Raw genomic sequence first — 57,671 nt, 5'->3', positions numbered from 1 at the left:
AGTCGAGCAGCAGCCCGCGCCAGGTAAACGGATCGTGGTGACACAACGCTGCCAACGCGCTTTGAGCCTGTAAGTCGACCAACACCGGGCCCACGTCGCTGACCGGTTGAAACTCGGTGCCCTCGAATAATTGCCAGCGGCGCACCGCGACGAAGCTCTGGCGCAATACCGCCAGGGCACGGGGCGCGTCGGGACCGTCGAGCAGCAACCACCGCGCAGGTGGCTCAAGCGCCGCGCCGCTCATGGTGCGCCGCTCTGGTCCAGCGAAGCGAGCAACCGACAGCTGCACACCGACGCCGGACAATGCTGGTAACTGCCACCACCGGGCACCAGACACAACAGCAACATCGGTTCCGCCGACTTCAGCCATTGCGCAAACCCGGCACTTGGCAGTTCGTCAGCGAAAACCGGCTCGCCTTCTTCGTTGTCGTCGGCAAGTGCCGGTTCCAGCAATACCCCGCTGATCACGGGTTGATCCGGGTCGCCCTCAAGAAAACTCACCACCACCTCGACACCTTCACGCAGGGTCGCCAGCGAGGTCGCGTTCAGTGACGGGGCGAGCGGCAGCCAGCAATGGCTCGCGGCGGCACCTTCGCCTTGATAGAGCCAGTCGAACTGCACCGCCACCGGTCGCGAATGATCCGGGCGCGGCTCGTCAACCGACACCACCCAGGCCCGTTGCAGACTGTGCATCGGTGGCCTGAGCCGGGCGGTAGCGGCAGGCGCCAGCATTTGCGCGACGCCCGCGATGCGATTGCTGTAGGGCGGTTCAGCGCCAGTATCGGCGCGATGTTCGATCCGGCTCAGCAGCCAGTGCCGGTTGCACTCGGCAAAGGGATGGCCGTGCAGCGACAGCCACTGCCCGCTGCGCAGGGCCGACAGATCCGATTGCCCCTCAGCCGTGCGCAACGCCGGGGCAGTCTCGCCGCCGGCTCGTGTGCCCGCCTGCAGTTGCCAGCGACGTACTGCCGGCGATTTGCCGAGGTGATCGAAGGACGCCGCGCCAGCTCCGGGCAATTGCCCGGGGTCATCGCCGAAGACCAGGCAATGCCCGTCACGCCCATGCTCGAAGTAGTAGTGGATGTGCGCCTGCGCGCACAGACGCTGGACAAATTGCAGATCAGACTCGCGGTACTGAGTGCAAAAGGCGCGTGGCGGATAGTCGCCATGCAGGTCAAACCGGCATTGTGCACCGACAATTCCATGCTCCTTGAGGACCTGCATCAAAATCTGCGGCACCGAACGGCCGCTGAAAATCCGCTGACTGAAACGCAGCGCCAGACAACTCAGCTTCGGCCCCAGCGAAACACGACATAACCGCAACCCCTCGCCGTGCTCGTACTGGACCACACGCAGCAACTGACCGTTCAGGCCTGCGCGCAATGGGCCGAACTGCAGGAAGGCGCAGCGGTACAACAGACCGGCAAGGTCCAGGTGCGGGTCAGCGATCAACAGGTCGATGTCAAAGGCAAAGGGCTCGCTGATGCCCTCACTTCCGGTAAAGGCCAGAACTTCGAAGGGGTCGGACAGACCCGCTACATCGAGACGAAAGGACGGCTCGTTGACTGGATCGAACATAGGCGGATCTCTACAGGAGGGGCGGTCGGGGATTCTCGCCGAGAGCCATGGCCGAGTAGAGTGCCGAAGTTCAACTTAGGAAATGACCTACGCGAAAAGCAGACCAGATGACTTTCCTGGCTGAGGTAGCCAGGTTTTTCGCGCGGATTTGGAGAAATGTCCCACCGGATCATCTGAAGTTTCCGCTGTAAGCGGAAAAACTTCAGACAACCCGGTGAGCAGGCAACCTGGCCTCAGGAAGACAGGTAGGAGGAGCGGGTCAGGCCCAGACGCAAGGCATCGAGGAACTGCGTGCGTTCGCTGGCACTGATGCGGGCACTGGCGCACTTGTCGCGGTAGTGAGTCATCAGTTCTTCCGGCGACAAGTGCACGTAACGCAGCATGTCTTCGATGGTGTCGTGGGTTTCGATACCGGCGTGGTACACGCTGCCATCGGCGTTCTGATAGATGTTCACCGAATCGGTGTCACCGAACAGGTTGTGCATGTCGCCGAGGATTTCCTGATAGGCGCCGACCAGGAACACGCCCAGCAGGTAATCTTCACCTTCATTCAAACCGTGCACCGGCAGGCTGGTCTCGATGCTCTGCTCGTCGACGTACTGGTTGATCTTGCCGTCGGAGTCGCACGTCAGGTCCTGCAGGACCGCACGACGCAGCGGCTCTTCATCCAGACGATGCAGCGGGATGATCGGCAGGACCTGGTCGATAGCCCAGGTGTCCGGCAGGCTCTGGAACACCGAGAAGTTGCAGATGTACTTGTCGGCCAGCTTGTCATTGAGTTCGTCGAGCACCTGACGGTGCGAACGCTGACGCGCCTTCAGCGAGTTGTGCAGGCGGCGGCACACGGCGAAGTAGCATTGCTCGGCCAGGGCTTTTTCGGCCAGGGTCAGCTTGCCGTCGGCGTACTGCGACGCCACGTCGCTCATGTAGTGGGTGGCGCGCCAGTAGGTTTCGGTGACCATTTCAATGTCGGTCGGGCCGAGCAGGTCGACCAGCCACTGCACGGTTTCCGGCAGGTTTTCCTTGTTTTCGATCAGCGGGATTTCGTCGTTGTGTTTCTCGACGTCGGTCACCTGCACCACCAGCATCGCGTGGTGCGCGGTCAGCGAGCGGCCGCTTTCGGAGAAGATGTGCGGATGCGGCAGGCTCTGCGCGTCGCAGAATTCCTTGAGCATGCCGACCACGACACCGGCGTAGTCGTCCATGTCGTAGTTGATCGAACTGGCATTGCGCGAGTGGGTACCGTCGTAGTCGACACCCAGACCGCCGCCGACGTCGATGTGATCGACCGGCAGGCCAAGGTTGCGCAACTCGCCGTAGTAACGGATCGCTTCCTTGAAACCGTGCTGGTAGTCAGCCAGGTTGGCGATCTGCGAGCCCATGTGGAAGTGCAGCAGGCGAATGCCCTGATCCAGGCCAGCCGCGCGAAAACGCTCGACCACCGACAACAGTTGCGCCGCCGACAGACCGAATTTGGATTTCTCGCCACCGGTGTCCGCCCACTTCGACGAGGCCAGCGACGACAGGCGCACGCGCAGGCCGACCTGTGGCTTGACCTTCAGCGAAGCGGCTTCTTCGATCACCAGGCCGACTTCGGATTCTTTCTCGATCACGATGAACACGTTGTGGCCGAGCTTCTGGCCCATCAGCGCCAGACGGATGAACTCGCGGTCCTTGTAACCGTTGCAGACGATGGTGCCGCCCTTTGGCGCCAGTGCCAGCACCGCCAGCAGCTCAGGCTTGGAGCCGGCTTCCAGACCGATGGAAACGTTCTGGGTGGCGATGATGTTCTCGATTACCGCTTCTTGCTGGTTGACCTTGATCGGGTACAGCGCGGTGTACTTGCTCTGGTACTCCAGGCGCTCGATGTTCGAGTCGAAGGCACCGGTCAGCTGACGGACGCGGTCTTGCAGGATGTCGGGGAAACGAACCAGCAACGGCAAGGACAAACCGCTCTTGCGCAGTTGATCGACTTGTTCGAACAGGTCGATAGGCGAGCTGCTCGGGCCGTTCGGACGAACTTCGACGCGACCGGCGTCATTGATCGCGAAATACCCGGCCCCCCAATGGCGAATCCCGTAAACACTGCGGCTGTCCGCAACTGTCCATTGGCTGCCATCGTCTTTACGTGTGCGTCGTACGGACATCGAAGTCCCCTATAAAGAAGTCATAGTGCGTCGCCTGATCGCAGGCCGGCGCAGTCTAAAGAATGAAAATGACGATTCGTCAGCGCGGCGGTAGACCGCACTGACCGCGTGTAGTTTAGAAACCGGTATGAACAGGCTCTGTGAAAACCATGGAGACGACGCCGGCGCTGAACATTGCAGAACCGGATCAAGCCGCAGGTGGTTTTCACAGAGGCTGCTAGCCGCCGGACTTCTTCGCCTTGAAACCGTGCTTGATCAACTCGGCCAAGAGTAGCTCGACATGATCGCCCTGGATTTCGATGACCCCGTCCTTCAACGCCCCGCCGGTGCCACAACGTTTCTTCAACGTTGTCGCCAGCTCTTTGAGCGCGTCTTCGGCCAGTGGCACGCCGGTGATGGTGGTCACCGTCTTGCCGCCACGGCCCTTGCTCTCGCGACGCACGCGGGCAATGCCGTCCCCGGCCGGGATCACGGTTTGTTTGCAGATACAGGCGTCCACCGGCTTACTGCATTCCGGGCAATGACGACCTGCGTCGGTGGAAAATACCAGACCGCCCAGGGCGGCGAAGGATGCGGCTTTTTTGGCCACCGGCAATCCTCTTCGGAGGACAAAGACTGATCGCAACCTTGGGCAAGGTTATCGACCGCGAAGCCCCACTCAGGCAGGGGCAGCGCTACTGCATCGGTAAAACACCAGATGTCGGAGCTGTCGAGTGAAACGAGGCTGCGATCTTTTGATTTCGACGCCAAAACAAAAAATCAAAAGATCGCAGCCTGCGGCAGCTCCTACAAAAAGCAATCGCGGTGCAGCTTGAAAAGGTCGCGCAGTGTAACGGCAAAATTCCCGATTGCTAAGTGCCAATCGGCGCCAATTTATGAGTTCTTTGCGACGTCGCTTTGCTGCGCTTTCAAATAGCGTCGCAAAGCCGCCAGAGAGTCCGGGCAGTAAGGCTTCTGCTCGATTTCGCGCATCACCTGTTCGACCGGAATGAAGCGTGCTTCCAGCACTTCTTCCGGCTGAAGCTTCAGCGGGCCATCCCACACGGCGGAAAATGCCGAACACCAGAGACGGTTGTCGGTGTCCTCGAAGAAGAAATGGTCATGGGCGGTGAGTTCAACCCCGCTCACGCCCAGCTCCTCTTCCAGCTCGCGGGCCGCCGATTCGGCGTAGGTTTCGTCCGCCTGCACCATGCCGCCCGCCGCCACGTCCCAGTAACCGGGATAGATGGCTTTGCTCAACGTGCGACGGTGCACGCAAAGGTCGCCAGCGGAATTGAACAACATGATGTAGGTGCCCCGGCCGATCAGCCCGCGCTGGCGCAAGTCGGCCCGCACCAGGGCGCCGAGCAGGTTGTCCTGTTCGTCGACCCAGGCGATCTGTTCGGCATCCGAGGCGGCGCGATGGGCCGCCTCTTTGGCGTTCTGACTCATGAATCAGCCCTGATTGAGCAATTGACGCAGGTCGATGACGGCAGCGTTGGCCCGGGAAATATAGTTGGCCATGACCAGCGAGTGGTTGGCCAGCACGCCGAAGCCGCTGCCATTGAGAATCATAGGACTCCAGACCGGTTCCTGCGAGGCTTCCAGCTCACGGATGATCTGGCGCACGCTGACCGTGGCGTTCTTCTTCGCCAGGACGTCGGCGAAGTCGACTTCGATCGCACGCAGCAGGTGCGACAGGGCCCAGGCCTGACCGCGCGCCTCGTAGAACACGTTGTCGATCTGCATCCACGGAGTCTCGACGACCTCCTCGTCAACCTGCGGCACTTCACCGATGGCCGGGACTTCGGTTTTCAGCGCAGTGTTGAGTTTGACCCGGCCGACGCTGGCCGACAGGCGTTGCGACAGCGACCCCAGGCGGGTGCCGACATCGCCGAGCCAGTTGTTCAGGTTGTCGGCGCGGGCATAGAACAGCGCGTTTTTCTGAGTTGGATCGGACAGGCGCGCCTGATAGCGGCTCAGGGAATTGATACCTTCCTGATACTCCGACTCACTCGACGGCAGGATCCAGCTCTTGTTGTCGAAGTTGAAACGCGGCTCGGCCTTGGCCAGATCGGCATCTTCAGCCGACTGCGACTGCGAACGGGCAAAGTCTTTGCGCAGGGCACGGGTCAGGTCGCGCACCTGCACCAGCACGCCATATTCCCAGCTCGGTGTGTTGTCCATCCACAGGCCCGGCGGGAAGCGGTCGTTGGAAATGTAGCCGCCCGGCTTGTTGAGCAAGGTGCCGGCAACGGTCTTCAGGGTTTCGACGGTGGTGTAGCCGATCACCATCTGCTTGCCTTCTTTCTCGGCCGCCACCTGAGCGTTTTGCGCCACAGGAAACAGTGCCGGCTCCTGACTCCAATACCAGCCCAGGCCAATGGTCACCAACAGATAAATGCCGACCAGAGTGGCCAGCGCACGGCTGAACAACAGCCCGCCGACGTAGCTGCGGGTGGCCGACTTGGGCTCGGCGGCACGTTCAGGCGCGCTGCCCGCGCGGTTTTTCCAGTCCAGCATGGCGATATCCTTTCAATTACTTGGGTTCAACAGTTCGACCACAACCATACAACAACGTGCCGGGGCCGGGCACCCGCGAGTATAGATAAGCCGCAAATTGCGTGAGCGGATGTCGCCTCTGTCAGATATAGGGGAATCCCTGAGGGCAGTTGCCCTACCCACACAGCCCAGGGCACTGCAAACACCGGCAAGGCACATTCCTCGTGCGGCTGTGCGCCAAACCGGAAACGCCGTCCCGAATCGCCGCCAACCGCAGAGCAAGCGCCCTGCCGGCAGGGGCCTGAACGACGTGCAGGTCGAAAATAAAACCACTCGGTCAGAAACTGAATGGCGTCCCATTGCAGATTATTGACGTGCGACACTCGTCTAAGGGAAAAGAGGTGCTAGCATAGAGCCACCAGTCGATCTCAGCATGCAGCCTAACTAGTAGTCAGGATATGACCGAGCCAGAAGACCCCAGCCGTGAGCGTCTCAAGCACCACTTTGCCCAGCGGGTAATTCATCAGGCACGTCAGATTCTTGAGATATGGCAGCGCCTGCAACGCAGCGAATGGTCCACCGTCGACCTCGCCGAACTGAGCGAGGCCAACCTGCGCCTGCTGCGTTTTGCCGAGCGTTTCGAGCAGCCTGAACATACCCAGCTCGCGCACCACATCAGCCAGTCGCTGGAAGCGGTGGATGCCAATCGCGGGCGCCTGAGCAGCGGCCTGATCACCGACCTCAATCGCCTGATGCAGCGCCTGTCGCGCACCGGCCTGCGCCACGGCGATCAACTCGACCAGACCTTTCTGCCGCCGCTGCGCAAACCGATCTACGTGATGCTGCAAGACCACGACCGCGCCGAGCGGCTGGCCAAGCAACTGGAGTTTTTCGGTCTGAGCGCGCAGGCGCTGGACAGTGTTGCGGCGTTTCGCTCTTCGATGGTCGAGCGTTTGCCAGCGGCAATTGTGATGGACGTGGACTTCAGCGGCGCCGGCGTCGGCCTGAAACTCGCCGCCGAAGCTCAGGTCGGTCTGGAGCAACCGCTGCCTTTATTGTTCTTCAGCCTGCACGAAACCGATACGCCGACCCGCCTTGCCGCCGTGCGCGCAGGTGGCCAGGAATTCCTCACCGGCACCCTCGAAGCGTCGAGCCTGCTGGAGAAGATCGAGGTGCTGACCTGCGTCGCCCAGTACGAACCTTATAAGGTGCTGATCATCGACGACTCGCGCGCTCAGGCCCTGCACACCGAGCGCCTGCTCAACAGTGCCGGGATCGTCACGCGCACCCTGATCGAACCGATTCAGGCGATGGCCGAACTGGCGGATTTCCAGCCGGATCTGATCATCCTCGACATGTACATGCCGGCCTGCACCGGCACCGAGCTGGCCAAAGTGATTCGTCACAATGATCGCTATGTCAGCGTGCCGATCATTTACCTGTCGGCCGAAGACGATCTGGACAAGCAACTCGACGCCATGAGCGAGGGTGGCGACGACTTCCTGACCAAACCGATCAAGCCGCGACACCTGATCACCACCGTGCGCAACCGCGCTGCCCGCGCACGCAATCTGAAGGCACGGATGGTCCGCGACAGCCTCACCGGCCTGTACAACCACACGCATATTCTGCAGTTGCTCGAAGACTGCTCGTTCCGCGCCCGCCGCGAGAACAAGCCATTGAGCTTTGCCATGCTCGACATTGACCACTTCAAACGGGTCAACGACAGCCACGGCCACCCGATGGGCGACCGGGTGATCAAAAGCCTGGCACTGTTCCTCAAGCAGCGGTTACGCAAGACCGACTTCATTGGCCGTTACGGCGGCGAAGAGTTCGCCATTGTAATGCCCGACACCGACATCGAAGCTGCGCACAAAGTGCTCGACGAAATCCGCCAGCGTTTTGCCGAAATCCACTACCCGGCCCAGCCGCAGGATTTGTGGTGCACCTTCAGCGCAGGTGTGGTGGAGATGAGTGATGACTCCGACAGCCTGATGATGGCCAGCCAGGCCGACGAGGCGCTGTACCGCGCCAAGGATGGCGGACGCAATCGGGTGCAGACCGCGCGGGAGTCAAAGCAAAGTGCCACTTTTTCATCGGAATCCACTGATTCGGTCATAACCCTGTAACAGAAACGCAATAAATTCAGGCGCTTACCATTCTGCCGTTGGTAGCCGTCATGCGCCTGAAGTTGCTCACCAATCTCAATACTCTGCTGCTGGTCGCCGTGTGCGTGGCCCTGGGTGCCACGTTATGGTGGTCGCAAAAAGCCCTGGAACGCCCGTATCTGTTGATGGAGCGCTACCTGGGGCTGTCGCAGCAATTTCAGAATGACGTGGCGCGCAACGTCGAGGATTACCTGGCCAGCGGTGATGCCCTGCGCCTGAGCAGCGCCAGTCAGGCCATCGAGGGTTTGCAGAAAGAACTCGGCGAACTGCCGCCGGCGCTCGCCGACACCTTGCGCCCGAGCCTGTCGAGCCTGGAAGAATTCAGCAAAACCGACCTGCTCGCCGCCGGCAAACTGGCCGGTGATCCGCAAGCCCTGCTGTTGCAGGCCGAGCGCGAGTTGAGCGCCAGCCTCGACCAGCTCAACACTTATGCCAACGGCGATGCGACTTATCTGACACCCCTGCTGGCCGCGTCGCAGCACTTGGGCAAACTGTCACTGGCGCGGGACAAACTGGTCAGCAGCGGGCGCAGTGAGCTGGCCGCCGATGTCGAGCGTGAAGTCAGCAACATCCGCACCCAGGCCCAGGCCCTTGATGCCCTGCCCCTGCTGGGCGTGGTCGCCAAAAACGAATCCGGCAGCGATGACTTCGCCGCGATGATGGGTATCGAAAGCACAGAAAAAACCGTCGCCGAAGACGCCGGCGTCGGCCTCAAGCGCGAACTCAACAGCCTGCTCGGCCGCTATCCGGCGGAGCTTGCGCGCACCCGCGAGCAGATCCAGAAGCGCACCGACCTGAGCACCGCGACCCACCTGAAAATCGCCGCCGTCCAACAAGCCATTGCCGGGCTGGAGCCAGTGGTACGTGCCCAGCACGGGCAGATCCAGAGCGAAGTGCGCCTGATGCAAGGCGTGATGATCGGCCTGATTCTGCTGATCGCGCTGTTGATCGACACGCTGCAGCGACGCCTTTCGCGCACCCTGACCAACCTCGCCCCGGCCCTGTCGACCTGGGCCGAAGGCGATTTCAGTCGCGACATTCGTCTGGGCAAGACCAACCGCGAACTGCACGACATCGAAGCGTCGCTCAATCGGCTGCGCGCCTATCTGGTGGACCTGGTCGGGACGATTCGCGGCAACGCCGAACAAGTCGCTGGCAGCAGCCGTACCCTCGCCGAACTGAGCAACGATTTGCACAGCGGCGCCGAGCATCAGGCCGGTGACACCGCGCTGATCCGCGACTCCCTCAGTGAGCTCGAAGCGACCATTCAACAAGTCGCTGGCGATGCACGCCAGGCTGCGGATGCCAGCCGCCATGCCGGGATTGCCGTCGAGCACGGCCAGACGGTTATCGGGCAAAGCCTGACCGGATTGCACGCGTTGGTAGGTGAAGTCCAGGGTAACGCGCAGATGATCGAACACCTGGCCGAAGAGTCGGCAACCATCGGCGGTGTGCTGACGGTGATCCGCTCGATTGCCGACCAGACCAACCTGCTGGCGCTGAACGCGGCGATTGAAGCGGCCCGTGCCGGGGAAATGGGTCGCGGGTTTGCCGTGGTGGCCGAGGAGGTCCGTTCGCTGGCGCAGCGTACCGCTGGGGCGACGGCGGAAATTCAAACGCTGATCGCCGGCCTGCAAACCGCCGCCCGGCAATCGGTCGAAGGCATGCGCGCGCAGGTCGAACACGCCGAGGCCACGGCCAATCAGGCGCAAGCGGCGGATGGTGCGCTGGATAAAATCGTCGGGGCGATCCAGACCATTTCCGACACCGCGATCCGCATCGCCGATGTCACCGCCCAGCAGAGCGGCGCGGTCAGCGAGATTCGCGATCACAGCGAGCGGATTCATCAGTTGGGTGGGGATAATCTGGTGCGTATCGGCCGCGGGCGTGAGCAGGGTGAGAATCTGTTGGTGTTGGGTGGGCAATTGCATACGGCCGTACAGGCGTTTCGCGTCTGACAAATTGCCTTCGCGAGCAAGCTCGCTCCCACATTGGAATGCATACCCCTGTGGGAGCGAGCTTGCTCGCGAAGGTGTCAGTCCAGACACCACAAGTGACCGAATCAAATCACTTGGTCACATATTTCGCGCAAACATCGGCCATCGTGCTGGCTATTGCATAGAACTGGACAGTCATAAAGTCTTTGCGGCATAGTCGCCGGGTTCTGACGACTGCTCATTCATAACAAGGACAACGCAGATGGCAACCTTACTGGTCCTGCACGGCCCCAACCTGAACCTGCTCGGCACCCGCGAACCCGGCACCTACGGTTCCACGACGCTGGCGCAGATCAATCAGGATCTGGAACGCCGCGCCCGTGAAGCCGGCCATCATCTGCAGTATCTGCAAAGCAATGCCGAGTACGAATTGATCGACCGCATCCACGCCGCACGCGGCGAAGGCGTCGATTTCATTCTGATCAATCCAGCAGCTTTTACACATACAAGTGTTGCATTACGTGACGCGCTGCTGGGAGTGAGCATCCCATTCATCGAAGTGCATTTGTCCAACGTGCACAAACGCGAACCTTTCCGCCATCACTCTTACTTCTCCGATGTAGCGGTGGGAGTGATCTGCGGCCTTGGCGCCAGCGGTTACCGACTGGCCCTGGAGGCTGCGCTAGAACAGCTTGAAACACAGGCAACGGCTTGAACTACAAGCGTTAAACGCCCCTGACCGACCCTTGGGAGTTGATGATTCATGGATATCCGTAAAGTTAAGAAATTGATCGAATTGCTGGAAGAGTCCGGCATCGACGAGCTCGAGATCAAGGAAGGCGAAGAGTCCGTACGCATCAGCCGTCACAGCAAGACCCCGGCTCAGCAGTACTACGCGCCGGCTCCGATGCAAGCACCGGCCGCTGCACCTGCCGCCGCTGCTGCTCCGGTTGCTGCCGCAGCCCCGGCTGCCGCTGCTGCGCCAGCGCTGAACGGCACTGTTGCCCGTTCGCCGATGGTCGGCACCTTCTATCGCAAATCTTCGCCAACCTCGCCGTCCTTCGTTGAAGTCGGCCAGACCGTGAAGAAAGGCGACACCCTGTGCATCGTCGAAGCCATGAAGATGATGAACCACATCGAAGCTGAAACCAGCGGTGTGATCGAATCCATCCTCGTCGAAGACGGCCAGCCGGTTGAGTACGACCAACCGCTGTTCACCATCGTTTGAACTGCGGAGAGCCTTTGATGACTGCGAAGTTGGAAAAAGTTCTGATCGCTAACCGCGGTGAGATCGCCCTGCGGATTCTGCGTGCCTGCAAAGAGATGGGCATCAAGACCGTCGCCGTTTACTCCAAGGCCGACAAAGAGCTGATGCACCTGGGCCTGGCAGACGAATCCGTCTGCATCGGCCCGGCGTCTGCCGCTCAGTCCTACCTGCACATCCCGGCCATCATCGCTGCCGCTGAAGTGACTGGCGCTACCGCCATTCACCCAGGCTACGGTTTCCTCGCGGAAAACGCCGATTTTGCCGAGCAAGTCGAGAACTCCGGCTTCGCCTTCATCGGCCCGAAAGCCGACACCATTCGCCTGATGGGCGACAAGGTATCGGCCAAGCACGCGATGATCGAAGCTGGCGTACCGACCGTTCCAGGTTCCGACGGCCCGCTGCCGGAAGACGAAGAAACGGCATTGCGCATCGGTCGTGAAGTCGGCTACCCGGTGATCATCAAGGCCGCTGGCGGCGGCGGTGGTCGCGGCATGCGCGTGGTGCACAAGGAAGAAGACCTGATCGCCTCGGCGAAACTGACCCGCTCCGAAGCTGGCGCGGCGTTCGGCAACCCGATGGTCTATCTGGAAAAATTCCTCACCAATCCACGTCACGTCGAAGTGCAGGTACTGTCCGACGGCCAGGGCCACGCCATCCATCTGGGCGACCGCGACTGCTCGCTGCAGCGTCGTCACCAGAAGGTTCTCGAAGAAGCGCCGGCACCGGGCATCGACGAGCAAGCGCGCCAGGAAGTACTGGCTCGTTGCGTCAAGGCGTGCATCGACATCGGTTACCGTGGCGCCGGCACCTTCGAGTTCCTCTACGAGAACGGTCGTTTCTACTTCATCGAAATGAACACCCGTGTTCAGGTGGAGCACCCGGTTTCGGAGATGGTCACCGGTATCGACATCGTCAAGGAGATGCTCAGCATCGCCGCTGGCAACAAGCTGTCGTTCACCCAGGATGACGTGGTTATCCGCGGTCACTCGCTGGAGTGCCGGATCAACGCTGAAGACCCGAAAACCTTCATGCCGAGCCCGGGCACGGTCAAGCATTTCCACGCCCCGGGCGGCAACGGCGTTCGCGTCGATTCGCACCTGTACAGTGGCTATGCCGTTCCGCCGAACTACGACTCGCTGATCGGCAAGCTGATCACTTACGGCGCCACCCGCGACGAAGCCATGGCACGCATGCGCAATGCCCTGGACGAAATCGTGGTTGACGGGATCAAGACCAACATCCCGCTGCACCGCGATCTGACCCGCGACGAAGGCTTCTGCAAAGGGGGCGTGAACATTCACTACCTCGAGCACAAGCTGGCTGGCGAGAAGCACTAAGCTTCAGCCCGCACCAGACAGAGCCGCCTTCGGGCGGCTTTGTTGTTTCTGCAGATTACATACCCCCCTGCAGGCTCACACCGACAAGGGAATGGCGTTTCAAGTCTCTCCCACAAACGGCGCGCGCTCGCGTAAACTTGCGCGCTTCTCGCTGGCCGCTAGGCTGCAATCAATATTTTTTCAAAGGTGCCCGCCATGCCTTGGCTGCAAGTACGCCTCGCCATCAGCCCGGAACAAGCCGAAACCTACGAAGACGCTTTCCTTGAAGTGGGCGCCGTGTCGGTGACCTTCATGGACGCCGAAGATCAGCCGATCTTCGAGCCGGAACTCAACACCACCCCGCTGTGGGCGCACACGCACCTGCTGGCGCTGTTCGAAGGCGGCACCGAGCCTGAACCGGTACTGGCGCACCTGGAACTGCTGACCGGCAGCCCGCTGCCCGAGCACCACAGCGAAGTCATCGAAGACCAGGACTGGGAACGCAGCTGGATGGACGGTTTCCAGCCGATGCGTTTCGGCCAGCGCCTGTGGATCGTGCCGAGCTGGCACGCGGCGCCGGAACCTGACGCGGTCAATCTGCTATTGGACCCGGGCCTGGCGTTCGGCACGGGCACACACCCGACCACCGCGCTGTGCCTGGAATGGCTCGACGGCCAGGACCTGAAAGACTGCAACGTGCTCGACTTCGGTTGCGGTTCGGGAATTCTGGCGATTGCCGCCCTGCTGCTTGGCGCCAAAGAAGCCGTCGGCACCGACATCGACGTACAGGCGCTGGAAGCCTCGCGCGACAATGCCGGGCGCAACAATATTGCCGACGAACTGTTCCCGCTGTACCTGCCGCAAGACCTGCCGCAGGTCAAAGCCGATGTGCTGGTCGCCAACATTCTCGCCGGCCCGCTGGTTTCTCTGGCGCCGCAGCTGTCCGGGCTGGTCAAGTCCGGTGGACGTCTGGCGCTGTCGGGTATCCTCGCCGAACAAGGTGATGAAGTGGCCGCCGCTTATGCACAGGACTTCGATCTCGACCCGATCGCCAATCGCGATGGCTGGGTGCGCATCACCGGCCGTCGGCGCTAATATGTCCGCCTGCATAATCCGGATCGCCGCATGACCGACAGTTTCGTCACCCAGTGCCCGCATTGCCAAACCAGCTTCCGTGTCAGCCATGCTCAATTGAGCGTGGCCCGCGGGGTGGTTCGCTGCGGCTCCTGCCTGCAAGTGTTCAACGCCGCCAAACAGCTGCTTGAGCAACACGCCGGCAAGGACGCGGTGACACCGGTCGCGCCCCCCTTGGGCGAACCGGCGCCGAGCCCGGCACCAACGCCTGCGGCAGAACCTCCGTCCGTCGCCGAAACACCCGCACCACGCGCCATCAGCCAAAAGCAATGGAGCGCCTCGGACCTGGACCTCGACAGCCTCGATCTGGACGAAGAACTCGCCCGCCTCGAGCAACGTGAAATCCAGCCGACCACGGAATTCGGTCGCCCGCGGGAAGACGCCTTGAGCGCCCGCCGTGACAACCACGAAACCGATGAACCGGTATGGCGCGACAGCCTGTTCAGCGCTCGCGACGACGAGCATTTGCCCGAACATGAGCCCGAGCTCGCTGCCGAATCCGAGATTGTCGAGCCAGAACCACTCAAGCCTGCGCGCACCGAACCTTCGCTGTCGCTGGAACCGGTGGACCTGGACGACGAACCGGCGATCCCGCAACTGCGCCTGCACGATCCGATTGATCCACATGCCCGCCGCGAACGTTTGTCCGCCAGCGACGACAGCGATGAGGACGATCTGCCAGCGGTCGAGCCTTTGCGCAAACAGCGTGAACGCGCCGAACCGGGCGTGCGCGCTGAAGTCCTGCAGGACCTGACCGACGATCCGCTACAACTGGACTGGCAAAAGCGCCGCTCGCCCTGGGGCCGACGCCTGCTCTGGCTGCTGTTGGTGCTGCTGGCGGCCGGCGGCCTTGCCGGCCAATACATTGCCTATCATTTCGATGAGCTGGCGCGGCAGGATCAGTACCGCCCCTGGTTTCAGCAGGTCTGCCCGCAGATCGGCTGCACGGTGCCATCCAAAGTCGACATCGCCAGAATCAAGAGCAGCAACCTGGTGGTGCGCAGCCACCCGGAGTTCAGCGGCGCACTGGTGGTCGATGCGATCATCTATAACCGGGCGACGTTCTCCCAGCCGTTTCCGCTGCTGGAGCTGCGCTTTGCCGACCTCAATGGCCATCTGATTGCCAGTCGTCGCTTCAAACCCGGCGAATACCTCAGTGGCGATCTCGAAGGGCTGGCGGAAATGCCACCACAAACACCGATCCACATCGCGCTGGATATTCTCGACCCAGGCCCGAAAGCGGTGAATTACAGCCTGAGTTTTCACTCCCCGGAGTGAACCGCTTCACCGCTTCTGCATTGACGGCGGTTTTCTGACTGCGCCGCGGCCAACCAAACCGCTGGCGATAACAGAATAACTGTTCAGATTTTGTTCAATTCAGCCTTTATCCAGTCATCGAGAGCGGGTATCATGCCAACCCTTTTTCGAACTCTCATGATCCGGCCCCACTTCAGGGAAGTCCTATGTCGGCGGTACGCATCGGCCCATACACATTGCAGAACGGCTTGATTCTCGCCCCGATGGCGGGGGTCACCGACCAGCCCTTTCGTCAGCTGTGCAAGCGTTTGGGCGCAGGGCTTGTAGTCTCGGAAATGGTCACCAGTGACATGAGCCTGTGGAACACCCGCAAGTCGCGCATGCGCATGATCCACGAAGGCGATCCCGAGCCACGCTCGGTACAGATTGCCGGTGGCGACGCGCAGATGCTGGCGCAAGCGGCCCGGGCCAACGTCGAACTGGGCGCACAGATTATTGATATCAACATGGGTTGCCCGGCAAAGAAGGTCTGCAACAAGGCCGCCGGCTCCGCGTTACTGAAAGATGAAGCACTGGTGACCGAGATCCTGCAGGCCGTGGTGGCTGCGGTCGATGTGCCGGTCACCCTGAAGATCCGCACCGGATGGGATCGCGACAACAAGAACGGCTTGACCGTGGCGAAGATCGCCGAGCAGGCCGGGATCACCGCGCTGGCAGTGCATGGCCGCACTCGCGCCGATCTGTATACCGGTGAAGCCGAGTACGACACGATTGCCGCGATCAAGCAGGCCGTGTCGATTCCGGTGTTTGCCAATGGCGACATCGTTTCGCCGGAAAAGGCCCGTTACGTGCTCGACGCGACCGGTGCCGATGGCCTGTTGATAGGCCGTGCCGCCCAGGGGCGGCCATGGATTTTTCGTGAGATCGACCACTTCCTGCGTACCGGCGAGAAATTGCCGGCACCGGAGCTGATCGAAGTGGAACGCATCCTGCTGGAGCATCTGGCCGCACTTCACGCCTTCTATGGGGATGTGATGGGCGTCCGTATTGCCCGCAAGCATGTGGGCTGGTATCTCGCAACCTTGCCGGGCGCCAAGGAGTTTCGCGCCCACTTCAATCGTTTGGATGGTACGGAAACACAATGCGCCAACGTTCGGGAGTTTTTCGCCGAGCGTTACAAGAGCCTGACAGGGGACGAAGAAGGGGTGGCCGCATGACGATGATGACCGAGACTTTAGTGAGTGGAACAACACCCGTGAGCGACAACGTGAATTTGAAACAGCACCTCAATACCCCGAGCGAAGAAGGCCAGACCCTTCGCGGGAGTGTCGAGAAGGCGCTGCACAATTATTTCGCCCACCTTGAGGGCGCGTCCGTCACGGATGTGTACAACCTGGTGCTCTCCGAAGTCGAGGCTCCCCTGCTCGAAAGCGTGATGAACTACGTCAAGGGCAACCAGACCAAGGCCAGTGAGCTGCTCGGACTCAACCGCGGCACGCTGCGCAAGAAACTCAAGCAGTACGATCTGCTGTAAGCATTCAATCAAACCAGAAAGGCGCCCGCGTAAAACCGGTCGCCTTTTTTGCTGACTTCCTTTGCTTTTGATGGAAATTGAGATGACCGACCAGACTACCCGCCTGCCGATCCGCCGCGCCTTGATCAGCGTTTCCGACAAGACCGGGATCCTCGAATTCGCCAGGGAGCTCGAAGCTCTGGGCGTCGAGATCCTCTCCACCGGCGGGACGTTCAAGCTGCTGCGCGACAACGGTGTTGCCGCAGTGGAAGTCGCGGATTACACCGGTTTCGCTGAGATGATGGACGGTCGGGTGAAAACCCTGCACCCGAAAATCCATGGCGGGATCCTCGGTCGTCGCGGGATCGACGACGCGATCATGAACGAGCACGGTATCAAGCCGATCGACCTGGTTGCCGTTAACCTCTACCCGTTCGAAGCCACCATCAACAAACCAGGCTGCGACCTGCCGACCGCGATCGAGAACATCGACATCGGCGGCCCGACCATGGTTCGTTCGGCAGCGAAAAACCATAAAGACGTGGCGATCGTGGTGAATGCCAGCGATTACGCCAACGTTTTGCAAAACCTCAAGGCCGGCGGCCTGACCTACGCGCAGCGTTTCGACCTGATGCTCAAGGCATTCGAACACACCGCCGCCTACGACGGCATGATCGCCAACTACATGGGCACCGTGAATCAGGCTGCCGACGTGCTGAGCACCGAAGGTCGCAGCGAATTCCCGCGCACCTTCAACAGCCAGTTCATCAAGGCTCAGGAAATGCGCTACGGCGAGAACCCGCACCAGAGCGCGGCGTTCTACGTGGAAGCCAAGCCTGCCGAAGTCGGCATTGCCACCGCGACCCAACTGCAGGGCAAAGAGCTGTCGTACAACAACGTGGCCGACACCGACGCCGCGCTGGAATGCGTGAAGAGCTTCGTCAAACCGGCCTGCGTGATCGTCAAGCACGCCAACCCGTGCGGCGTGGCCGTGAGCCCGGACGCCGAGGGCGGCATCCGTCAGGCCTACGAACTGGCCTACGCCACCGACACCGAATCAGCCTTCGGCGGCATCATCGCCTTCAACCGTGAGCTGGATGCCGAGACCGCCAAGGCGATCGTCGAGCGTCAGTTCGTGGAAGTGATCATCGCCCCAAGCGTGAGCGAAGAAGCCCGCGCCATCGTCGCGGCCAAAGCCAACGTGCGCCTGCTGGCCTGCGGCGAGTGGTCGGCTGACCGCGCTCCGGCGTGGGACTACAAGCGCGTCAACGGTGGCCTGCTGGTACAGAGCCGCGACATCGGCATGATCGGCGCCGATGACCTGAAGGTCGTGACCAAGCGCGCCCCGACCGAACAGGAAATCAACGACCTGATCTTCGCCTGGAAAGTGGCCAAGTACGTTAAGTCCAACGCCATCGTCTACGCCAAGAACCGTCAGACCATCGGCGTCGGCGCCGGCCAGATGAGCCGCGTCAACTCGGCACGTATCGCTGCAATCAAGGCTGAACACGCCGGTCTGCAAGTGGCTGGTTCGGTGATGGCATCGGACGCGTTCTTCCCGTTCCGCGACGGTCTGGACAACGCGGCCAAGGTCGGTATCACGGCGGTGATCCAGCCGGGCGGCTCGATGCGTGATGCTGAAGTGATTGCTGCGGCCGATGAGGCAGGGATTGCGATGGTTTTCACCGGCATGCGCCACTTCCGTCACTGAGTTGCGGCAGCTACAAGCCTCAAGCTGCAAGCTGCAAGAAAAAGCGGACACTCGTCGTTCTTCTTGCAACTGGCAGCCACACTAATTCAAAGCCACAAGTTGCATCTGAGAAGCCCCATGGGCTTTCACTTGCAGCTTGTAGCTTGCAGCTTCTCCGAAGGAGTCTTTCTTTGAACATTTTGATCATTGGCAGCGGTGGCCGTGAACACGCCCTGGCCTGGAAAGTGGCTCAGGATCCGCGTGTGCAGAAGGTTTTCGTCGCGCCGGGCAACGCCGGTACCGCGATTGAAGCCAAGTGCGAAAACGTCGCCATCGACGTACTGGCCCTTGAGCAACTGGCCGACTTCGCCGAGAAAAACGTTTCCCTGACCATCGTTGGTCCGGAAGTGCCACTGGTGGCGGGTGTGGTCGATCTGTTCCGCTCCCGTGGCCTGGACTGCTTCGGTCCGACCGCCGGCGCTGCACAGCTGGAAGGTTCGAAAGCCTTCACCAAGGACTTCCTCGCCCGTCACAAGATCCCGACGGCCGACTACCAGAACTTCACCGAGATCGAGCCGGCCCTGGCCTATCTGCGGGAGAAAGGCGCACCGATCGTGATCAAGGCCGATGGCCTGGCCGCCGGTAAAGGCGTGATCGTTGCCATGACCCTGGCCGAAGCCGAAGACGCGGTGCGGGACATGCTCGCCGGCAACGCGTTCGGCGACGCCGGTTCGCGCGTAGTCATCGAAGAATTCCTCGACGGCGAAGAAGCCTCGTTCATCGTCATGGTCGACGGCAAGAACGTCCTGCCGATGGCCACCAGCCAGGACCACAAACGTGTCGGCGACGGCGACAGCGGCCCGAACACTGGCGGCATGGGTGCCTACTCCCCTGCCCCGGTGGTCACCGCTGACGTGCACCAGCGCGTGATGGATCTGGTGATCTGGCCGACCGTGCGCGGCATGGCTGAGGAAGGCAACGTCTACACCGGTTTCCTGTATGCCGGTCTGATGATCGACAAGGCCGGCAATCCGAAGGTCATCGAGTTCAACTGCCGCTTCGGCGATCCGGAAACCCAACCGGTGATGCTGCGTCTGCAGTCGAGCCTGGTGCTGCTGGTCGAAGCCGCTCTGGCGCAAGCGCTGGACAAGGTTGAAGCACAGTGGGACCCACGTCCGAGCGTCGGCATCGTTCTGGCCGCTGGCGGCTACCCGGGCGACTACGCCAAGGGCGCAGCGATCAACGGTCTGGACACCGCCGCCAGCCTGGAAGGCAAAGTCTTCCATGCCGGCACCGCGCTGAAAGACGGCAACGTGGTCACCGCCGGTGGTCGCGTACTCTGCGCCACCGCCATGGGCGCCAGCGTGAGCGACGCCCAGCAGCAGGCCTACAAACTGGCGGCGGCGATCGACTGGGAAGGTTGCTTCTACCGCAAGGACATTGGCTACCGCGCCATTGCCCGTGAACGTGGCGAAACCCAGGAATAAGCTGCACATCACGCCCGGCGGGGAATGCCGTTCCTTGCCGGGCTGTTCCGCCGTCGCGCATCGTTATATTCTGGCATCAACCTACGAAGGGATTTCGCCGTGCGCTGGCTCAGGATTGCCATAAGTTTCACCGTCACGTTGCTGACCTTGCTCTGCATGCTCCCGGCCCTGGCCGCGCAAGGCAGTGGCTGGTCGGTATTGCTCGACGACCAGGGCAATCTGCAACTGAGCGACATTCGCTCGGCTCGCTACACCAATCAATTCAGCCCCATCGAACTGGACCGCCTCACGGCCGCCGAGCCCGATGGCGCACTGTGGCTGCGTTTCAAACTGGCGCCGGGCAAACACGAACAGGTGCTGCGCATCTTTGCCCCGGACCTGTCGCACCTCAATCTCTATGTGCTGGACGGCGACCAGCTGATCGAGCAACGCGACACCGGCACCCGCCAGCCGCAGGCTGAACGGCCATTGCCGAGCAGCGACTTCATGCTGCCGCTGCCCCAGAGCAACAAACCTCTCGATATCTACCTGCGGATGGTGTCCGACCACCAGTTACGCCCGCATATCACGCTGCAATCAGCCGTGATGAGCGCGGCCAACCATAACCAGACATTGATTTTCGGCCTGTTGTTCGGCTGCCTCGGCATGTTGTTGCTGCACAACCTGGTGCGCTACGCCTATTCCCGTTCGCGCAGCAGCCTGTGGCTGGCCATTTGCGAAGCTCTGCTGGCGCTCAGCCTGTTGTTGCTGCTCAACCTCGCCGGTCCCTGGTTGCCGAACTGGCATGCGATCCAGACCCCGGGCGCCTACCTCGCGCTGTTGCTGACCGCCCCGGCCGGGCTGATGTTCGCCTTGCGCTTCTTCGCCCCGCTCGGTCCGCACCCGCTGAACAAACTGCTGCTCGGCGACATTCTGTTCATCGTGACCTGCAGCCTGTTGCTGTTGTTCGTCAACACCCTGCCGCTGAACATCATCACCTATGCGCTGGTGGCCCTGGCCGGCCTGAGCATGCTGTTCGTGGCGGTCTATCACTGGCAGAAGGGTTATCGTCCGGCGCGGCTGTTTGTCGCGGCAATGGTGGTGTTCAACATCGGCACGCTGATCATTCTGCCGGCGCTGCTCGGGTTGACCCTGGTTGCACCGCAAGGCTTGATAATGACGCTGATGGCGTTCATTTGCGTCAGCGGCCTGTTGATGAGCATTGCCCTGGGCGAGCGCCAGCGCAGCATCACCGAAAGCCGTTTCAGCATCAGCCGCGACCTCGCCGCGAGCAATGCCGAGATCAACGCCAAGGCCGAATTCCTCGCCAAGATCAGCCACGAAATCCGCACCCCGATGAACGGCGTACTGGGCATGACCGAGCTGCTGCTGGGCACCCCGCTGTCGGTCAAACAACGCGATTACGTGCAAACCATCCACAGCGCCGGCAACGAACTGCTGACGCTGATCAACGAGATTCTCGACATCTCCAAGCTCGAATCCGGGCAGATCGAACTGGACGACGTACAGTTCGACCTCAACGCCCTGATCGACGATTGCCTGAGCATCTACCGCGCCAAGGCCGAACAGCAGAACGTCGAGCTGATCAGCTTCATTCAGCCGCAGGTGCCGCGCGTGATCAGCGGTGACCCGACACGCTTGCGCCAGACACTGCTGAGCCTGCTGGAAAACGCCCTGAAGAAAACCGATGAAGGCGAAGTGCTGATCGTCGTCGCCCTCGACGAGCGCAGTGACAAACCGCGCCTGCGCATCGCCGTGCAGGACAGCGGCCAGCCGATGGAGCCGGAGGAACGCGAAGCGCTGATGCACGCCGAACTGCACAGCAAGCATTTCCTCTCGGCCAACCGCCTGGGCGGCAACCTCGGACTGGTGATCGCACGGCAACTGATCCGCCTGATGCACGGCGAATTCGGCATCAAGAGCGGCGCCAGTCAGGGCAGCACGTTGTGGCTGACCTTGCCGCTCGATCCAGATCGCCTCGAACACCCGACCTCCGATCTCGACAGCCCGTTGCAAGGCGCGCGCGTGCTGGTGGTCGACGACAACGACACCTGCCGCAAAGTGCTGGTGCAGCAATGCAGCGCCTGGGGCCTGAACGTCAGTGCCGTGCCGTCGGGCAAGGAAGCGCTGGCGCTGCTGCGGACCAAGGCGCACCTGCGCGACTATTTCGATGTGGTGCTGCTCGATCAGAACATGCCCGGCATGACCGGCATGCAACTGGCCGCGAAGATCAAGGAAGACCCGAGCCTGAACCACGACATCCTGCTGATCATGCTCACCGGCATCAGCAACGCGCCGAGCAAGATCATCGCGCGCAACTCCGGGATCAAGCGCATTCTCGCCAAACCGGTGGCCGGCTATACGCTCAAGACCACGCTCGCCGACGAGTTGAACCAGCGCAACAAGGGCCAGGTGGTGTTCCAGCCGCAAGTGGTGACGCCGTCTACGGCAGCCAAGGTGCCGAGCGATTTCCGCATCCTTGTCGCCGAAGACAACACCATCTCGACCAAAGTGATTCGCGGCATGCTCGGCAAACTCAACCTGCAACCGGACACCGCCAGCAACGGCGAAGAAGCCCTGCAGGCGATGAAAGCCCAACGTTACGATCTGGTGTTGATGGACTGCGAAATGCCGATTCTCGATGGTTTCTCCGCGACCCAGCAACTGCGCGCCTGGGAGGTCAGCAACCAGCGCATCCGCACGCCGATCGTCGCGCTGACGGCGCACATCCTCGCCGAACACAAAGAACGCGCACGTCAGGCCGGCATGGATGGGCACATGTCCAAACCCGTCGAGTTATCGCAGTTGCGCGAGTTGATCGAGCATTGGGTGGCCCAGCGTGATCAGCAGAACCGAACGGCGTCGACCTTCTGAATCGCCCGTTGGCGGGATGCAATCGACGCTCGAGTGCACCCGGTGACCTGGGCGAGACGGACACCACCGCGACCTGCGCTGCCATGAGCGCCGTCACGCCTCAATTGCTGCTCGACTGATAGACTCCATCCCCACACTCTCCTGCCGCGAGCCGACACCATGCTCCATGTGCTGTTCAGCGTTTACCTGAAGATGCTGGTGCTCTACAGCCCGTTCTTCGTATTGTCCTGTTTCATCAGCCTGACCCGTGGTTATTCGCGCAAGGAGCAACGGCGCCTGGCCTGGAAGGTGGCGTTGGCGACGCTGGTCTCCAGCGTGTTGCTGTATCTGTTCGGGCGGGTGATTTTCGATGTGTTCGGCATCACCGTGGATGCTTTTCGCATAGGTGCCGGCAGTGTGCTGTTCATTTCGGCACTGGGCATGGCACAGGGAAAACCGGCGGTGCAGGCCGATAACGTGCAGCAGGACGTGACCATCGTGCCGCTGACCATTCCGTTGACGGTCGGCCCCGGCACCATCGGTGCTTTGCTGGTCATGGGCGTCAGCCAGCCACACTGGGACGACAAACTCACCGCGATCATGAGCATCGCACTGGCCAGCTTCACCGTGGGCGTGGTGCTTTATCTGTCGAACCGCATCGAGCGGATCCTCGGCGATCAGGGTTTGCAGATTGTCAGTCGGCTGATGGGCTTGTTTGTCTGTGCCTTGGCGGCACAGATTATCTTCACCGGTATAAAGGGTTATCTGGTGCCCTGACGGCCGGGATCGCGGATAACGGGTGCACAACAAAACGCCGCGAACGACAGGGTTCGCGGCGTTTTGCTGTCGGACGGCCTTACGCGGCGATCGCCGGTACCGCCGTCAGATCCTGCAGCGTCATGCTTTTCGAACGCCCTTCACCAGCCTGCAAACGTTGCACCCACGTCGATACCGCATGGGAATGCTGGTGATTGAACGCGAGGAAAACCTCGCCGCGCAACGCCTCGTCAGCAGAACAGACATCACGCAAGATCAGGCAATGCTCACTGTCCGGATCAATGATCAGCAGATGTTCCCGGACGATTTCGAAGAGCAGTTTTTCCGGCGCATCGAACTCCCAGATCAACTTGCCAGGCACCGCTGGCACTTCACCCGACGCGTGCCGGCAATCAATGATCAGCGAATCAAGCCTGCGCCAGGCGGCCCGCGATAGCCTGCAGGTCACATGCCCCTGCCCCAGCCGCAGAACCATCAAAGAGACGTCATCGGGAATCAGCGGCAACAGATCATCCACACGGTCCTGCGCCTCAATGGTCACCACCTGAGCGTTGCGCTGGAAGTAGTTGAATCGCCCAAGGCCGTGCATGCCCGGATAGGTCTGCACCGTGCCCGCAGCAGGCTCGTGGAGCAATACCGTGGTTGCCCCCTCGCGGGATGGCTGATGCTGTGTACCGAGCAGAACAGCATCCAAAGGCAGCGCTTTGCCGACAACGCGCACCAGCCTGGCACCCTGCACGTCATACCATTGCAGACTGTCCGGACCAGACTCGACGAAAACGAAATCTTCGTGATCGACGTCGTTCAACAAGGTTTGCAGGCGTTCGAGCAGCGGACCGCCCTGCGCAGTGACCCAATGTCGATTGACCCCACTGATGACTTCAGACTCCTGATAGCGAAGGTTCAGCAATACGCCTTCCACCGTAGTGCCCGCTAACCCCGAGCCGTCGACGCGCACCTCGGCAAATCGCCAGTCAGCCCATTCCGGCACAGGTGCAGGCAGAGCGTCGGCGTGCAACAACTGCGCACCTGCGCCAAAAGCCCGCTCAAGATTCTGCGGATCCATGAGTGGCTGGCTCCAGATCGCTCCGCTCGAGAGGTCAAACACCCAGCACGCCTGGTTATCGGGTGTGACGCCGAGCAAACGTACTTCCTTGTCGCGCCCCATATCGCACAGCAGCAAGCGGTTGTTCACAAACCAGGCCGACAGGTTGCCGTCACCGGCGACGTTGCGTAACCCGACAATCGCAAAACCGTTCGCCGCATAACGTTTGGCGATTGATTCCAGCGCCAGCCACCATTGCGCTCGATCCTGCAGCCATCGCTCATCGAGGCCAGCCAGCAGCACATCGCCTTGCGCGGTCAGATTGAAGAAACGCCCCTCGTCATCGAGTAGCAGATACCCCCCGTCAACAGCCACCACCTGCGTCAGTCCTGCCGGCTCGATCCAGCGTTTCGACCATTGCGCCTGGCCCTGCCTCACGGTTCGCTCCTGCCGGCAAAGCGTCTGGTCGATGCGGTTGTAGATGAAGAACACATCGGCGGCGTCCGTCATCGGCATCAGCATCAAGTCGCCGAGGTGCTTGATCGAGTCTTTCCAACCGCGGGCATGACGAGGCAGCGGCTGGGGATGAATCAGCAGTCGATCGGCGCCGCGGATCCAGACCATATCGCGCTTGCCCGGATCGAATGCCCAACACACGGAAACATAGGCCGCCGGTTGCCACTCCACCGTAGTCACGCCATCTTTTTCGGGATGGGAACGGGCGATCAGGTAATTGCCCAGCACCGAGGGCCAATCGACCAGCGTATCGCTGGCGAACACGGTGGCTTGCAACTCGCGATGCTGACCGTAAGTCACCGAACCGAGCAATAACTGTCCGTCGTGGATCAGGTAACCGAATTCACGCGGGGCATGGGCAGCGCTGACCGTTTGCACAAAATGAATCACGCCGTGGGCATCGACCTGGAATTTGTCGAGCAGACTGTCCCCCTCCAGCAATACACGGAAGCGATGTTTGATCAGTCCGCTGAGCGTATCGACCTGCCAGATGTCGTAGCTGTCCGCCACGTAAAAGTACGCGTAACCGTTGACCACCAGCGCCAGCTGCGCCTCATCGGTTTCCCCGGCGCCTTCGTTGCGAATATAGAGAAAGCGCTCTTCGTGCGCGTCATACCACCCTGTGACGTACCGGGGTTGTTGCGGTGATTCGAACGGGATTGGCCACTGATGAATCGGCGTGTAGGGCAGCAGCAAACGATGCTCGTTGGCCAACATCTTGTAGTGCGTCAGCAACGCCTGCTCATCCAGCCCGGCAGGCGCACTCTGTTCGATGATCGCCAGCTGACGCCTGACCTGATCAACCTGGAACAATTGCTGATCGGCTATACGCAAGCGCAGCGTATGTCGACCACGGCCGGACAGCTTCAGGTGCACATTGCCGATGTACAGCTCGCCGAGTTCGACGCGGATATCCGTCACACGCGCCCATCCGGCCTCCAGCACCCAACTGCATCGGGTGCCGCTCGGCGCTTGCAATTCGATGTCATAACCGCGGCTCAGCGCCAATGTGCATGAAGCGTCGGCTCCGCAAATACGGTAGGACACCTTGCCCTCCCAGATACTCGGCAGCGACGGCGCCACCAGGACCCGTTCGACGGCATCCAGCTGCACCTCGATGACAGTCTGGCGATAGTCGGCATACAACCGATGCAGGATGTATTCGCAAGGAAAGGAATAAAACGAAAAACGAAACAGCCAATTGCCGTTCTTGTTCTTTTTTTCCAGACGTCGCGCCGTATCGAAACCGCGGTCGTCGCGCAGGTTGCCAAATGGCAGGGCCTTGTATTCATAGCCATAGCAAGTCTGCGGCGTACATGGCAAGACGATGGTCTGTTTGGCTGGAGGGGTAAACACGATCTCGCCCGGCAGTTTTAACTGCTGACGGATATCAATCGCCCGGTCGTAGTCGAGGTCGTAGTCCGTCACGCCGATGTGATCACGCAAAGGGTAGAGTTTGGGACTGTCGAGGCGCAGTTTGCCATTGGCCAGATCAATGCTTTTGACCAGCAGCGCAGGCGGCACAGTCCAGGCGCCCAGGCGGGCGTCGAAGTGAAAGCCGACCCCGCGATACGCATGTTCCATGTCCGCGAAGAAGTTACCGACGGCCTCCGCATCACGTGCAATGCCGGTAAAGCCCTGGGCGAGCGCAGCGAACCCGACCGCCAGACCGCCGAGGATGACCCCCGCGCCCCCGAGCACCGCCGCAGCGGTTGAGGCGCCGGCCAGTGCCGCTCCGATCCCCCCCGCCGTCAAGGCCAGGCTGGCTGAGTCAAAGGTCAGTTGGGTGCCGAACTGTGCCTTCTCGACCTCATCTTCGGCGGTCGCCAACTGGTAGACATCAAAACCAACGTTGGCCAGCCCCAGCACGGCGCCGACACCTTCATTGGCTGCGTGGCCCAGCGCTTCGCTGACCACCGGCCCAACGGTGCGGGCAATGACCTTTTGCTCATTCAGCGCCGTGCGCACCAGACGAATCAGCCCCACGACATCCACCACGTTGCCATGCACCAACTGTGCATAGTTGACGTAGCCATGCAGACGCACAGCCGTGGTCAGTGTGCGCGCCTCCCCTTCCCGTCCGCGCAATGTGTTCATCAAGGCCTGAAGAGTGAAGCCGGCGTTGAGGGTATGCACACTGCCGGCTTCGGTGGGATCCACCCCATGAGCGGTCCGCTGCGGTTTGCGCGCCAAGGTTGAGAACTGCCCGGACAACCAGGTTTTGATGCGCAACAGACGGTGATCCTCACTGAGCACCTCGACCACCTGCGCAGGATTTGACGGATTGATGAGACTCAGTCGGTATGAGCCTTCAGGCGTCACTTGCAGCGTTTCGAACAACGGCACCAAAGGCGTCGCCCCGGCGTGCAGTTTTTGCAAGGCCGCTGTGGCGGCGGCGATCTCCTGGCCCCACCAATGGCTGTCCAGTCCGAGCAGGCTCGCGCCCAGGTGGGCGTTTTCGATCAGCGATCGGCCGTGTGCGCTATTAAGACGCTGGCGAAGGCTGCCTTCCGGTTGTTCCGGCAACGGTTCATTACTCAACAATGTGCCCGCCGTTATCGCGCCGGACAATGGCCAGGATGAGATCCGCTCGGCGTGCAGCTCTGCCAGATTGAACTGTGGCCGCGTTTCGTCACCGTAAGCTGCGTAATAACCGGCCATCTTCTGACGCACGAAAAAATGCTCGAGCGCTTGCTGGAACTGGATGGCGTCGCTGAACCCGAACAGGCCAAAGTTGGGATCATAGAAGTGATAAGTGGTCACCCCTCCCGCCACGGTTTTAGCCGCGAGCATCGAATGGTTGTCCGAGTTGAGCATCAACATCCGGGGGCCGCTGCGACTCTCCAGAGCGGCGCTGATTTGCGTGAGATCGGCATGGCCCAGCGGCGTACCGACGTCACTCAGTGCGATACCGCGCAGTTCCTCCACCGCGTGCTTGAAAGCGATCGAATCGTTCTTCCCTGGCTCGATCACCGCCAGAAAAAAGCGTTCGCGTAATTGCTGGAGGGCTGGGCTGCCCTCGGTAAGGGCCGCGCTCATCAGCAACGCCAATGGGTAACACCGCCCGCCAATGGCCTCGCCGCGACCACCGAGCAAGAAATCCTGAGGCACCGCTGCGAAACTGCCGAAGTCGAACGAACCGAGCAGGCGATCGGTTTGCTCGTTGATCTGCATGCGATGTTCAAGTGTGGCGACGTGTTGGATCTGCCCGACCTGCCGCCCCCACTGGCGCTGGGTGTGCGCATCCTTCAAGGCGCTTTTCTTCAGCGCCAGTGCCCCCACGGCGCTGGTTGGCAACAGGTCAGCCGCCAGACCGTTCAGGAACGCCCGATCCTATCGCTGATACAGATGTCGCTCGATGACCGCGTAACGATTGGAAACCCCCAGATCACGAACCTGGTTGGCGAGGTTGTCCAGCTCCCCCGTGAGCGCCAGGAACGCCTGACCGTGCAGCGAATCGGCTCCAATCAGTGCGCCGAGGGCCAGTCGTTGCAACGGGGTAATCTCGTCAAGACTGAGCTCACCACGGCCCATCCCGACCAGCACTTCATCCAGCCCCAGCGCTTGCGTATTGGCGACACTGAGAAACGGCGGAGGCAGCGCACTGGCTGGCTGTTGCCTGATCAGTTGGCGTTCGGCGTAACTCAACGGCAATGGATGCTCAAAGTTGACAGGGCCATCATGACCAAGGCGCATCGCCCTGATAAACGGCTCGCCAAGGGTATCGACCAGGTGCTGCAAGACGTCCGTCAGCAATACGGTGCGGCCTTCGATTTTTGGCCATCCCTGTTCAAACACCAGGGTCGAGCCCTTGAGCAACTGCCCGATATCACCCGCATAACGGGTTTTATATTCACCGCTACTCCAGCGCTGGCGCTCTGTCTTGAGCCATTGCTCAGGATCGGTTTCGTTGTCTTTCCAGGAGTGGTCCTGCTCCTCTTCGGTATCGCGATTGATTGTCCCAAGGGCAGAGATCGGCGTATCCGCGCGAAACACCTGCGCATCCACAGGGGTAAAGTGAGTTCTTTCGTAATCGCCCATGCTGTCGCGCATGGCGCCGGGTCCGGTCAGGTAGATGGTCAGTTCGCTTTGCAGGCGAATGCCGTCACTGAAGTGACAGGCTGCTGCACGGGCCAGATACGCTGCAAAAATTTCCTGCTCTGCGGGCAGTTCGCCCAGAGGGCCATAGAATTTCTCTAACGCCTCATTTGCCAGCTCTGACATACGCTCGCTGTCACTCAACGCAACTCTTCGCTGCACCGCTAAACGGGCCGTGGCATCAATCAAGTCATAGCTCAAGCGCAATCGCTTGATCAGCGATTGCAACATCGCTGCGCCGGGGTGAGCCATCAAAAATGCATTGCTCATCGACCCCCCTTCAGCAACAGCCCTCAGCGCAAAAGGTCGGACCAGCCGATCTGCCGGAGGCTGAAACACCTCGCCCATGGCGGGATGGCTTTTGGCGAAGGTTTCGATTGTCGAACGGTGCTCGAGAGGGATCTGTTCCAGATAATGCGTATAGCGCTGACGCAGTGCCTGACGTCCAGGCATCCAGTGCGGATTGTGATCGAGCATCAGTTGCAAGACGCCGGCGCGGGCCGGCGGTTGAAGGCTGCCCATGTCAACACCGGCGAGATGCTTTCGCAGCGGTGGCAGGTTATCCACATCGGCGTAACTGCCACCTTCGCGGTACAGGACCTCGGCACGCACCACATCGGACGCCGCCGCCAGATTGCCGCGCAAACGGGTCTCGCGTTCGTAGATGTCTTGCAATTGCAGCGGTTCTTCGCCGACATCAAGATCGCGCAACTGCAGGTCCGCTCCCGCGAGTGCCTGCACGCTGTCACGATTGCGCTCCCTGAGCACTTGCAACGTTGCGCGGTCCTGACCGTAGGCCTCGACCAACAACGCGATGCGTGCTTCATCAGCCGACTCGCCGCCTTCAACGGCAGCATTGATGTGGGCATACATTTGCTGCTTCAAGACGATCGCGCGCTCTTCGTAGAGAGTGGCCAACGCACTTTCATCAATGACTTTTTCACCAACCTGTGCGAGCGCATCGGCCTTGGCCGCCTCGACAATCAGCTTGTTGGTCTGGTGGGCCAGCAGTGCATCACTGTCATACCAGAGATTGAGTGCATAACCTTGCCCGGCAAGCACCTGGCGCCAGACGTAGAGGTAATCGCGCTGAATGTCACCAACACCACCACCGAGCCAGACAAAGTGCAGCGTTTTCGCAACAGGCGTCGGCGCGGTTTTGAGCAGCGCAGCACTCGACTGAACACGGGACTCGAAGTGTTCGACCTGATGGTAGATATTCGTTAGCCGGTCATTCGTGACAGGCTGTTCCGTACCGCGCTTTACTCGCCCCGGCGCCAGCAGCAGGGCCAGGGTCTGACGCAGCAGGGCCAGCGGTTCAAGTATTCGTGCGGAGTTTTGGGGGTCGACACAAGCGCTGTAAAAACGCAGTACGGCATCACTCAGTTGGTTGTCGGCTTGCAGTTCAAGAGCCTTTTTAAGATCGGCCAGATCAAACAGACTGGCAAAATCAAACTCTTTATCCTCGGATGTTTTATTACTCTTCATGAACCGGGTCTCAACGAGATAATTGAGCCAACACGCTAACTATCATCAACTTCAGGCTCAAACCGGATTACATTCAAATATTATCGTGCGTCGCCAATTGCAAGCGTCCATGTCAGCAGACACATGGACATTTATAGACCGTCTGTTACGCACAACCGACAACCCCAACAAACAATAACTATTGCCTGACAACCGATAATTTTAAAAACAAAAGAGCCGCCAATAATCTGTTGGCGGCCCTGCCATTTAAATTTTGATTTATAAATCAGATTATTTCTTTGATCACCGCGCCCAGCGTAACAATGGCTTCATCGCCCTGTGCCCGTGAGTAAGCCTGCAGCCACTGTTCAATGCTCAACGTGCACTGTTTGCCTTCAATAGTGACGGCCAGGGCCATGGGCATTGGCGACTCGCCATCCTGCGGATCGACGCCCCGCACTATCAAGCTGTGGGCATTGTCCGGGTCACTGAGTACCAGATGCCCGGCGACCCGGGACATCAGCAGATGTCCGGCTTCAGGTAAATCCAGAGTCAATAAGTCTGCTCGCGGCATCTCGAGCCCGGAGCTACGCCGTGGATTGACCACAATACAATCGAGGCGCTGCCAGACGGGTTCCGATAGCCGATAACGGGCGGCCTGCGCGCCGAAAGTCAGAATCAACTTGTCGACCCCATCAGGCAACATTGGCAGCCAATCCGTTACTTCGTCGTTCACTTCAAGCGACAACACGTCACCTTCACGATGGGCGTAACTGCCTGGCAGCCAGAGATCCTCCGCGGATCCGCGACTGAAGATCAACCCGTCCACCGGATCGAAAAGCATCGGCACCGTCTCGTTGAGGGTTCCCAGAAACTGCGGGTACTGCCCATCGGCTCGTCCCGCAATCTCGAAAACGCGATCCAGTGCCGGCACGTAATACTTGTAGCGATCCGGAACACTGCCCAAGGGCAAAAACGCGGCGTGGGGCTGCTCGTGCACCAGCGCTCTCAAGCGAGCCCGCAATGCCTCGGGTGATTCGCTATACACGTACGACCAGGCATTCTCGACACCGACGATGCGCGCGGGCTGATGATCGCGCAGTTGCAGATTCACCCCTTCGCGAGTGCGGCCCACCAAACCTTCGCCATCGGCCGACACCTGACTGAATGTCCATTTCGGCCAGACTTTTTCCGCGTTTGGCAATAAGTCGGGATGCAGCAGCCGCTGACCGTCACCAAACACCTTGCGCAGTGCATCGAGCGGCATCAGCGGCTGGCGCAGGATTTGCCCTGCGGCAACGTCCAGCAGCCAAACGGCCTGCTCATCCGGAGTCCGCCCCAGCAAGGCGAACTCCTTGCGCTCGCTGCCACGGGCCAGCACAACCTTCTCCCCCATACACCACACCGCCAGCAACGCATCGCCGGATGCACCGGTCAGGCCGAGGATCGGAAACGGTTCCGATTTATAGGCCTTGGCCAACGCCGGTAGGGCGCTCAGCCAATCAGGATTGCGTTGCAGCCAGTGCTGCCCCAAACCGAAGAACTTCAACACGTGCTCGTCGATTTCGGACTGCCAGTTATTGGCTTTGGCGCTCAAGTCGATCTCGAAAAGCCGGCCATCGGCGCGGGTGGCAATATAGCGATCCCCTGCCCGGGTGACCTCGACGATGTCCTTCGCGATGACCTGATTGAAGAAGTAATCGGTTCTGATTTCGATGCCATGACTGAGCGTCTGAGTGTCTTTACTGTAAAAAATCAGCGCGGCTTCCGGATCCGTTACCTTGGGCATGAGCATGACCATGTCAGGCGCACTGCCGTGTTGCGCGCGAAAGTATCGCTCATGGCCGGTGGCAATCCAGGCGCGCTCCAGCAACACGTCAAAAGAGTAAGCGTGCGCGTGAACAAAGGGAGTGTATGACCAAATGCTGATCGCCGATGCCATGCCTGGCGTTCCGTCCGCGAAAGGGCGAGCCTTTTTCAGACGGTGCCGCAGAAAAGAGATTCTGCTTCCGGCTTCGGGCTTGAGGCTGGAGCCCTCAAGGCCGGGCGACCACATTTTGATATCCAGCAACGTCACCTTCAGTCCGCTGATCTGGAACGTCAGTGTGGTCTCGACCTTGCTCGCGGATGCCTGCTCACGCAACTGCTGCGCGATATGCAGACTGCCGTCCGCCTGTTGGGTGAAACTCGTAATCCTGGTGCCCAGGTCAAGGCTGAGCAGACGATAGCGACGCACGACGGTGCCGGTCAGCGCATCGACCTGCCATATCGTCCCGTGATCGGGGTGATAGAACCACGCATGAGTGGCGGTCGCCGCGCCCAACACCAGGCCGCGATTGACCTCGACAGGCAGATTGCGGGCAAACAGCAAGCGCTCCTGCCGCGTGTCGTAATAAGCCGTAGTGAGCACCGGCGAGCGGGCTGGATTGTAGGGCACTTCGAATCCGTTCAGGGTCACATAGCCCTCCGCCAGACGCCTCTCGCCAGCCCGTTTGCGCAGATGAACCAGAACCTTTTGCAGGGTGTTTTGCCCGTCCTGCAGCGTGACCGAAACCAGGCGCAAACGGCGCGCCTGCCAGTCGACCTGGAACAGCTCGCCGTCAGCCAGTTCGATCAAGCCGTCGAAACCTATAACCAGCATACCGTCGACACTCAGTGTGCGAGCATCGTGGCCTGCCGATAAACGCTCGTCCGCCAGCGGAGGCGAAGCGTTGAACACAACGCGTTCGATATTGACCCACGGCGCACGGACCACCCATTTGGCACTGCCTTGAAACCTCACGGCGACCAATCCGGGGGTGAGTTGCATCTGGTATTGACCGGCGGCGGCAACGATTTCGTAGTGGAGCTTCGCGTGCCACTCCTTAGGCAGCTCTGGAACCACCAACTGACGAACCTGATCGTCGAGTCGCACGCTGATTTTCGTTGTTTTAAAGACGGGGTGCAGCTTGTAGAGGATGTGCTTGAACGATGGCGTGCTGTGCAGATACACCTGACGGTTGCCTTGCCTGTCATATTCAAGCTTGTCTGCCACTGCGTTGCGCAACTGCGGATATCGGGTATGGATGCCGTTGTTCGAACTGTTGGTCAACACTTCTCCCAGCACCTTCGGCAGCGACGTCAATGCCCACCAGTTCGGCCCGCGTATCTCACTCGCGAGACGTGGCGTCACCCGCTCTCCAGGCAATGGCACATAGTCATAGCCCGAACCTCCCAACTGGTATTCGTAACCGAAGTAACAGATCGGTGTGCACGGCAACACCACGGTATGACGACCACCGGCATTGCCCAGCCTGATCACCTCAGGCAGCTCCAGTGCCTGGCGAATGTCGACGGCCCGGTGCAGCTGTTTCGGGTCATCGTTGTACTGCGGCAACTCGAGCGCACCGCCCTTCCAGGGGTAAAACTTCTGGCTATCGAATCGCGCTTCATCGGCTTTCAGGTCGAGGCGCGTGATGACCGCCTCGGGCGGGAACTGCAAGACCCCGTGTTCGAGTGTGTAGGCGCCGTGCTGGTAAGCATTGTAGATGGCGCGCAAATGGTTACCGACGGCGGTCGCCTTGTCGCTGATCTGTCCCAGGTTGCTGGCAATGGCCGATACACCGATCCCGACCCCGAGCAGCGGCACAGACAGAATCGCCGCCGCGGCGCCGGCCGTTCCGCCCACAGTCAGCGCGACCACGTCCAGCCCCAGCGCGGCGATATCGAACGTCAGTTGCGCAGACAACCGCGAGCGCTGCTCATGATTCTCGGCCACCGTCAGCCCATAAACATCGAAGCCGATATTGACGATGGAAAAGCCGACACCGGCCGCCGTGGCGGTACGGCCCAGCAACCGTCCGGACAGCGACGACTGGCGCACGGCCAGCGCCTGCTCACTGGCCGCGACCTGACGCACCAGATTGATGATCTGCGCGGTATCGGTCAGCACGCCAAAACCCAACTGCGCATAGCTGACATAAACCTGCACTTGCAGCGCAATCGACAACGCCGGTATCTCGCCACCTGCCGCCTGATATTCGCGCAGGCGCATTTCATTGATTAACGTCTGAATCACAAAAGCGAAACTCAACCGGCTGCCACCGTCGGCTTCGGCCGGAGCGCTCGCGCTGCCTGCAAAGGTCTTCACCAGACGTTGCAGGTGCTGTCTGACCCGGCTCAGACGCGCATCGCTGGTACTGACCGTGCGGCTGTTTTGCGGTTTTTTGACGTCCACCATCGTCACCGAAAAACCAGCCTCCGGGGTCGCCCGCACCGTCTCCAGCAATGGCAGATAGTCACCGCTCAGTTTGTGTTCATCGCGGATACGCCGGGTGGCTTCATCGAGTTCCTGCGCCCAGTAACGAGCGTCCATTTGCGCCAGGCTGGCTCCCATTCGGGCATTTTCGTTCAGGGAACGGGCACGGCCGAGCGCTTGTTTGGCCCAGACTGACGACGTTTGAGAAGCCGGGTCCTTTGTCTGTAAAAAACTGTCCACACGCAGGCTGGATGAAAGCTGCCGTTCGGCGATCGCGGCGGTGTCCAGCTCGATGACGTTGAAGTGCGCTGCGTCGACATCACCCAAACCGTAAAGCGTGGCCAATGCGTGCTGGCTGTCATTCAGGTAATGCTCCACGCCGAGTTTTAAATCGGCGTGCCCGGCAAAGGTATAGAGCGCAAAGTTAGGGTCATAAAAACGATAGAACGTTTGCTCGCCCACCTGCACGTTGGCGACCAGCAGCGCATGATTACCGGTGTCGAGCAGCAGGACGGTCGGCGCGGTTTTCGCCGCCAGCGTCTGCATCACGCTGTCGAGGCGCTGTAAGCCTCGTGACTCTCCAAAGGCCTTGCCGGAAACGTCCTGAAGCTCACCCAATGCGTTCAACAACGCCTGCGACTCAACGTCCTGCGGATGTTGCGCAGCATGACCGACACGCGCAACCAGTGCACGTTCGGCCGGCTCACCGGCCGCCATGGCTGCGCCCATCAACAGCGCCAGCGGATAGCAGCGCCGCCCCGGGTCACCCGTGCCGAGCATCAACAGATCCTGGGGCACCTGCCTGCTGGAAAGCGCACCGGCCTGGAAAAACCCTTCGCGCACCCGTGCGCTGCGCTTGAGGATCCGGGTGGTGTATTCACGCTGCGCGGTACGATGGATGTGTCCGATGCGCTCGCCCCATTGCTTCAGTGTCAGCGCGTCATTCATCGCCAGCGCCTTGAGCACGCGCGACGTGTGCGTGCCGTTCGCCACGCCCCGCGCCAGTGCGGCCTCGAAGGCCGGCGACTGGCGCTCGACCAATACCTTTTCAATCGCGTTATAACGGGCGAACAAGCCTTCATCGGAGGTATCCCGGGCAATGCTCATGACGTTCTGCCAGGCGCCGGCGAACCCGCTGGCATCCAGGCTCGTCGCGCCAAACAGGCCACCGAGCATGACGCGCTGCAAAGGACTCAACTGCTCAGCCAACAGAGAGCCGTGGGCCACGTGCGAAAACAGTTCGTTGAGGTTGCTGGTGGGTTCAGCCCCCAGAGAAACGGGAATCTCACCTGCCGGTTGTGTGCGTATTTGCTCACGACTGTCGAAGTCGATGGAAAACGCTATCGGGAAGTTAATGTCACCACTCAACTTGTCTCTCATTGCGCGAGTGAACGGTTCACCGAGGTCATCAATCAGTTGCTGCAGTACCGAGGTCAACAGCACCGGTTTGCCTTCAATGACCGGCCAGCCTTGTTTGAAGGTCAGCGTATGCTGCCTGAGCAACCCGGCCAACTGACCCACGTAACGTGACTTGAGTTTGCCCGTGCGCCATTTCTCCTGCTCGTTCCTGAGCCATTCATGTTCATCGCCATTCACCGTCCAGCCGGAGATCCGTTCCTCTTCAGTGGAAACGTTATAGCCCTCGACCAGTTTCAGGCGACTACGGATCTCATTGATCTGATCGGGTTGCAGATGCTGTTCGATATACCGGGTAAGCCCTGCGGCAGCCGCCCCCGGTCCGGTAAGGGTGATGGTGCCTCGCGCATCGACGCGTATCCCGTCCTGATAATAGGTCCGGATGGCGTCAATCAATTTGGACGCTGAAAAATGAATCTTGGAATCAGGCAACTTGCCCAGCGCCTGCATTTCATTCACGACGTTTTGAATGACGTCCAGCAAACGCCCCTCATCGGCGAAGTCGATACCGGCGACGATTGATCGACGCTCGACTTCCTGCAGGCAGTCATAATTCAGGCGGATCATCTGCATGTAGGCCATGACCATGGCACTGCCTGGATGGGCGATGAAGTGCGCATTCATTTCCCCGGTGACCGCACTTCCATGAGCCGTTCCCAAGCGCATGGCATCTTGCGGTGCCGCGTGCTCCTTCGGTGCAACGAAGATCTCATGGACACCCGGCTTACTGTGCGCGAACGCCGTCAGCGCCGCGTCGGCCGCAGTGGGAATTTCACCGGTTATCTCCAGGTAACGCAGTGGATCGCGCCCCGGCATCAAAGCCTCGTTGTGATCCAGTAGCAGTTTCAGAATCCCGAGTCGCTGGTTGCCGTTAAAGTCACTGATATCGACAGCGCCCAACTTCTCGGCCAGCGGCGGCAAGTAGTCCATGTCGCTGTAGCGACCACCCTCCAGGTACTCGGCCTGTAACCGCACGACATCGCTCGCTGCCGCGAAGTTGCCACGCATGGCAATTTCACGCTGGTAGACATCGTGTAAAAAGTGCCCGGCAAACTCTTGGCGAACGTCACGTAACTGCAAGTCCGTTGCGACCATTGCCCGATGCGTTTCCAGGCATTGCTGACGAAAGTTTTCCAATGTCGCCCGATCCTTGCCGTAGGCGCGCACCATCAAGTCAATGCGCGCCTGGTCGGCGTTACCGCGCCATTGAGGTTGTTCCAGGAACGCGAACATCTGCTGTTTCAGCACCCGTGCGCGATCTTCGATCATTTGTGACAACATCGCGGGTTTGCTCAGCGTATCGCCTCCCGCCTCCATCGCATCCACTCTGGCGGCGTCGAGAATCACCCGGTTCATTTCAAAGGCCAGCAACGCATCGCTGTCGTACCAGAGGTTGAACCGGTAACCCTGTGGTTCGAGGATCTGGCGCCAGATGTTCATGTAATCACGCTGGTTGACGCCGACTTCACTGCCACCGACCCAGACAAAGTGCATGATTTTCGGCACGGGCCGGCCTTCATCCTTGAGCAGGGTTAGCGTGTCCGCCATGCGCGCGATGGACTTGTTCAGTTGCGATCTGATCTGTTTGACGTCCCCTAACACGGGCGTTGTCTTACGCTTGATCAGTAACTCCAGCAATTCCTTGAAGAGCTTCACCGACAGCAGTCTTTCGTTGTGATCGGTTGTTTGCATAGCCCTGTTGTAATGCTCTGACAACGCCGTGTGTTCAGCGCTACCGGTAAACTCACCAAGTGTTTGTTGCATTTGCGAGTAATCTTCAGCGGAAATGAACTCGCGCAACTTATCGTTAGCTTCCATTATTACCTTCCTTGACTAAATAGAATTACCGGAAGGAAATCTATTCTGCAAAAACGGCACATTCAAACCTTCAATAAGCTCAAACAATATCCAGCGAAACAACGAATAACACTTATCCCGCCCGCGCGAATGACCCGGCAATATATTTAACTTTCCATTTAGCCTGCCGCCGCACGCAAAAAGCCGCCAATCAATATGATTGGCGGCTTTCTCATTCAAACTAATTATTCAACTCAAAAGATTAACTGCATGTCACGCCAAGGGAAGTTACTTACAACTTGGCTCGGCGTTTACCGCCACTATTATCAACCAACAGGCTTTTCACCATACCAACGAGGCGTGTAAACCCATGTCTTTCCATCGGCGCGCGCGAACGTGCAAGTGGTCGAAGAACCGATCAGCACCATGGTGCGCATGTCGACTTGGTCCGGCGTCAATTCGCCCAGGGTCGTGGTGCGCAACGTCTGCCCCGGACGCCCGATATCGCGCCCCAGCACCACCGGGGTTTGCGGCACGCGATGGCGGGCGACGATCTCCAGTGCGCGTCCCAGCTGCCACGGGCGGGCACGCGAGATCGGATTATAGAAGGCCAGTGCCAGGTCCGCTTCTGCGGCCAGATCCAGACGCTTCTCGATGATCGACCACGGTTTGAGGTTGTCCGACAGCGACATCACGCAAAAGTCATGACCCAGCGGCGCGCCGGCCTGCGCGGCGGTTGCGAGAGACGCTGAAACACCCGGCAGGATTTCCAGATCGACGCTGTGCCAGGCCGGATCGTTCGATTCATGCAGCGCTTCGAGCACCGCCGCCGCCATGGCGAACACCCCCGGATCGCCGGACGACACGACGATCACCGAACGGCCGGCAGCGGCCAGGCGGAAGGCGTGGCGGGCACGTTGCATCTCTTCGCGGTTGTCGGTGCAGTGTTGCACCTGATCGTCGCGAAACGGGCCGGCCATGCGCACGTAGGTTTCATAACCGAGTACGTCGGTGGCGCGGGCCAATTCAGCCTTGACCGCCGGCACCATCAGTTCGGCAGCGCCGGGGCCGAGGCCGATCACCGCCAGACGCCCGCGCGGGCGACCGATGCTCGACACCTGCAACGGCTGCTCGGCAACCGCGATGGCCAAGCCGTTGGCGGTAACCACGGCAGTCCCGGGCACGGCGGCGCGCACAAGGGCTTCGATGTCCGGTTGCGCCGCTACAAAGCGCAGCGGCACACCCAGTTCGAGCGCCGCTTCACGCAGGTTCGCAGAAGCGATTTCGCTATCGGCTGCGACCAGACAGGCCAGCGATTGCAGCGCAACTTTCGCCTGCTGCAAGCTGGCGCGTACAGCATTTGCCACATCGTCAACGGCGGCGCTGACCGCCACCGCGACACTGCGTGGATAGATCAATAATTCATCCGCCCTTGCCGCGCGTACGCCGCTGCCAACATGAATGGCACGCTGCGCCTGCGGGTCTTGCGGCAACTGCGCCTGATCCAGCCACGGCGCCGCACCTTCGATGCGCACGCTGTGCCCGGCGAGCAAATCGGAGACGAAACGCTTGCCCGCCTCCAGATCAGCCAACGCGTAGCCACTGGGTGGATTGAGCAGGCAGGTACCAAACCGCAATTCGCCACTGGTGGTAATGGCCGCCGTCACCTGTAATCCGGCAGCAATGTCACGCGCCATGACGTTCACCCCGCCCAATCCGCCAAGCAGCGGCACGACGGCGCTGCCGTCTTCGGCCACCGCAAGCACGGCAGGTTCGACGCCCTTTTCCAGCAGCAGCGGCGCCAGTGTGCGGATGACAATCCCGGCGGCGCACAAGGCAATGATCGGCGTGTCCTGTTGATACAACTCGCGCAGGGTCTCGCCGAACGTCTGATACACCAGGTCGGCGCCCTCGACACGGCCAGCCAGGCCATGGATCTGCGCTGCCGGATACACCTGCTGGATGCGCCGGGCGGTGGCCAGGCTGGCCTGACCGAGAATGACAATAGCGGGGGGGGATTGAGTCATCAGCCTTGCCACCGTTCGCCCGGCACAATGATCAGCGAGAAGTACGGCGAGGACATCGGCTCGACCTGATCCATCGGCACGATCTTCTGGTTGGCCATGGTTGCGCGTTCGACGTACAGCGCGCGCTCGGCCAGGCCCAGCTCTTCGAGCACCTGACGTACTTTGGGGAAGTTGCGCCCCAGCTTCATGATCACTGCCGCGTCGGCATCGGCCAGACGTCGCTTCAATTCTTCGTGAGGCAACACGCCGGAAAGCACCGACAGGCTTTGATTGCGATACACCAGCGGCGCACCCAGCACCGAGGCGCCGCCGAGCATCGAGCACACACCCGGCACCACCTGCGCGTCGTAACGCGTGGCCAGCCGGTCATGCAGGTACATGTAGGAACCGTAGAAGAACGGATCGCCCTCACAGATCACCGCCACATCACGGCCGGCATCCAGATGCGCCGCGACGGTTTCGGCAGCTTCATCGTAAAAATCGCTGATCACTTGTTCGTAGGACAATGGCGCCGGCAGCGCTTCGGTGGTCACCGGGTACACCAGCGGCAGCAGATTCTGCGCCGCTTGCAGGTGAGCTTCGATGATGCCGAATGCGTTGCCTTTTTTGCCTTTGGCCACGAAGTACGCCACCACCGGCGATTCGCGCAGCAGGCGCAGGGCCTTGACGGTAATCAGCTCCGGATCACCGGGGCCGACGCCCAGGCCAATCAAACGTCCTTTGGCCTGCATCATTCGATCTCCGTGGCGAGGGCATTGACGGCGGCGGCCGCCATGGCGCTGCCACCGAGGCGGCCCTGCATGATCACGAACGGTACGCCACGGCTGTCGGCGGCCAGTGCGGCTTTCGATTCGGCGGCGCCGACGAAGCCCACCGGGAAGCCGAGGATCAGCGCCGGTTTTGGTGCGCCGGCGTCGAGCATTTCCAGCAGATAGAACAGTGCGGTCGGTGCATTGCCGATCACCACCACACTGCCTTCCAGGTGCGGACGCCAAAGTTCCAGCGCCGCAGCGGAACGGGTGTTGCCCAGCTCACGGGCCAGCTCCGGCACGCTGTCGTCGCGCAAGGTGCAGATCACTTCGTTGTTGGCCGGCAGCCGCGCGCGGGTCACGCCTTCGGAGACCATCCGCGCATCACAGAGGATCGGCGCACCGGCGGCCAGCGCATCACGCCCGGCCTTGCCGGCACCTTCGGAAAATTGCAGACCGTCGACGGCCTCGACCATGCCGCAGGCGTGGATCACCCGCACCGCGAGTTTTTCCAGATCGGCCGGGATGCGCGCCAGATTGGCCTCGCGGCGAATGATCGCGAAGGAGTTGCGATAGATCTCCTGACCGTCGCGGATGTAATCAAGCATCAAGGGGGCTCCGGGAGCGGGCGTCGAGCAGGGTCGCGGCCGCTTCAATAGTAAGGTTGCGTGCGTGCAGCGTGCCGAAACCCGGCAGCGTTGCATCGCGAAAATAGAGGTCGTAATGACCGGGGCTGACCGCCAGCAAGGTGGCCGGTGCACGGTGCGCGGCGGCGCAGGAGCGCGGACAGCCGGTGAGGTGCACATCCAGTGCTTGCGGCAACAACCTCGCCAGCCGCCGGGCATCCTGCTTGGTGTCGGCCAGTCCTTTGCCGCAGCCGTTGGAGCCGGTGCAGGCAATCAGGTGTGCCAGCGGCTCGCGGGATCGGGTCAGCAGGTTCAGTTGCTCAAACGCCGCCAGGACGGCAGCCGCGTCGGTTGCCTGCACATTCGGTAACAGCAGACTTTGCCAAGGGGTGAAGCGCAGGCTGCCATCGCCGAACTGGCGGGCCAGGTGTGCGACACCGCGCAGCATCGCTGGATCGAGGCGCCCCAGCGGCGGAACGGCACCGATGTAAACCAGACCCGCGGTGTTTTGCGGATGAACGCCAATGTGCAGATTGTCCGCTGACAGGGGGCGCTGCCAATGGCGGATAGCGGTGATCGGCAGGCGTGATCTCAGTTGTTCGAGAAACGCCAGCAGCGGCAGTTCGTCGAGCAAATGGCGCATACGCGTCTGCTCGGGTCGGGCCCGCTCAAGGAACAACTCCAGCACCGCCACCACCAAGGCATGGCCGTTTTCCAGCGACACGGCAGCGACCGCGGGATCCGTCGGACATCCGGCCAGACCGAACGCCAGCAACGTTTCACCGTCGCGTTCGAACGCCGACAACCACAGGTCATGGGGATGTTCGAGCATCGCCAGCGCTTCGCCGCCGTCCAGTTGCACGGCGAACTTGGCGCTCAACGCATGGAAACGTGGATGGCTTTGCAGTGTGTCGAGAATCTGTCCGGCCAGTGCACGGGTGTCGAGGCGCATCTGCCGGTCGATGCCGGCGGCTGGGCTGAGCATCAGGTTGCGCACATCGTCGCCGGCAGCAGTGCGTGGCCCGAGATCCGCAGCCAGCAGGGTGTCGATCAGTGCCGCGCTCTGCTGACCGATCCCGCGAATCTGCAGATTGGCGCGATTGGTCGCCTCGATCACCCCGCCGGCGAACTGTGCGCCAGCATCGGCCACTGCATCGGCCTGCTCAGCGCTGATCGCACCGCCATTGAGCTTGATCCGGCAGATGCCGCCGTCCAGCGCCTGGACAATGCGCAACAACCCCGGGCAGGCCGAGGGGCGTAAGGCGGTGGACATCGGGCGTTCGTTCAAGGGGCTGACCGGCTGCGTGGGAAAGGCGCTTCGCGGGCGAAGGCGCGGTATTATGCCTGCTTTGTCCGGCGGCATGAAAAGTCTGCCCGTCGGAACGGCGTGTTTAGAGGAATATAGATGTCACCCTGGCTGACGGTTGTGGGAATCGGTGAAGACGGCTTCAAGGGTCTGGGCAAAAATGCCCGGCGTGCCCTGATGGGCGCCTCGCGGATCGTCGGCGGCCAGCGGCAGCTGGATTTGCTCCCGGTGTGCATCCGCGCCGAGCGGCAGTTGTGGCCGAGCCCGTTCGCCCTCGCCCCGGTGCTGGAGCGGCGTGGGGAGGCGATCTGCGTGCTGGCCAGCGGTGACCCGATGTTCTATGGCGTCGGCGCCAGCCTCGCGCGGCAACTGCCGAGCGACGAGATGCTGATTCTGCCGGCGCCGTCCTCCTGCGCACTGGCCGCCGCGCGACTTGGCTGGCCATTGCAGGACGTGGTGACGCTGTCGCTGGTGGCCCGGCCGCTGGCGGCGCTGAATGCGCCGTTGTCCAGTGGCGTGCGACTGTTGTTGCTGAGCAACGACGGACAGAGCCCGGCGGCGGTCGCGCAGCTATTGCGCGAGCGCGGTTTCGGCGCGAGCCGGATGTGGGTGCTGGAACATCTGGGCGGCGACGCCGAGCGGCGCATCGCGGGCAACGCCCATGACTGGGCCAACCCGCCGATTGCCGATCTGAACGTGATCGCCATTGAATGCCGCGCCGACGCACACGCCCCGCACCTGTCGCGGCTGGCCGGGCTGCCGGACTCGGCGTTTCAGCACGACGGTCAACTGACCAAACGCGATGTGCGGGCCATCACCCTCGCCCGCCTCGCGCCAATCCCCGGTGAACTGCTGTGGGACGTGGGCGGCGGGTGCGGCTCGATCGGCATCGAATGGATGCGCGCGCACCCGAGTTGCCGCGCCATCGCCATCGAGGCGGATGAGGGCCGGCAGACACTGATCGAACACAACCGCGATGCACTGGGCGTGCCCGGCCTGCAACTGGTTCGCGGCAAGGCACCGCATGCCCTCGCCGGGCTGGAGCGTCCGGACGCCGTCTTCATCGGCGGTGGTGTGACCCGTGAAGGCGTGTTCGAGACTTGCTGGGAGCAGCTCAAACCCGGCGGGCGACTGGTCGCCAACGCGGTGACCCTGCAAAGCGAAATCACCCTGATGCACTGGCGGGAACGCCACGGCGGCGAGCTGACGCGCATTCACGTGGCCCAGGCGCAGCCGCTTGGCGAGTTCGACACCTGGCGCCAGGCGCTGCCGATCACGCTGCTCGACCTGGTCAAACCCCGCGATGCGTGACGAGACCGGCGAACAACCCGCCCCCCTGCGCAGCGGGCTGACCACCGGCAGCTGCGCCACCGCCACCAGTCTCGCGGCGGCACGCCTGCTGCTGGGCGGCGTCGCGGCGGATGCCGTGCAAATCGTCTTGCCCAAAGGCAAACAGGTGCAGATGCGTCTGGAGTTCTGCCGGTTGACCGCCGACGGCGCCGAGGCCGGGACGATCAAGGATGCCGGCGACGATCCCGACGTGACCCACGGTGCGTTGCTCTATACGCAAGTGCGGCTGATGGCGGAACCGGGCATTCGCTTCAATGCCGGCCTGGGGGTCGGCACGGTGACCCGGCCAGGGCTGGTGCTGGCCGTGGGCGAACCGGCCATCAACCCGGTGCCGCGCAAGATGATCAGCGATCACCTGACCCTGCTCGCTGAAGAAACCGGTTATGCCGGCGGTTTCGAGGTCACGGTCAACGTCGAGGGCGGCGAAGCGCTGGCGCTGAAAACCATGAATCCGCGACTGGGTATTCTCGGTGGCCTGTCGATTCTGGGTACCAGCGGCATCGTCCGGCCGTTCTCCTGCGCGGCGTACATCGCCTCGATCCACCAGGGCATCGACGTCGCCCGGACTAACGGCTATCTGCACATCGCCGCCTGCACCGGCAACGCCAGCGAAGACACCATGCGCCGGGTCTACGACCTGCCGGAAATCGCCCTGATCGAAATGGGCGACTTCGTCGGCGCAGTGCTCAAGCATCTGCGCAAAGTGCCTGTGGATAAACTCAGCCTGTGCGGCGGCTTCGGCAAGATCAGCAAACTGGCAGCGGGGCACATGGATCTGCACTCGCGGCATTCCAGTATCGACCTGCCGCAACTGGCGGAATGGGCGGCGGCGATTGGCGCCGATGAGGCGTTGCAGCAAGGCATTCGTGAGGCCAATACCAGTCAGCAAGCCTTGGCGATGGCCAGTGCGGCGGGGATTGCGCTCGGTGATGAGGTCTGCCGCCATGCGCTGAATTTCGCCCGCAGCGTGGTGCCGGCGCAGGTGCAGGTCGAGGTGTTTGCGATTGATCGTCAGGGCGGCATTGTCGGCCACGCCGGAGGTTTTGCATGAAGCGGATACTGTTGCTCGGCGGCGTCACCGAAGCGCTGGTCATCGCCCGCACGCTGGGGCCAGAACATATTTACAGCCTGGCCGGCGTGGGCCGGGTGCCGACCGACCTGACCTGCCAGGTGCGTGTCGGCGGCTACGGCGGCGCCGAAGGTCTGGCGCAGTTCATTCGCGCGGAAGGCATCGACCTGCTATTCGATGCCACCCACCCCTACGCCGCGCAAATCAGCCATAACGCCGCCCTCGCCGCGCGCCGGGCCGGCATCCCCTGCTGGGCCCTGCGCCGTCCCGCGTGGCAGCCGCAAGCGGGTGACGACTGGCGCGAGGTCAGCGACTGGGCCGAACTGACCGAAGCCCTCAAACCGTTCCGCCGCCCGTTGTTCACCCTCGGCCGCGAGCCACTGCAACACCTCGACGAAATCCCCAGCGAGCAGTTCTGGACCCTGCGCGCCCTCGACGTATACCCCGGCAACGAACGCTGCGAAGTCATCGGCGCCCGTGGGCCGTTTCTGCTGGAAGACGAGCGTGCGCTGTTCGAGCGCCGGCAAATTGATGTGCTGATCAGCAAGAACAGCGGCAGCACCGCGACCGAGCCGAAGCTGGAAGTGGCTCGGGAGTTGGGAGTGCCGGTGCTGGTGTTGAAGCGGCCGGTGTTGCCGGGGGTTGATCGGGAGTTTCTGACGACGTCTGAAGTCCTTAATGCACTGCTCACGTCAGACTTTTCCTGATTTCAAATTTATCTGCGAATTAACCGGCTTGTTTTGAGGAAGCAGCCGACTGGTCTTCGCTATCCCCTCGCCCAATACTTCGGTTCCTTTAATTCATACAGGCAGACAACCGCAGAAAAGCGGCTTGCCAGACTGTATCCCAAGGAATACGATCCTGACATGATCGAACTTGAACGATCCCGTGTATTTTCCGAATGGCTCGACTCGTTGAAAGACATCATCGGCAAAGGCCGAATCATCTCCAGACTTCGAGCAGCCGAACATGGCAACTTTGGCGATTACGGTTTTGTCGGTGACACCGTTTACGAAATGCGTGTTCACTACGGTCCTGGTTACAGGATGTACTTCACTCGTCGAGACGAAGTGATTTATCTGCTTTTGATCGGGGGCGATAAATCGACACAACGGCGTGATATCAAGCGCGCCGTACAAATGGCACATAGCATCGGTAATGAGGAGTAAGTCATGACCGAAAAATTCACCCGTTTCGACGCCGCCGAATACCTCAAAACTCCCGAGGATATGGCGGCGTATCTGGACGCTTGCTTTGATGATGATGAAGGCGATGGCGTACTCATCCGTGCAGCACTGAATGACATAGCCCGAGCTCAGGGCATGACACAGGTGGCACGTGATGCCGGCCTGGGTCGTGAAAGTCTCTATAAAGCGCTGAGCAGCACTGGTAACCCCGAATTCGCAACTATCATGAAGGTCATGAAGGCTTTGGGTTTGAGATTGCACGCCGTCGCGGTTTGATTGATCTGCGACACCAAACCGCACGACGCCTTTTTACTTATCGGCCCTGATCAGGCTAAATAGCGGCGCCTGATCGCCCACCCAACGGATCTGTCCCATGAACCGACACCGGCTCGCATTTGCCTGGATCGCCTGCTTCGCAGTGCTGTTCAACATGCTCGCCATGCCGATGACGGGGGCGATGGCGCAGGCGGCCAGTTCACCGGCCGAACAATTGCTGTGGAGCAGTTTCTGCACCGGCAGCGGGACGAAGATGGTGGCGATCGACATCGGTGCCACCGATCAGAAGGCCCCGAACAACGACACTCATTCGAACATGCAGCATTGCTGGTGCTGCTCGGGCTCGGCGCCATTGGTGGCGCTGCCGGGTCATACACCGCAGTTGTATTTCGCCCGCTACGAAAGCAATCGCAGCGTGGCGCCACCCTCGTTGCAAACACCGACACCGCGCCAGCAATGGCCGAGCCTCAACCCCCGCGCCTCGCCTCTGGTTTGATTTGTTCTCGCAATTGACCTGCGTATCAAATCGTTCTGGAGAACTGCCATGTTGAACAAACTCTTCGTCATCGCTGCGCTGTTGCTGCCTGCGTGCTTCGCCCATGCCCACGAATACAAGGCCGGCGAGCTGGAAATCGCTCACCCGTGGTCGCAGGAACTGCCGCCCAATGCGCCGACCGTTGCCGCTTACTTTGTGATCAGCAATCCCGGCAAGACCGACGACCGCCTGCTCAGCGTCGATTCGCCGATCACTGACCAAGCGCAGCTGCATGAGCATGTAATGCAGGGCGATCTGATGAAAATGCAGCAGGTGCCCAACGTGGTGATCCCTGCCGGCGGCAAGGTGACGTTCGCGCCGATGGCCTATCACGTGATGCTGCTCAACCCCAAAGACCGCAGCCTGCTCAGCGACGGCAAACGCTTCCCGCTGACCCTGCATTTCGAGAAGGCCGGTAACGTGACCGTCGAGGTTGCCGTGCAGAAGAAGCCAGCGGAAACCAAGACGCACGATCACGCCCAGTAACCGATCCGGCTGACCACGCCCGTGCGCCCGCAACGCGCCGGGGCGTCCAGCAGGCATCGCCAGAGCCAGACTCTGACCCGCGGTAGCTGGATCGCCCTGTTCGCCATGATGATGATCTTCATCGGCCCGCTGATTTCTCAGTCGATGCCGATGGATCAACACGCCTCGACGTCCATGCCGATGAGCATGGACATGTCGATGAGCATGGACATGCCCGGCATGGATCACGGTGGTCAAGACGCGCAGCCCGGCGCCGAACATTGCCCGCCGCAATCCTCGCACCACGTTCTGTGGGAAAAATGCGGTTATTGCAGCCTGCTGTTCAATTGCCCGGCGCTGACCGGTGGTGGCAGTTTCACCACGTTCAGCATCGCCCACGTCAACACGTTCACCCCGCCCTCCCCGCGCCTGGGTCATGCCCGGCGAACCTTCTTCCCTGGCGCCCGCACCCGCGCCCCGCCCGTCGCCGCGTAAACACCGCACCTTTGATTGCACACGGTTGAAAAGACAGCTCCAGGCTGCCGCCCGTGTCGTTTACGACTGTTTGATGGAAATTGTCATGTCCAGGTTTTCCGCTGTTCCACGTTTGAGCGCAGCTCAGGCGTCCTTCGCGCTGAACGCATCGCGTATTCGTTTCTCGCACGCTACCGCCGTCCTTTGCGGCGTATTGCTGTCCCCGCTGGTGCTGGCCGATGATCACGCCGGTCACAACGAAGAACTCAGTCCAACGGTGATCACCGCCCTCGCCCCGAGCTCGCCGCTGACTATCGTCACCAATCCCAAGGACCCGCGCCAACCGGTGCCGGCCAGCGATGGCGGTGATTACCTGAAAACCATTCCCGGTTTCGCCCTGGTGCGCAATGGCGGCACCAACGGTGATCCGGTGCTGCGCGGCATGTTCGGTTCGCGTCTGAACATCCTCACCAACGGCAGCATGATGCTCGGCGCCTGCCCGGGCCGGATGGACGCGCCTACCTCGTACATCTCGCCGGAAACCTACGACAAACTCACGGTGATCAAAGGCCCGCAAACCGTGCTGTACGGCCCCGGCGCGTCGGCCGGCACCGTCCTTTTCGACCGTGAGCCGGAGAGTTTCGGTGAACTCGGTACGCGAGTGAATGCGAGCATCCTCGCCGGTTCCCACGGCCGCTTCGACAAAGTCGTCGACGCTGCGGCCGGGGGGCCGTTGGGTTACGTGCGGGTGATCGGCAATACCGCGCACTCCGATGACTACCGCGACGGCAACAATGACATCGTCGCCTCGCGCTACGACAAGTGGAACGGTGACATCGCCGTCGGCTGGACCCCGGACGCCGACACCCTGATCGAACTCACCGCCGGCAAGGGCGACGGCGAGGCGCGCTACGCCGGACGCGGCATGGACGGTTCGCAGTTCCTGCGCGAAAGCCTCGGCCTGCGCTTCGAAAAGTCCAACATCACGGATGTGCTGGAAAAACTCGAAGCGCAGGTCTACTACAACTACGCCGACCACGTGATGGACAACTACACCCTGCGCACGCCGTCCGGCACCGGGATGATGGCCGGGCCCATGGCGTCCAACGTCGACCGGCGCACCCTCGGCGCGCGGATCAAGGCGACCTGGCGCTGGGCCGACATCCAGTTGATCACCGGGCTCGACGCACAGACCAACGAACATCGCCAACGCAGCGCGATGGGCATCGACACCTACAAGGACCTGCCGTACACCAAGGACGCCGATTTCCATAACTACGGCGTGTTCAGCGAAATGACCTGGTACGCCGCCGACCGTGATCGTCTGATCACCGGCGTGCGGGTCGACCGCGCTTCGGCCAAGGATTATCGGCAGACCACCGGTTCCGGAATGATGAGCCGGCCGAACCCGACCGCCGACGACACCCGTGCCGACACCCTGCCCAGCGGATTTGTCCGTTACGAGCACGACCTGGCTGACAGCCCGACCACCCTCTACGCCGGTCTCGGCCACGCGCAACGTTTCCCGGATTACTGGGAACTGTTTTCACCGAAGTCCGGCCCGGCCGGTTCGGTGAATGCGTTCGACTCGATCAAACCGGAGAAAACCACCCAGCTCGACTTCGGCGTGAACTACAAAAATGCCGACCTTGAAGCCTGGGCTTCGGGCTACATCGGCGTGGTGCGCGACTACATCCTGTTCGACTACACGCCGACGATGATGGGCATGAGCAGCTCGCGCGCGGAGAACATCGACGCGCGGATCATGGGCGGCGAACTCGGTGCGGCGTACAAGCTCACCGATCACTGGAAAGCCGACGCGACCCTGGCCTACGCCTGGGGCAAAAACAGCAGCGATGGCAAAGCCCTGCCGCAAATGCCGCCGCTGGATGCGCGTTTCGGCCTCACCTACAGCGAAAACAACTGGAGCGCCGGGGCGCTGTGGCGGGTGGTCGCGGCGCAACACCGCATCGACCAGAACAAGGGCAACGTCGTCGGCAAGGACTACGACAAGAGCGGCGGCTTTGGCGTCTTCTCGCTCAACGGCGCCTATCGGATCAACAAAAACTGGAAGGTCAGCAGCGGCGTCGACAACCTGTTCGGCAAGGCTTACGCCGAACACCTGAACCTGGCGGGTAACGCCGGATTCGGCTACCCGGCCAACGACCCGCAAGCGATCAATGAACCAGGGCGCACGCTCTGGACCAAGGTCGACATGAGCTTCTAACAGTCAAATCCCACCCTGTGGGAGCGAGCTTGCTCGCGAAGGGAACGGCACATCCAACATAGATGCAGCCTGATACGACGCCTTCGCGAGCAAGTCGCTCCCACAAGGGTTGCAGAACAACTAAAAGATCCAAGCCAAGCGGAGCACACGTGATGAAACAGCCCAAACCGAATTTCTACAACCTGGCCTGGCGTTGGCATTTTTACGCCGGCCTCTTCGTCGCCCCGTTCATGGTGATGCTGGCCCTGACCGGCATCATCTATCTGTTCAAACCGCAACTCGATTCACTGATGTATAGCAGCCTGCTCAACGTCCCGGTCGGTCACCACAGCGTGCCCGCCGATGACTTGCTGCAACGGGTGAAAAGCGCCTATCCACAGGGCCAGATCACCCAGTACCTGCCGCCGGCCAACGCCGGACGCAGCGCGCAGTTCGTGGTCAAGAACGCTGAACACGAACTCAACGTGTTCATCGACCCCTACCATGGCGACATCCTTGGCGAACAGGATGCCAAGCGGAATCTGCAAGCCATCGCCCGCGCCATTCACGGCGAGTTGATGATCGGCACGGTCGGTGATCGCCTGATCGAAATGGCCGCCGGTTGGGGCGTGGTGCTGGTGGTGTCGGGGGTGTTCCTGTGGTGGCCGCGCGGCCAGGCCGCGGGCATTTTGTGGCCTCGGCTGAACAGCCGCGGGCGCGTGTTGTGGCGTGATCTGCACGCGGTCACCGGTTTCTGGGGCGCGGCATTGCTGCTGGTGATGCTGCTCAGCGGCATGACCTGGACCGGGTTCTGGGGCAAGCAGTACGCCCAGGTCTGGAACGTGTTCCCCGCCGCCATGTGGAACAACGTGCCGACCTCCGACGTCGAGGCCGGCAGCCTCAACAACGCCGCGCGCCAGACCGTGCCGTGGGCGATGGAAAACACGCCGATGCCGATGTCCGGCGACCATGCCGAACACATGGCCCACGGCGGCATGCAACACGGCCCCGCTGCGCCGGCCATCAGCCTGCAAGACGTGCAGAACATCGCGATTGAACGCAAGGTCGAGCCGGGCTACAGCATCACCCTGCCGAAGACCGCCACCGGGGTATTCACCATTGCCGTGTTCGCCGATGACCCGCGCAACGACGCCACCCTGCACGTCGATCAATACACCGGCAAGGTGCTGGCCGATGTGCGATTCGAACAGTACGGCGCGGTGGCCCGCGCCACGGAAATCGGCGTGATGCTCCACGAAGGCAAGATGTTCGGCACCTTCAACCAGATCGTCGTGCTGCTGATCTGCCTGATGATTCTGCTCAGTGCCGTCAGTGGCGTGGTGATCTGGTGGAAGCGCCGACCACAGGGCAAATTCGGCGTACCACCGCTGCGCCATGACTTGCCGAAATGGAAAACCGGCGTGGTGATCATGCTCGCGCTGGCGGTGGTGTTTCCGTTGGTGGGGGCTTCGCTGGTGGTGGTGTGGTTGCTGGACCGGTTTTTGCTGGCGCGACTCGGTCAGCAAACGGCAGATCTGCCCGGTTGACCCCTTGCACGCGGGTGACACCTGTCACCCGCGTCAAGCGGCCTTGATCGGCGCCTACAACTCATCCCTGCGGCGAACAATGCCCGGGCTGGGCGGTTGCTGACGGCCAATCGGCCAGGTGGCACCCTGTCGCCCGGTCTGGCGCCAGTAGTGGCCGGCGACCAGTACTGACAGTTCGCCCAGCGCCCCAAGCCTGGAAATGAACTCGCCGGGGCTCAGCCGTGTGACCCATCGGCCCTTTTCATACGCCACCTGCCGGGTCGACAGCAACTTCCTCTCGGCGGCTGTATAGACCGGGATGTACTTGAGCAAAACGCCGTGGGGCGTTGAAAAGTAGTAGGTCTGGATCGCGAAACCCTGATCCTTGAGCTGATGGGTATGCGCCTGTAGCTGAGCCGGCGAGGCGAAGTTGGCCTGCACGTGCTCCGAATCGACACCAAGCGAGGTGTTCCCGGACAGGTGCAGTTGATGACTGGCAACCAGGGAAAAGCCCTCAGGGTATCGCGGGGCGGGGTTGCGCCAACCGGTCGACGGATCCGTGGAGGCGCGGAATATCCGTGCCAGCGGGCGGCTTTGACGCGCCGAAACGGCAACCGGTTCGAGCGGGACAAAGCGATTGCTCGTGCTGTGCGCCAGTATTGCCCCTTCGTACCCTCGGTCGATGACCGGTTCGCCGGTTCGACTGCCGGCATGGCGGGCGGCATCGTCGGCGTGATGGAACACCGGCCCCAACGCGGGCTCCGGATGGTTGCGCCATCTTTCATCGTCGGCAGTCTCGCCCTCGACAGGTTCTCTTTCCTCGCGAATCCAGCCCAGGCGCGACCAATACTCGCTGGTTTGCAGCACGTCGAGCTTGCCCGCCCGGGCCATTCGACGCACGTAATCGGCAAGCACGAACGTGCCTTTGGCCATGTCACGCTCATCGTTCGCCGCCTGCGCGGGCGAATCGAACGTGTTGGGGCGCAGTTCGATCTGCCCGTGCCTGTCGTAGAACTCACCGGGTTCGAAGGCATGCAGTTGCAATCTCAACAGTGCCCCGTCGGCGCAGGAAATGTAGATGGGTAAATAGCCCTGGGGCGTGTTGGCCCGTCGGCAGGCTTGCAAGACATCGGTCGGTGAAAGAAACACACTGCGCACGTCATTGTGCCGCGCGCCCAACGGCGGAAAGGATGCACGCAGATAAATAGCCTCCAGCCCATGACCGTAGTGTATCCGCCCCTGCTCGAAGACCCGGTCCAGCGCCAGCCGCGAACCCTGCGCCGCAATCGGCAGGCTGGCAATGAACGCATTGCTCTCGGAGCGCAGGATAAAACCGAAGGTCAGCGTATCGCGGCTCACGACCGCCTCATGAACATACGTGGCGGCGGCATCGGCCTGAATGAACAATGAACTGCAGACCGGTGCATGGGTGGCTTTGTGGTAATCGGCAATGGGCAGCAAATCCGCAGCGAAGGGCACCCAGCGAGTGACATGACGGGGCGCGCCCCAAATATCGCTGCCGACCACCACGTGCAAATAGCCGGACTCGGCCAGCGAGCCGACCCATTTATTCATCTTCAATGCGCCGCTGCGGATGCGCTGCCTGACGGTCTCGGCATCAAGCGAAGGAGGCACATGGCCGGTGTCGGTCAGGGATAGTGACAGGTCGGCGAGCACGCGGTCCCAAAGGCCTGCCTGATAGCGAATCAACGAACCGTCGGGCGCGAACAGGTATTCGTCCCACGTCCCCGGCATCGTGCGGTTGAATGCCGAGTAGACGGTGTCGACCGACAGCATATTCAGGTAAAGCTGCTTGTCGGGTCCGGAAAAAATCACCGACAGTTCTCGCCGGACTCTCGAGCGGTAACGTGCAACGATGTAGCAGTCTGCCGGAGCCAGTCCGGCGTTGATACTTTCGTACGGGAACACCTCGGTGACATCGAAGTTTTCCCGGGACACCTTGATCGGCAGCGTGGCAACAAACAGGCCTTCGGCGGTTTTCAGAATCACTCCGCCATAAGGACCGTCGGCGGAGGCCGGCACTTGCAGACGGGCATGTACCGCCGCATCGTCAGCACTCTGGAACACCGGGCCGAGCCAGCGACGCTCGAGGTTCGCGAAGGGTTTCCAGGCACTGCTTACCCGTCCGACCCGATCCCAACACAGGCTCGTGCGCAGGACAGACAGTTCACCGCTGCCGGCAACCTCGTGGACGAAGTCCACTGGCCGCCACTGACCTGATGCCAGGTCTTGCTTGATGGTTTCAAGTCTCCGGCTGGAGAGATCGTCATGGAACAGCTTGCTCGCGCTGCTTCTTACGTACTTCAACAGGGCACCGTCCTGAGTACTGATATACAACGCGGCGGGCAGACCAGAGGGGCGCACCGGACGACTGGGCGAGTAGTACATCGCCACCGTCAGGTTATCCGGCGAAATAAAATGCCGTGCCAGCCACGCGCTTGTCCCGCTGGCGAGACCGTTCACCTCATGGTGCAAGTAAAAGTTGCCGTACAGACTGAAGCCGTCCGGGTAGTGGTAGCCGGACTCTGAAAGCCCTATGCCAAACAATGTCCCCAGTTGAAACAGATTGTCGCCACGGTCGTTGACGGGCACCCCTTCAGTGGCGACGTACTCCTCCCGCTCGCGATGCTTGAGGATAAATCCGAACAACGCTCGGGTTTCGTCCTGCAAATGCGCAGCACGCGCGGACTGATCCTGCGCCGCCTCATCCGCCGAAGGAAAAACCGCTCCGCAGGCGACCCTGTCAGGGCGTTTCCAGGCAAGCGTTGATGTCGACAGAAATTCGCCGCGGGAGAAAATCGGCGATAGGTCCAATGGCCTGTTCGGAAGCATGGCAGGGGGGGCCGGCAGTTGATCGGGCAGTGCAGGGTCCGGTGTGGTTGGCACGGATGTTCCTGCCAACGGCACCGCCATCATGGCCCAGTTTGCAGGTACATCACCGCGATATCCCCACAGGGGGTTGTCGAGCAGCACCGTCAACCGGCCGGCCGCTGCTTGCTGGCGGACAAAGTCCTGCGGTCGCAGTTCACCACTGGCAAGTTTCAACGCCAGCGAACCGGGATTTTCACGTGTCCCCAAAAGGGCGGCAAGCTCTCGGCCACTGGCGCCCTCGGACAGTTCATACCTGAGCAGACTGTTCGCCGCCCCTGAGACATAAAGCGCAGTTTTGTCGAGCCATGCCTGCCGGACCTCATCGACATTCAACATCTGCAGGCTCAGGGCCGCTTCTTCGTGCGTCCACTTGAAACTGTCAATCACCACCGGTTCGAGCTGCGACAGCGCCCCGTGCGACACATATCGACCGCGCAGCACATGGTCATCGGGAAAAATGGTCTGCCCATGATGGTCCCGCGGATAAAGACCGCCCGAGGCAAGCGTCTCAATGTCACCCGCGAGGGGTTCGGTGACCACGAAGCGCTCGTCGGCGCTGCGCTGAAAGACGTAACCGACAAATGTACGATCACGCCGATTGCCGACTTGTTCGTGTGCATATCGAACGGCATCCTCGGCCGAGAGGAAGTCATCACTCAGACCTGGCCAGGGGAAATTCGCAAAGGGCTGCCATTGCAGATCTACGCGCCCCAGCCGCGGCCACAGCGCACTGCCTCGCAGAACGTCCAGCCGACCACTGATCACCAGGATCGACACGAACTCACGCGGTCGCAGTGTCCCGGCCAGCAACCTCGATTGCAGTCCCGGATCGGTGACGCTGCCATCGGCTTGCTCGATGCTCATTGCGGTTTCGACCGGATCGCCGCTGAAGGTGTACTTCAACATCGCGGCATCACGGGTCTGCAGGTACAACGCCAAGGGCCTGTCGGGCGCTGCCAGATGCCGGGCGCGATCACGACTTGCAATGGCTAGTGCCATTTCCTGCGGTGTGAAGAAGTTCTCGTACAGCCACGCCTGCGCAGGGGATGTGCGCACAGGATCCGGCCGGGAGGCACAGTAAAAACCCTCGAGCGCATAGCCTGTGGGGAGTTTCAATTTCCCGTCACGGCCCACCGGAAAGATTTTCTGCGGGTCCCAAGCGGACAGCCCGGCCGCACGCGCATGGGTCGCGACATACTCTTCGCCAGTGAGTTTTTTCAGTACCAGCCCGGCGGTCTGCGCACCTCTGGATTTCAACGCAGCGAGCACGGCCCGATCGGCACTGACGCAAACGCGCGTCATCAGCGGCAACTCAGTCACCTTGCCCGTAGAAAATCCCTGCCCGCGTTGCCAGTCAGGCGGTACGACGCCCACCGAGTACCCCCAGTCGGCATTCGACACAAGGACCTTCAGCTCACCGAGCATGGCCAGTTTATTGATGATGCTCAACGCGTCACGCGTCCATGGCTCACGGCCCGGCCGCGCGCCTGCTTCATGCCAACGGTAATACTCACGCTCCGCCTCTGAACCACTGGCAGTGTACTTGAGCAATGTTCCGTCAGGCCCGGACAGATAGGCGCTGCGAAACCAGGCCCGGCCGTCGACATCGCCCATAAAGTCGACGTCGGAAAAGAAATTGACGAACAGCCGCAGCCCCATCTCATCCAGCTCTGGATAAGCCTCGCCAACCTCTGCGTGTAACGCGACATGGCTGTGGACGTTTGCGGCAAAACGATAGCCTGCTGGCGGCTGGAGATCGCCGGAGGCATCGAAGTCGACGAGGACGCTCATATCGAAGGTGGTTGCGTCTCCGGGCACAGGTGAACTGGCGACGAACTTTCCATCCGGTCGCAGCAGAATCAAGCTGCCGTATTCCTTTTTCGCCTTTAGCGGAATCCTCGTATGCACCCAGTACGCAGCATCCTCTTGCGTGAGAAATCCCGGACTGAGTGGCGGCAGTCTGGTTCTGCCGGAGGGGGTTGCGGCGCGTTCGGTGCGTCCTGACACATCGTTCATGATAAAGATCCTGCTGAAAGAATTCGGGATGACTGGCGAACGAGTGTGTCGCCTCGCTGCCCGGACCATGCGATGCAGGGTTATCGTTTCTGTGTCCAATTCTGTAGCCGCCCACTCGCCCCAATCTGGCGCATACAAGCGCACCACAGCCTTCAGCGTGTCCGTTGCTGGTGCGCGAGCGGCGTCGCCCAACCGCTCTGCGACGGCATTTTCATGTTGGATCCCGACCGGGCACAGCCCTTGCAAACCTCCCTTCAGTCGTCCGCATCTGCCAACCAGAAAAATTAAATGTTCATGGAGATCGCACAATGAAGCGTCGCAGTTTGATCAAGGCTTTCACACTCTCGGCATCCATTGCCGCGATGGGCATGACCTGGACTGTCCAGGCCGCCGAGACCATCAAGGTCGGGATTCTGCATTCGTTGTCCGGCACCATGGCGATCTCCGAAACCTCACTCAAAGACATGGCGTTGATGACCATCGACGAGATCAACGCCAAGGGCGGCGTCAACGGCAAGATGCTCGAACCGGTGGTGGTCGACCCTGCATCCAACTGGCCGCTGTTCGCCGAAAAGGGCCGGCAGTTGCTGACCCAGGACAAGGTCGCGGTGGTGTTCGGCTGCTGGACTTCGGTGTCACGTAAATCGGTGTTGCCGGTGTTTGAAGAGCTGAACGGCCTGCTGTTCTACCCGGTGCAATACGAAGGCGAAGAGATGTCGCCGAACGTCTTCTACACCGGCGCCGCGCCCAACCAGCAAGCGATCCCGGCAGTGGAATACCTGATGA

Annotated in this window: 38 protein-coding genes (2 of these 38 only partly in view); 24 read left to right on the top strand and 14 right to left on the bottom strand. The window is 61.1% G+C overall.

Features of this window, described 5'->3' with window-relative positions; genetic code table 11:
• From HV782_RS04140 to HV782_RS04115, 6 genes are all read right to left on the bottom strand, one after another.
• Positions 1-244, bottom strand: the 5' end (the start) of a protein-coding gene (locus tag HV782_RS04140) for a DUF4123 domain-containing protein (RefSeq protein ID WP_186747452.1). It extends 551 nt beyond the left edge of the window; the window shows 244 of its 795 coding nt (coding positions 1-244); it begins with the start codon at positions 242-244; its stop codon lies beyond the left edge, outside the window.
• Positions 241-1,578 (bottom strand): type VI secretion system Vgr family protein, encoded by a 1,338-nt coding sequence (locus HV782_RS04135; RefSeq protein WP_186747454.1) that lies wholly within the window; start codon positions 1,576-1,578, stop codon positions 241-243. Before HV782_RS04135 ends, HV782_RS04140 begins: the two co-directional genes overlap by 4 nt.
• Before the next feature lie 233 nt (positions 1,579-1,811).
• Positions 1,812-3,725: an arginine decarboxylase gene (speA, locus tag HV782_RS04130; protein ID WP_003221289.1), complete on the bottom strand. Its 1,914-nt coding sequence runs from the start codon at positions 3,723-3,725 to the stop codon at positions 1,812-1,814.
• 217 nt (positions 3,726-3,942) lie between these two features.
• Complete coding sequence (locus tag HV782_RS04125; RefSeq protein ID WP_041068080.1) at positions 3,943-4,314, bottom strand: translation initiation factor Sui1; 372 nt, start codon at positions 4,312-4,314, stop codon at positions 3,943-3,945.
• 284 nt (positions 4,315-4,598) lie between these two features.
• Positions 4,599-5,156: an NUDIX hydrolase gene (locus HV782_RS04120; protein WP_186747456.1), complete on the bottom strand. Its 558-nt coding sequence runs from the start codon at positions 5,154-5,156 to the stop codon at positions 4,599-4,601.
• A 3-nt stretch (positions 5,157-5,159) separates the two neighbouring features.
• Positions 5,160-6,227 (bottom strand): DUF2333 family protein, encoded by a 1,068-nt coding sequence (locus HV782_RS04115; RefSeq protein WP_123471051.1) that lies wholly within the window; start codon positions 6,225-6,227, stop codon positions 5,160-5,162.
• A gap of 437 nt (positions 6,228-6,664) precedes the next feature.
• Between HV782_RS04115 and gcbA the strand changes: the two genes are divergently transcribed.
• The 13 genes from gcbA to HV782_RS04050 all read left to right on the top strand — a co-directional run bounded on the left by gcbA (position 6,665) and on the right by HV782_RS04050 (position 23,605).
• The gene (gene gcbA / locus HV782_RS04110; protein ID WP_123471050.1) at positions 6,665-8,335 is read left to right on the top strand and encodes a diguanylate cyclase GcbA; all 1,671 of its coding nucleotides are present in this window, start codon (positions 6,665-6,667) and stop codon (positions 8,333-8,335) included.
• 50 nt (positions 8,336-8,385) lie between these two features.
• The gene (locus HV782_RS04105) at positions 8,386-10,332 is read left to right on the top strand and encodes a methyl-accepting chemotaxis protein (protein WP_186747458.1); all 1,947 of its coding nucleotides are present in this window, start codon (positions 8,386-8,388) and stop codon (positions 10,330-10,332) included.
• Between the two features lie 241 nt (positions 10,333-10,573).
• On the top strand, positions 10,574-11,026 hold the full coding sequence (gene aroQ / locus HV782_RS04100) for a type II 3-dehydroquinate dehydratase (protein ID WP_123471047.1): 453 nt from the start codon (positions 10,574-10,576) through the stop codon (positions 11,024-11,026).
• Positions 11,027-11,074: 48 nt separating this feature from the next.
• Positions 11,075-11,539: an acetyl-CoA carboxylase biotin carboxyl carrier protein gene (gene accB / locus HV782_RS04095; RefSeq protein WP_103306135.1), complete on the top strand. Its 465-nt coding sequence runs from the start codon at positions 11,075-11,077 to the stop codon at positions 11,537-11,539.
• A gap of 17 nt (positions 11,540-11,556) precedes the next feature.
• Positions 11,557-12,915, top strand: coding sequence for an acetyl-CoA carboxylase biotin carboxylase subunit (gene accC, locus HV782_RS04090; RefSeq protein WP_045122275.1), 1,359 nt, complete (start codon positions 11,557-11,559; stop codon positions 12,913-12,915).
• Positions 12,916-13,110: 195 nt separating this feature from the next.
• Positions 13,111-13,989, top strand: coding sequence for a 50S ribosomal protein L11 methyltransferase (gene prmA, locus HV782_RS04085; protein WP_123471045.1), 879 nt, complete (start codon positions 13,111-13,113; stop codon positions 13,987-13,989).
• A 30-nt stretch (positions 13,990-14,019) separates the two neighbouring features.
• The gene (locus HV782_RS04080) at positions 14,020-15,306 is read left to right on the top strand and encodes a DUF3426 domain-containing protein (protein ID WP_128615478.1); all 1,287 of its coding nucleotides are present in this window, start codon (positions 14,020-14,022) and stop codon (positions 15,304-15,306) included.
• 185 nt (positions 15,307-15,491) lie between these two features.
• Entirely contained in the window at positions 15,492-16,502 is a 1,011-nt protein-coding gene (gene dusB, locus HV782_RS04075) for a tRNA dihydrouridine synthase DusB (RefSeq protein WP_186747461.1), read from the top strand.
• Positions 16,499-16,819, top strand: coding sequence for a DNA-binding transcriptional regulator Fis (gene fis / locus HV782_RS04070; RefSeq protein ID WP_002555375.1), 321 nt, complete (start codon positions 16,499-16,501; stop codon positions 16,817-16,819). The genes dusB and fis overlap by 4 nt, the downstream gene beginning before the upstream one ends.
• Before the next feature lie 82 nt (positions 16,820-16,901).
• Entirely contained in the window at positions 16,902-18,509 is a 1,608-nt protein-coding gene (gene purH, locus HV782_RS04065) for a bifunctional phosphoribosylaminoimidazolecarboxamide formyltransferase/IMP cyclohydrolase (RefSeq protein ID WP_123471039.1), read from the top strand.
• Between the two features lie 170 nt (positions 18,510-18,679).
• Positions 18,680-19,975, top strand: a complete 1,296-nt coding sequence (gene purD / locus HV782_RS04060; RefSeq protein WP_186747464.1) for a phosphoribosylamine--glycine ligase — start codon at positions 18,680-18,682, stop codon at positions 19,973-19,975.
• Positions 19,976-20,074: 99 nt separating this feature from the next.
• Positions 20,075-22,849: a hybrid sensor histidine kinase/response regulator gene (locus HV782_RS04055; RefSeq protein ID WP_186747466.1), complete on the top strand. Its 2,775-nt coding sequence runs from the start codon at positions 20,075-20,077 to the stop codon at positions 22,847-22,849.
• Positions 22,850-23,008: 159 nt separating this feature from the next.
• A complete protein-coding gene (locus tag HV782_RS04050) occupies positions 23,009-23,605 on the top strand; it encodes a MarC family protein (protein WP_064117315.1) in 597 nt (198 codons plus the stop codon).
• Between the two features lie 79 nt (positions 23,606-23,684).
• On the opposite strand, the gene HV782_RS04045 is transcribed toward HV782_RS04050, so the two are convergent.
• From HV782_RS04045 to cobG, 7 genes are all read right to left on the bottom strand, one after another.
• A complete protein-coding gene (locus HV782_RS04045) occupies positions 23,685-28,463 on the bottom strand; it encodes a TcdA/TcdB pore-forming domain-containing protein (RefSeq protein ID WP_367616129.1) in 4,779 nt (1,592 codons plus the stop codon).
• Between the two features lie 36 nt (positions 28,464-28,499).
• On the bottom strand, positions 28,500-30,752 hold the full coding sequence (locus HV782_RS28790) for a TcdA/TcdB catalytic glycosyltransferase domain-containing protein (RefSeq protein WP_367616128.1): 2,253 nt from the start codon (positions 30,750-30,752) through the stop codon (positions 28,500-28,502).
• Between the two features lie 265 nt (positions 30,753-31,017).
• On the bottom strand, positions 31,018-38,202 hold the full coding sequence (locus tag HV782_RS04040; RefSeq protein ID WP_186747468.1) for a TcdA/TcdB pore-forming domain-containing protein: 7,185 nt from the start codon (positions 38,200-38,202) through the stop codon (positions 31,018-31,020).
• Between the two features lie 305 nt (positions 38,203-38,507).
• Complete coding sequence (gene cobJ / locus HV782_RS04035; protein WP_186747470.1) at positions 38,508-40,208, bottom strand: precorrin-3B C(17)-methyltransferase; 1,701 nt, start codon at positions 40,206-40,208, stop codon at positions 38,508-38,510.
• On the bottom strand, positions 40,208-40,942 hold the full coding sequence (locus tag HV782_RS04030) for a precorrin-2 C(20)-methyltransferase (protein WP_437180210.1): 735 nt from the start codon (positions 40,940-40,942) through the stop codon (positions 40,208-40,210). Before HV782_RS04030 ends, cobJ begins: the two co-directional genes overlap by 1 nt.
• Positions 40,939-41,565 (bottom strand): precorrin-8X methylmutase, encoded by a 627-nt coding sequence (locus HV782_RS04025; protein ID WP_123471028.1) that lies wholly within the window; start codon positions 41,563-41,565, stop codon positions 40,939-40,941. The genes HV782_RS04030 and HV782_RS04025 overlap by 4 nt, the downstream gene beginning before the upstream one ends.
• On the bottom strand, positions 41,558-42,856 hold the full coding sequence (gene cobG, locus HV782_RS04020) for a precorrin-3B synthase (protein WP_275970831.1): 1,299 nt from the start codon (positions 42,854-42,856) through the stop codon (positions 41,558-41,560). Before cobG ends, HV782_RS04025 begins: the two co-directional genes overlap by 8 nt.
• A 132-nt stretch (positions 42,857-42,988) precedes the next feature.
• Here cobG and cbiE point away from each other — a divergent pair, with 132 nt between their 5' ends.
• The 10 genes from cbiE to HV782_RS03970 all read left to right on the top strand — a co-directional run bounded on the left by cbiE (position 42,989) and on the right by HV782_RS03970 (position 51,998).
• Positions 42,989-44,200: a precorrin-6y C5,15-methyltransferase (decarboxylating) subunit CbiE gene (cbiE, locus tag HV782_RS04015; RefSeq protein WP_186747480.1), complete on the top strand. Its 1,212-nt coding sequence runs from the start codon at positions 42,989-42,991 to the stop codon at positions 44,198-44,200.
• Positions 44,193-45,290, top strand: coding sequence for a cobalt-precorrin-5B (C(1))-methyltransferase (locus HV782_RS04010; protein ID WP_186747482.1), 1,098 nt, complete (start codon positions 44,193-44,195; stop codon positions 45,288-45,290). Before cbiE ends, HV782_RS04010 begins: the two co-directional genes overlap by 8 nt.
• Positions 45,287-46,015 carry a cobalt-precorrin-6A reductase gene (locus HV782_RS04005; RefSeq protein ID WP_186747484.1) on the top strand — a complete coding sequence of 243 codons (729 nt, stop codon included), beginning with the start codon at positions 45,287-45,289 and terminating at the stop codon, positions 46,013-46,015. The genes HV782_RS04010 and HV782_RS04005 overlap by 4 nt, the downstream gene beginning before the upstream one ends.
• A gap of 159 nt (positions 46,016-46,174) precedes the next feature.
• Positions 46,175-46,477: a type II toxin-antitoxin system RelE/ParE family toxin gene (locus HV782_RS04000; RefSeq protein WP_186747487.1), complete on the top strand. Its 303-nt coding sequence runs from the start codon at positions 46,175-46,177 to the stop codon at positions 46,475-46,477.
• Positions 46,478-46,480: 3 nt separating this feature from the next.
• Positions 46,481-46,771: an addiction module antidote protein gene (locus HV782_RS03995; RefSeq protein ID WP_003221244.1), complete on the top strand. Its 291-nt coding sequence runs from the start codon at positions 46,481-46,483 to the stop codon at positions 46,769-46,771.
• Positions 46,772-46,868: 97 nt separating this feature from the next.
• Positions 46,869-47,267 (top strand): DUF2946 domain-containing protein, encoded by a 399-nt coding sequence (locus HV782_RS03990; RefSeq protein ID WP_123471018.1) that lies wholly within the window; start codon positions 46,869-46,871, stop codon positions 47,265-47,267.
• A 48-nt stretch (positions 47,268-47,315) separates the two neighbouring features.
• Positions 47,316-47,792 carry a copper chaperone PCu(A)C gene (locus HV782_RS03985; RefSeq protein ID WP_123471016.1) on the top strand — a complete coding sequence of 159 codons (477 nt, stop codon included), beginning with the start codon at positions 47,316-47,318 and terminating at the stop codon, positions 47,790-47,792.
• A gap of 21 nt (positions 47,793-47,813) precedes the next feature.
• The gene (locus tag HV782_RS03980; protein ID WP_186747489.1) at positions 47,814-48,266 is read left to right on the top strand and encodes a DUF2946 domain-containing protein; all 453 of its coding nucleotides are present in this window, start codon (positions 47,814-47,816) and stop codon (positions 48,264-48,266) included.
• Positions 48,267-48,351: 85 nt separating this feature from the next.
• Positions 48,352-50,472: a TonB-dependent copper receptor gene (locus HV782_RS03975; protein ID WP_186747491.1), complete on the top strand. Its 2,121-nt coding sequence runs from the start codon at positions 48,352-48,354 to the stop codon at positions 50,470-50,472.
• A gap of 152 nt (positions 50,473-50,624) precedes the next feature.
• The gene (locus tag HV782_RS03970) at positions 50,625-51,998 is read left to right on the top strand and encodes a PepSY-associated TM helix domain-containing protein (protein ID WP_186747493.1); all 1,374 of its coding nucleotides are present in this window, start codon (positions 50,625-50,627) and stop codon (positions 51,996-51,998) included.
• A gap of 54 nt (positions 51,999-52,052) precedes the next feature.
• Here the strand turns inward: HV782_RS03970 and HV782_RS03965 are convergent, their stop codons facing one another.
• Complete coding sequence (locus HV782_RS03965; protein ID WP_186747495.1) at positions 52,053-56,885, bottom strand: DUF4329 domain-containing protein; 4,833 nt, start codon at positions 56,883-56,885, stop codon at positions 52,053-52,055.
• A 308-nt stretch (positions 56,886-57,193) separates the two neighbouring features.
• Between HV782_RS03965 and urtA the strand changes: the two genes are divergently transcribed.
• Positions 57,194-57,671, top strand: the 5' end (the start) of a protein-coding gene (gene urtA / locus HV782_RS03960; RefSeq protein ID WP_123471008.1) for an urea ABC transporter substrate-binding protein. It continues 788 nt past the right edge of the window; the window shows 478 of its 1,266 coding nt (coding positions 1-478); it begins with the start codon at positions 57,194-57,196; its stop codon lies off the right edge, out of view.

This window comes from Pseudomonas monsensis, assembly GCF_014268495.2.
Taxonomy (GTDB): domain Bacteria; phylum Pseudomonadota; class Gammaproteobacteria; order Pseudomonadales; family Pseudomonadaceae; genus Aquipseudomonas; species Aquipseudomonas monsensis.
Note: the sequence above shows the minus strand (reverse complement) of the source record. Positions and strands in the feature narration are given on the sequence as shown.

Excerpts from the sequence above, each read along its gene's own strand:
- HV782_RS04135 (WP_186747454.1), bottom strand. The coding sequence starts at position 1,578 with ATGTTCGATCCAGTCAACGAGCCGTCCTTTCGTCTCGATGTAGCGGGT.
- speA (WP_003221289.1), bottom strand. The coding sequence starts at position 3,725 with ATGTCCGTACGACGCACACGTAAAGACGATGGCAGCCAATGGACAGTT.
- HV782_RS04120 (WP_186747456.1), bottom strand. The coding sequence starts at position 5,156 with ATGAGTCAGAACGCCAAAGAGGCGGCCCATCGCGCCGCCTCGGATGCC.
- HV782_RS04115 (WP_123471051.1), bottom strand. The coding sequence starts at position 6,227 with ATGCTGGACTGGAAAAACCGCGCGGGCAGCGCGCCTGAACGTGCCGCC.
- gcbA (WP_123471050.1), top strand. The coding sequence starts at position 6,665 with ATGACCGAGCCAGAAGACCCCAGCCGTGAGCGTCTCAAGCACCACTTT.
- HV782_RS04105 (WP_186747458.1), top strand. The coding sequence starts at position 8,386 with ATGCGCCTGAAGTTGCTCACCAATCTCAATACTCTGCTGCTGGTCGCC.
- aroQ (WP_123471047.1), top strand. The coding sequence starts at position 10,574 with ATGGCAACCTTACTGGTCCTGCACGGCCCCAACCTGAACCTGCTCGGC.
- accB (WP_103306135.1), top strand. The coding sequence starts at position 11,075 with ATGGATATCCGTAAAGTTAAGAAATTGATCGAATTGCTGGAAGAGTCC.
- accC (WP_045122275.1), top strand. The coding sequence starts at position 11,557 with ATGACTGCGAAGTTGGAAAAAGTTCTGATCGCTAACCGCGGTGAGATC.
- prmA (WP_123471045.1), top strand. The coding sequence starts at position 13,111 with ATGCCTTGGCTGCAAGTACGCCTCGCCATCAGCCCGGAACAAGCCGAA.
- HV782_RS04080 (WP_128615478.1), top strand. The coding sequence starts at position 14,020 with ATGACCGACAGTTTCGTCACCCAGTGCCCGCATTGCCAAACCAGCTTC.
- dusB (WP_186747461.1), top strand. The coding sequence starts at position 15,492 with ATGTCGGCGGTACGCATCGGCCCATACACATTGCAGAACGGCTTGATT.
- fis (WP_002555375.1), top strand. The coding sequence starts at position 16,499 with ATGACGATGATGACCGAGACTTTAGTGAGTGGAACAACACCCGTGAGC.
- purH (WP_123471039.1), top strand. The coding sequence starts at position 16,902 with ATGACCGACCAGACTACCCGCCTGCCGATCCGCCGCGCCTTGATCAGC.
- HV782_RS04050 (WP_064117315.1), top strand. The coding sequence starts at position 23,009 with ATGCTCCATGTGCTGTTCAGCGTTTACCTGAAGATGCTGGTGCTCTAC.
- HV782_RS28790 (WP_367616128.1), bottom strand. The coding sequence starts at position 30,752 with ATGAAGAGTAATAAAACATCCGAGGATAAAGAGTTTGATTTTGCCAGT.
- HV782_RS04040 (WP_186747468.1), bottom strand. The coding sequence starts at position 38,202 with ATGGAAGCTAACGATAAGTTGCGCGAGTTCATTTCCGCTGAAGATTAC.
- cobJ (WP_186747470.1), bottom strand. The coding sequence starts at position 40,208 with ATGACTCAATCCCCCCCCGCTATTGTCATTCTCGGTCAGGCCAGCCTG.
- HV782_RS04030 (WP_437180210.1), bottom strand. The coding sequence starts at position 40,942 with ATGATGCAGGCCAAAGGACGTTTGATTGGCCTGGGCGTCGGCCCCGGT.
- HV782_RS04025 (WP_123471028.1), bottom strand. The coding sequence starts at position 41,565 with ATGCTTGATTACATCCGCGACGGTCAGGAGATCTATCGCAACTCCTTC.
- cobG (WP_275970831.1), bottom strand. The coding sequence starts at position 42,856 with ATGTCCACCGCCTTACGCCCCTCGGCCTGCCCGGGGTTGTTGCGCATT.
- cbiE (WP_186747480.1), top strand. The coding sequence starts at position 42,989 with ATGTCACCCTGGCTGACGGTTGTGGGAATCGGTGAAGACGGCTTCAAG.
- HV782_RS04010 (WP_186747482.1), top strand. The coding sequence starts at position 44,193 with ATGCGTGACGAGACCGGCGAACAACCCGCCCCCCTGCGCAGCGGGCTG.
- HV782_RS04005 (WP_186747484.1), top strand. The coding sequence starts at position 45,287 with ATGAAGCGGATACTGTTGCTCGGCGGCGTCACCGAAGCGCTGGTCATC.
- HV782_RS04000 (WP_186747487.1), top strand. The coding sequence starts at position 46,175 with ATGATCGAACTTGAACGATCCCGTGTATTTTCCGAATGGCTCGACTCG.
- HV782_RS03995 (WP_003221244.1), top strand. The coding sequence starts at position 46,481 with ATGACCGAAAAATTCACCCGTTTCGACGCCGCCGAATACCTCAAAACT.
- HV782_RS03990 (WP_123471018.1), top strand. The coding sequence starts at position 46,869 with ATGAACCGACACCGGCTCGCATTTGCCTGGATCGCCTGCTTCGCAGTG.
- HV782_RS03985 (WP_123471016.1), top strand. The coding sequence starts at position 47,316 with ATGTTGAACAAACTCTTCGTCATCGCTGCGCTGTTGCTGCCTGCGTGC.
- HV782_RS03975 (WP_186747491.1), top strand. The coding sequence starts at position 48,352 with ATGTCCAGGTTTTCCGCTGTTCCACGTTTGAGCGCAGCTCAGGCGTCC.
- HV782_RS03970 (WP_186747493.1), top strand. The coding sequence starts at position 50,625 with ATGAAACAGCCCAAACCGAATTTCTACAACCTGGCCTGGCGTTGGCAT.
- HV782_RS03965 (WP_186747495.1), bottom strand. The coding sequence starts at position 56,885 with ATGAACGATGTGTCAGGACGCACCGAACGCGCCGCAACCCCCTCCGGC.